At 64.9% G+C, this 56244-nt stretch carries 50 protein-coding genes and 1 tRNA gene (1 of these 51 only partly in view); 22 read left to right on the forward strand and 29 right to left on the reverse strand.

What is annotated here, in order from left to right; all coding sequences use genetic code 11:
* Window positions 1-407 precede the first annotated feature (407 nt).
* The 6 genes from C4S73_RS10545 to C4S73_RS10570 all read right to left on the reverse strand — a co-directional run bounded on the left by C4S73_RS10545 (window position 408) and on the right by C4S73_RS10570 (window position 4599).
* Window positions 408-812, reverse strand: a complete 405-nt coding sequence (locus tag C4S73_RS10545; protein ID WP_103872472.1) for a (deoxy)nucleoside triphosphate pyrophosphohydrolase — start codon at window positions 810-812, stop codon at window positions 408-410.
* A gap of 12 nt (window positions 813-824) precedes the next feature.
* The gene (locus tag C4S73_RS10550) at window positions 825-1331 is read right to left on the reverse strand and encodes a hypothetical protein (protein WP_103872473.1); all 507 of its coding nucleotides are present in this window, start codon (window positions 1329-1331) and stop codon (window positions 825-827) included.
* Window positions 1328-1627: a DMT family transporter gene (locus tag C4S73_RS10555; RefSeq protein WP_244595545.1), complete on the reverse strand. Its 300-nt coding sequence runs from the start codon at window positions 1625-1627 to the stop codon at window positions 1328-1330. The genes C4S73_RS10550 and C4S73_RS10555 overlap by 4 nt, the downstream gene beginning before the upstream one ends.
* Complete coding sequence (locus tag C4S73_RS10560; RefSeq protein WP_160115721.1) at window positions 1624-2256, reverse strand: DMT family transporter; 633 nt, start codon at window positions 2254-2256, stop codon at window positions 1624-1626. The genes C4S73_RS10555 and C4S73_RS10560 overlap by 4 nt, the downstream gene beginning before the upstream one ends.
* Entirely contained in the window at window positions 2237-3490 is a 1254-nt protein-coding gene (gene argJ, locus C4S73_RS10565) for a bifunctional glutamate N-acetyltransferase/amino-acid acetyltransferase ArgJ (protein WP_103872476.1), read from the reverse strand. The genes C4S73_RS10560 and argJ overlap by 20 nt, the downstream gene beginning before the upstream one ends.
* Before the next feature lie 179 nt (window positions 3491-3669).
* The gene (locus C4S73_RS10570; RefSeq protein ID WP_425290335.1) at window positions 3670-4599 is read right to left on the reverse strand and encodes a peptidylprolyl isomerase; all 930 of its coding nucleotides are present in this window, start codon (window positions 4597-4599) and stop codon (window positions 3670-3672) included.
* A gap of 277 nt (window positions 4600-4876) precedes the next feature.
* Between C4S73_RS10570 and secA the strand changes: the two genes are divergently transcribed.
* From secA to serA, 4 genes are all read left to right on the forward strand, one after another.
* A complete protein-coding gene (gene secA, locus C4S73_RS10575; RefSeq protein WP_103872478.1) occupies window positions 4877-7663 on the forward strand; it encodes a preprotein translocase subunit SecA in 2787 nt (928 codons plus the stop codon).
* Between the two features lie 113 nt (window positions 7664-7776).
* Window positions 7777-8751 (forward strand): SPFH domain-containing protein, encoded by a 975-nt coding sequence (locus tag C4S73_RS10580; protein WP_103872479.1) that lies wholly within the window; start codon window positions 7777-7779, stop codon window positions 8749-8751.
* A gap of 10 nt (window positions 8752-8761) precedes the next feature.
* Window positions 8762-9208 (forward strand): NfeD family protein, encoded by a 447-nt coding sequence (locus tag C4S73_RS10585; RefSeq protein WP_103872480.1) that lies wholly within the window; start codon window positions 8762-8764, stop codon window positions 9206-9208.
* Window positions 9209-9306: 98 nt separating this feature from the next.
* Window positions 9307-10563, forward strand: a complete 1257-nt coding sequence (gene serA, locus C4S73_RS10590) for a phosphoglycerate dehydrogenase (protein ID WP_103872481.1) — start codon at window positions 9307-9309, stop codon at window positions 10561-10563.
* 22 nt (window positions 10564-10585) lie between these two features.
* On the opposite strand, the gene C4S73_RS10595 is transcribed toward serA, so the two are convergent.
* Window positions 10586-10768: a hypothetical protein gene (locus C4S73_RS10595; protein WP_103872482.1), complete on the reverse strand. Its 183-nt coding sequence runs from the start codon at window positions 10766-10768 to the stop codon at window positions 10586-10588.
* Window positions 10769-10999: 231 nt separating this feature from the next.
* Here C4S73_RS10595 and C4S73_RS10600 point away from each other — a divergent pair, with 231 nt between their 5' ends.
* Window positions 11000-12004, forward strand: a complete 1005-nt coding sequence (locus C4S73_RS10600) for an LLM class flavin-dependent oxidoreductase (protein ID WP_103872483.1) — start codon at window positions 11000-11002, stop codon at window positions 12002-12004.
* A 67-nt stretch (window positions 12005-12071) separates the two neighbouring features.
* Entirely contained in the window at window positions 12072-12878 is an 807-nt protein-coding gene (locus tag C4S73_RS10605) for a transglutaminase-like domain-containing protein (protein WP_103872484.1), read from the forward strand.
* On the opposite strand, the gene C4S73_RS10610 is transcribed toward C4S73_RS10605, so the two are convergent.
* From C4S73_RS10610 to C4S73_RS10625, 4 genes are read right to left on the reverse strand one after another with little or no spacing between them, the layout of a single operon-like run.
* Entirely contained in the window at window positions 12879-13721 is an 843-nt protein-coding gene (locus tag C4S73_RS10610; RefSeq protein WP_103872485.1) for a metal ABC transporter permease, read from the reverse strand. It lies immediately after the preceding gene.
* Window positions 13718-14578, reverse strand: a complete 861-nt coding sequence (locus C4S73_RS10615; protein ID WP_103872486.1) for a metal ABC transporter permease — start codon at window positions 14576-14578, stop codon at window positions 13718-13720. The genes C4S73_RS10610 and C4S73_RS10615 overlap by 4 nt, the downstream gene beginning before the upstream one ends.
* Window positions 14575-15474 (reverse strand): manganese/iron ABC transporter ATP-binding protein, encoded by a 900-nt coding sequence (locus tag C4S73_RS10620; RefSeq protein ID WP_103872487.1) that lies wholly within the window; start codon window positions 15472-15474, stop codon window positions 14575-14577. Before C4S73_RS10620 ends, C4S73_RS10615 begins: the two co-directional genes overlap by 4 nt.
* 17 nt (window positions 15475-15491) lie before the next feature.
* Window positions 15492-16415, reverse strand: a complete 924-nt coding sequence (locus tag C4S73_RS10625) for a metal ABC transporter substrate-binding protein (protein ID WP_103872488.1) — start codon at window positions 16413-16415, stop codon at window positions 15492-15494.
* A gap of 128 nt (window positions 16416-16543) precedes the next feature.
* Between C4S73_RS10625 and C4S73_RS10630 the strand changes: the two genes are divergently transcribed.
* Window positions 16544-16996 (forward strand): Fur family transcriptional regulator, encoded by a 453-nt coding sequence (locus C4S73_RS10630; RefSeq protein ID WP_103872880.1) that lies wholly within the window; start codon window positions 16544-16546, stop codon window positions 16994-16996.
* A 16-nt stretch (window positions 16997-17012) separates the two neighbouring features.
* On the opposite strand, the gene C4S73_RS10635 is transcribed toward C4S73_RS10630, so the two are convergent.
* Genes C4S73_RS10635 through C4S73_RS10645 form a run of 3 tightly spaced genes read right to left on the reverse strand, consistent with a single transcriptional unit; the run spans window position 17013 to window position 19920 of the window.
* Window positions 17013-17975, reverse strand: a complete 963-nt coding sequence (locus tag C4S73_RS10635; RefSeq protein ID WP_103872489.1) for a glutathione S-transferase family protein — start codon at window positions 17973-17975, stop codon at window positions 17013-17015.
* A gap of 46 nt (window positions 17976-18021) precedes the next feature.
* Window positions 18022-18300, reverse strand: coding sequence for a GNAT family N-acetyltransferase (locus tag C4S73_RS10640; RefSeq protein ID WP_200827983.1), 279 nt, complete (start codon window positions 18298-18300; stop codon window positions 18022-18024).
* Between the two features lie 36 nt (window positions 18301-18336).
* Entirely contained in the window at window positions 18337-19920 is a 1584-nt protein-coding gene (locus tag C4S73_RS10645) for an OpgD/OpgG family glucan biosynthesis protein (protein WP_103872491.1), read from the reverse strand.
* Between the two features lie 300 nt (window positions 19921-20220).
* Between C4S73_RS10645 and C4S73_RS10650 the strand changes: the two genes are divergently transcribed.
* The 4 genes from C4S73_RS10650 to C4S73_RS10665 all read left to right on the forward strand — a co-directional run bounded on the left by C4S73_RS10650 (window position 20221) and on the right by C4S73_RS10665 (window position 24721).
* Complete coding sequence (locus C4S73_RS10650) at window positions 20221-20775, forward strand: glyoxalase superfamily protein (protein ID WP_103872881.1); 555 nt, start codon at window positions 20221-20223, stop codon at window positions 20773-20775.
* 553 nt (window positions 20776-21328) lie between these two features.
* Window positions 21329-22474, forward strand: a complete 1146-nt coding sequence (locus tag C4S73_RS10655; RefSeq protein WP_103872492.1) for a type III PLP-dependent enzyme — start codon at window positions 21329-21331, stop codon at window positions 22472-22474.
* A gap of 131 nt (window positions 22475-22605) precedes the next feature.
* The gene (locus C4S73_RS10660) at window positions 22606-23139 is read left to right on the forward strand and encodes a GNAT family N-acetyltransferase (protein WP_103872493.1); all 534 of its coding nucleotides are present in this window, start codon (window positions 22606-22608) and stop codon (window positions 23137-23139) included.
* A 145-nt stretch (window positions 23140-23284) separates the two neighbouring features.
* Entirely contained in the window at window positions 23285-24721 is a 1437-nt protein-coding gene (locus C4S73_RS10665; RefSeq protein WP_103872494.1) for a homospermidine synthase, read from the forward strand.
* A 114-nt stretch (window positions 24722-24835) separates the two neighbouring features.
* Here the strand turns inward: C4S73_RS10665 and C4S73_RS10670 are convergent, their stop codons facing one another.
* From C4S73_RS10670 to C4S73_RS10685, 4 genes are all read right to left on the reverse strand, one after another.
* The gene (locus C4S73_RS10670; protein WP_103872495.1) at window positions 24836-26230 is read right to left on the reverse strand and encodes an MFS transporter; all 1395 of its coding nucleotides are present in this window, start codon (window positions 26228-26230) and stop codon (window positions 24836-24838) included.
* Window positions 26227-26898, reverse strand: coding sequence for an LON peptidase substrate-binding domain-containing protein (locus C4S73_RS10675; RefSeq protein WP_103872496.1), 672 nt, complete (start codon window positions 26896-26898; stop codon window positions 26227-26229). Before C4S73_RS10675 ends, C4S73_RS10670 begins: the two co-directional genes overlap by 4 nt.
* A gap of 19 nt (window positions 26899-26917) precedes the next feature.
* Complete coding sequence (gene trxA, locus C4S73_RS10680) at window positions 26918-27817, reverse strand: thioredoxin (protein WP_103872497.1); 900 nt, start codon at window positions 27815-27817, stop codon at window positions 26918-26920.
* A gap of 80 nt (window positions 27818-27897) precedes the next feature.
* Complete coding sequence (locus tag C4S73_RS10685; protein ID WP_160115722.1) at window positions 27898-28422, reverse strand: prolyl-tRNA synthetase associated domain-containing protein; 525 nt, start codon at window positions 28420-28422, stop codon at window positions 27898-27900.
* 198 nt (window positions 28423-28620) lie between these two features.
* Here C4S73_RS10685 and C4S73_RS10690 point away from each other — a divergent pair.
* The 3 genes from C4S73_RS10690 to C4S73_RS10700 all read left to right on the forward strand — a co-directional run bounded on the left by C4S73_RS10690 (window position 28621) and on the right by C4S73_RS10700 (window position 30879).
* Window positions 28621-28695, forward strand: a tRNA-Gly gene (locus C4S73_RS10690).
* Between the two features lie 198 nt (window positions 28696-28893).
* Window positions 28894-30141, forward strand: coding sequence for a peptidase T (gene pepT / locus C4S73_RS10695; RefSeq protein WP_103872499.1), 1248 nt, complete (start codon window positions 28894-28896; stop codon window positions 30139-30141).
* Window positions 30142-30258: 117 nt separating this feature from the next.
* A complete protein-coding gene (locus C4S73_RS10700; RefSeq protein ID WP_103872500.1) occupies window positions 30259-30879 on the forward strand; it encodes a 2-dehydro-3-deoxy-6-phosphogalactonate aldolase in 621 nt (206 codons plus the stop codon).
* Window positions 30880-30895: 16 nt separating this feature from the next.
* Here C4S73_RS10700 and C4S73_RS10705 read toward each other — a convergent pair whose 3' ends face one another.
* From C4S73_RS10705 to C4S73_RS10735, 7 genes are all read right to left on the reverse strand, one after another.
* Window positions 30896-32704 carry an aminodeoxychorismate synthase component I gene (locus C4S73_RS10705; RefSeq protein ID WP_103872882.1) on the reverse strand — a complete coding sequence of 603 codons (1809 nt, stop codon included), beginning with the start codon at window positions 32702-32704 and terminating at the stop codon, window positions 30896-30898.
* 182 nt (window positions 32705-32886) lie between these two features.
* Complete coding sequence (locus tag C4S73_RS10710; RefSeq protein ID WP_103872501.1) at window positions 32887-35340, reverse strand: methyl-accepting chemotaxis protein; 2454 nt, start codon at window positions 35338-35340, stop codon at window positions 32887-32889.
* Between the two features lie 264 nt (window positions 35341-35604).
* Entirely contained in the window at window positions 35605-37134 is a 1530-nt protein-coding gene (locus C4S73_RS10715) for a class I adenylate-forming enzyme family protein (RefSeq protein WP_103872502.1), read from the reverse strand.
* Window positions 37135-37202: 68 nt separating this feature from the next.
* Window positions 37203-38957, reverse strand: a complete 1755-nt coding sequence (locus C4S73_RS10720; RefSeq protein ID WP_103872503.1) for an ABC transporter permease subunit — start codon at window positions 38955-38957, stop codon at window positions 37203-37205.
* The gene (locus C4S73_RS10725) at window positions 38954-40024 is read right to left on the reverse strand and encodes an ABC transporter ATP-binding protein (protein WP_244595546.1); all 1071 of its coding nucleotides are present in this window, start codon (window positions 40022-40024) and stop codon (window positions 38954-38956) included. Before C4S73_RS10725 ends, C4S73_RS10720 begins: the two co-directional genes overlap by 4 nt.
* Before the next feature lie 19 nt (window positions 40025-40043).
* Entirely contained in the window at window positions 40044-41111 is a 1068-nt protein-coding gene (locus C4S73_RS10730) for an ABC transporter substrate-binding protein (protein ID WP_103872504.1), read from the reverse strand.
* A gap of 65 nt (window positions 41112-41176) precedes the next feature.
* Window positions 41177-41950, reverse strand: coding sequence for an enoyl-CoA hydratase/isomerase family protein (locus C4S73_RS10735; protein ID WP_103872505.1), 774 nt, complete (start codon window positions 41948-41950; stop codon window positions 41177-41179).
* Between the two features lie 122 nt (window positions 41951-42072).
* On the opposite strand from C4S73_RS10735, the gene C4S73_RS10740 reads away from it, so the two are divergent.
* From C4S73_RS10740 to C4S73_RS10755, 4 genes are all read left to right on the forward strand, one after another.
* A complete protein-coding gene (locus tag C4S73_RS10740; RefSeq protein ID WP_244595547.1) occupies window positions 42073-42891 on the forward strand; it encodes an IclR family transcriptional regulator in 819 nt (272 codons plus the stop codon).
* Between the two features lie 99 nt (window positions 42892-42990).
* Window positions 42991-43305 carry a (2Fe-2S)-binding protein gene (locus tag C4S73_RS10745; protein ID WP_103872506.1) on the forward strand — a complete coding sequence of 105 codons (315 nt, stop codon included), beginning with the start codon at window positions 42991-42993 and terminating at the stop codon, window positions 43303-43305.
* A gap of 12 nt (window positions 43306-43317) precedes the next feature.
* Complete coding sequence (locus C4S73_RS10750) at window positions 43318-44682, forward strand: FAD/NAD(P)-dependent oxidoreductase (protein ID WP_244595548.1); 1365 nt, start codon at window positions 43318-43320, stop codon at window positions 44680-44682.
* Entirely contained in the window at window positions 44679-45863 is a 1185-nt protein-coding gene (locus C4S73_RS10755) for an NAD(P)/FAD-dependent oxidoreductase (RefSeq protein WP_103872508.1), read from the forward strand. Before C4S73_RS10750 ends, C4S73_RS10755 begins: the two co-directional genes overlap by 4 nt.
* A gap of 17 nt (window positions 45864-45880) precedes the next feature.
* Here C4S73_RS10755 and C4S73_RS10760 read toward each other — a convergent pair whose 3' ends face one another.
* Genes C4S73_RS10760 through C4S73_RS10770 form a run of 3 tightly spaced genes read right to left on the reverse strand, consistent with a single transcriptional unit; the run spans window position 45881 to window position 49779 of the window.
* A complete protein-coding gene (locus C4S73_RS10760) occupies window positions 45881-46798 on the reverse strand; it encodes a DMT family transporter (RefSeq protein ID WP_146071321.1) in 918 nt (305 codons plus the stop codon).
* Window positions 46786-47793: an aspartate/ornithine carbamoyltransferase family protein gene (locus tag C4S73_RS10765; RefSeq protein WP_103872510.1), complete on the reverse strand. Its 1008-nt coding sequence runs from the start codon at window positions 47791-47793 to the stop codon at window positions 46786-46788. Before C4S73_RS10765 ends, C4S73_RS10760 begins: the two co-directional genes overlap by 13 nt.
* Before the next feature lie 27 nt (window positions 47794-47820).
* Window positions 47821-49779 (reverse strand): putative bifunctional diguanylate cyclase/phosphodiesterase, encoded by a 1959-nt coding sequence (locus C4S73_RS10770; RefSeq protein WP_160115723.1) that lies wholly within the window; start codon window positions 49777-49779, stop codon window positions 47821-47823.
* A gap of 352 nt (window positions 49780-50131) precedes the next feature.
* Between C4S73_RS10770 and C4S73_RS10775 the strand changes: the two genes are divergently transcribed.
* Window positions 50132-51193, forward strand: a complete 1062-nt coding sequence (locus tag C4S73_RS10775; RefSeq protein WP_103872512.1) for a DmpA family aminopeptidase — start codon at window positions 50132-50134, stop codon at window positions 51191-51193.
* A 33-nt stretch (window positions 51194-51226) separates the two neighbouring features.
* On the opposite strand, the gene pgm is transcribed toward C4S73_RS10775, so the two are convergent.
* Window positions 51227-52876 carry a phosphoglucomutase (alpha-D-glucose-1,6-bisphosphate-dependent) gene (gene pgm / locus C4S73_RS10780; RefSeq protein WP_103872513.1) on the reverse strand — a complete coding sequence of 550 codons (1650 nt, stop codon included), beginning with the start codon at window positions 52874-52876 and terminating at the stop codon, window positions 51227-51229.
* 415 nt (window positions 52877-53291) lie between these two features.
* Here pgm and C4S73_RS10785 point away from each other — a divergent pair, with 415 nt between their 5' ends.
* The 3 genes from C4S73_RS10785 to C4S73_RS10795 form a co-directional block, all read left to right on the forward strand.
* Window positions 53292-54188 (forward strand): glycosyltransferase family 2 protein, encoded by an 897-nt coding sequence (locus C4S73_RS10785; RefSeq protein WP_103872514.1) that lies wholly within the window; start codon window positions 53292-53294, stop codon window positions 54186-54188.
* Between the two features lie 166 nt (window positions 54189-54354).
* A complete protein-coding gene (locus C4S73_RS10790; protein ID WP_103872515.1) occupies window positions 54355-55146 on the forward strand; it encodes a glycoside hydrolase family 16 protein in 792 nt (263 codons plus the stop codon).
* 31 nt (window positions 55147-55177) lie between these two features.
* On the forward strand, window positions 55178-56244 hold the 5' portion of the coding sequence (locus C4S73_RS10795; protein WP_160115724.1) for a glycosyltransferase family 4 protein. The gene runs 22 nt beyond the window's last position; 1067 of the gene's 1089 nt are visible here — the first part of the coding sequence; it begins with the start codon at window positions 55178-55180; its stop codon lies off the right edge, out of view.

Consider the following 56244-nt stretch of genomic DNA (forward strand, 5'->3'; position numbering starts at 1 on the left):
AAGGACGACAGCCAGCTTGCGATCGCCGCGCCCGTATTGGCGATGCGAAGGCTCTGCCCGCTCGTCTCGTCGAACAGATCGAGATGATGCTTGGCGATATCGCAACCGATGAAGCAGGGGTGTATGGTCATGGTGCCTGTCCCTGTGCTGCGAGGTCCGGTGCTAGCGGCCTCGGTCAACTGTTCAGGATGGGGTTACGCAACGCGGGCGGGAACCGAGCCGGAACACGGTGTTCCCCACCAGGGATCCAACGGCTTCCCGCCCGCACCAAACATGACACGAATCTGACAAACAGGGATCCATTCCGGAAGCTTTATCGGAAGCGCTCCGGAATGGATCCCGGGTCTCCGCTACGCTCCGCCCGGGATGACCAACCGCTTCAAATTGAACACGAAACAATCCAGGACTCACGCACCCAGCAGATCGATCAGTGGCGGGATCAATGGCTCGTCGGCTGGCGGCATGGACAATTCCCGGAGCTTGCCCGGCCGCACCCATTTCAGGGCCTGGTTCTCCAGCGAGGAGACCGTGCCCTCCCAACGCCGGCAGATATAGAGCGGCATCAGCAGGTGGAACTCGGGATAGGCGTAGCTTGCGAAGGTCAATGGCGCCAGGCAGTCCTCCTTCACGGTGATGCCGAGCTCTTCCGCGAGTTCGCGGATCAACGCCGGCTCGGGCCGTTCGCCGGATTCGAGCTTGCCACCCGGAAATTCCCACAAGCCCGCCAGCGATTTGCCTTGCGGGCGCTGGGTGACCAGCACGCGATTATCGGCATCGATGAGGGCGCAGGCGACGACGAGGAGGAGCTTCACGAAGACACAATCTCAATTTCCGGAGAGGATGGCTCTGACAGGTTCCTTCTCCTGACCTGTCACGGTCACGCTGTCATAGACCATCCCACCCTCGCGGAAGAAGGCCTCCTCATCGCCCCATAGCACTTGCGAGGACACGATGTATTCGCCCGGAGCGACGCCTTCGAATCCGAAGCGCCCATTCGCCTCGGCCTTGGTCGTCCGCATGTGTTCCACATAGGCCGGATCGGGATTGTCGGCGCGCGGATAATCGCGATGCGGCAGGTACTTGCCCTTGCCGAAGAGGTTTTTGAAGCGCTCGCGCGAAAACTCCGTTGCCGGAATCAGGTGCACGAGCTGGCCGGCCGCGTTGACCACGGTGCCCGACGCCTTCGTGCGGAAGGCATGGCCTGCGATGACGCCGGTGCCCGGCTTCTTGATGAACGCAGCTTCCGCCTCCGAGAATGCGACCGTCCCCGGCGTGCGTTCCATGCAGGCTGCAAGCAGGAGCGCGGCCCCCAATCCAAGCCAGGCTTTCATGATCCCCCCATCCTCCGTCGTGCCGTGGAAACCAGGAAGACGCCTGCGAGAATGACGCAGCCGCCGACCAACTGCCTCAGCTCCAGCGTCTCGTTGAGAATGATGATGCCCATGAGGGTCGCAACGGTCGGGACGAGATATCCCGTCATCGCGGCGCGCGTCGGCCCGGCCGCGCGAATCAAGCGCATGAACAGCGCCATCGGCACTGCGGTGCAGGCGATGCCTAGCGCGAGCATCGCCGGCCAGTGGTTCGCGAGCGGCGCAAACGCGGCCACTCCCGAGACTGCGAGCGTCAATCCCAATGCCACCAGCCCCGAGACGACCTGCTGGCCGAGCGCGAGCCGCGCGGGATCGCCAGCCGATGCGGGCACGGCGCGGACATAGAATTGCCGGTGGCATAGGCGAGCATGGCCCCCACCATGGCGAGACCGCCAAGCGCCGTGCCGCCGCCTTCGATCAGCCGGGGGCCGATCAGCAGGCCGACCCCGACCATGCCGAGCAGGATGCCGCCAAGGCGCTGGCCGCTGAGCCGCTCCTCCGCGAAGAGGAGATGCGCGAAGATGGCGGTGACCAGCGGTCCGGCGGCCTGGATCATCGCCGCCGGGCCGCTGGCGAGTTGCGTCAGCGCGTAGGCGACCAGAACATTGGGGACCCAGCCATTGGTGGCGCCGAGCACGAGCCAATGCCTGATTTCGGCGCGGCGCGGAATCGGGCTCTGCCCGAGCCAGATCACCCAGAGCGTCAGCGCGCCGGCTCCAAGCAGGCCGCGCCCGGCCGCGATCGCGAATGGCGAGACATCCCCCGCCATCAGCTTGATGAACAGGAAGCTGCAGCCCCAGAAGAAGGAGCAGACCAGCAGATTTCCGACGATGAAGGCCCGGCTCGGCTCGGCCGGGCCGGCGACGTCAGGAGCGATAATCGCCATTGATCTCGACATAAGCCTTGGTCAGATCGCAGGTCCAGACGGTGGATCGGCCTCGGCCCAGCCCGAGATCGGCTGTGATGACGATGTGCTCGCCCCTCATGTAGTCGGAGACGGCGGTCTCGTCATAGGACGGCGCGCGCGCGCCCTGCTGCGCCACCATGATCTCGCCGAAGGAGATGTCGAGCCGGTCGCGGTCGGCGGGCTCGCCGGCCTTGCCCACCGCCATGACGACGCGGCCCCAATTGGCGTCCTCGCCGGCGATCGCGGTTTTCACCAGCGGCGAGTTGGCGATCGAGAGCGCGACGCGCTTGGCCGAACGGGCGGAGGTTGCGCCCGCCACCCGTACTTCGACGAATTTGCGCGCGCCCTCGCCGTCCTTGCAGACGAGATGGGCCAATTCGAGCAGAAGCGAATTCAACGCCCGCTTGAAGCCCGAGAGGCGGGCATCGTTGATCTCGGTAATCTCAGGCACACCGCGATCGGTGGCCTTACCCGTGGCAAACAGCATCAGCGTGTCGGAGGTCGAGGTATCGCTGTCGACCGTGACGGCATTGAAGGAACCCTTCACGCCCTTGGACAGCAGCGCCTGAAGCACCGGCGCGGCGATGGCAGCGTCGGTGAAGACGAAGGAGAGCATCGTCGCCATGTCCGGCGCGATCATGCCCGCGCCCTTGGCGATGCCGGCGAGCACGACGTCCTTGCCGTCGATCTTGGCTTTGCGGGAAAGCGCCTTCGGGAAGGTGTCGGTGGTCATGATCGCCTTGGCGGCGTCGACCCAGGGACCGTCGGCCGCGCGCTTGGCGCAATCCTGCAGGACGCCCTCGAACTTGGTCGCGTCGAGCGGCTCGCCGATCACGCCCGTCGAGGCGATGAAAACCTCCTGGGGCTTGCAGCCGGCAGCCTTGGCCGCGATCTGCGCGGTGAGCTTGACCGAATCACGCCCTTTCAGGCCGGTGAAGGCATTGGCATTGCCTGAATTGACCACCACGGCGCGGCCAGAGCCCTGCGCCAGGTTCTCGCGGCACCAGTCGACCGGGGCGGACGGACATTTCGAGCGGGTGAAGACGCCTGCGACCTGCGTGCCCTCGTCGAGCAGCATCAGCACGACGTCGGTACGTCCCCTGTAGCGGATGCCGGCCTCGGCAGTCGCGAAGCGAACGCCCGGCACGGCCGGAACCTTGGGCTGGCGCTTGGGCGCAAGCGGGGAAACGGGAACATCCTTGCCGGCCATCATGGCGCCTCCTGTGCGGGGAGGCTGATGTGCCGCAGACGGATGACGAAAACAAGAAGGGCGGCCATGAAGCCGCCCTTCTTGTTTCTACGAGGACTGTCGCCCACGTCATGCTCGGGCTTGACCCGAGCATCTCCGGCAAGGGACTCTCGGGTCAAACCCGAGAATGACGACCCAGCGGCTCAGGGCTTCTTGGGCTCGGCCGGCTTGGGCGCATCCTTGGCGGCAGGCGCCTCGGCGGGCTTGTCCAGACGCTCGACCTTGGCTTTCTCGCGCAGTGCCAGAACGATGTCCTGCTGCGCCTTGCGCTCCAGATACTGGTCGATCTGCGGCTTGACCGAAGCAAAGTCCGGCAGCGGCTTGCTGCGCTTGTCCTCGAGCTTGATGACATGCCAGCCGAACTGGCTCTTCACCGGGTCGGAAACCTGGCCCTTGGAGAGCTTGAAGGCGGTTTCGGCGAATTCCGGCACCATGCGGTCCTTGGTGAACCAGCCGAGATCGCCGCCCTCCTTGCCGGAGCCCGGATCCTTGGACAGCTCGGCGGCAACCTTGGCGAAATCCTCGCCCTTCTTGATGCGCTCGGCCGCAGCCTTGGCCTGGGCCTCGTCCTCGACGAGGATATGGCGCGCATGCACCTCTTCCTCGGGCGCCATCGCCTTGGTCGTGTCGTCGAACAGCTTCTTGGCGGCTTCCGGCGTCGCGGCCTTCTTGGCCTCGCGCTGCAGATACTCGTCCAGCAGCACCTTTTCGCGATAATAAGCGAGGCGGGCGGCGAACTCAGGAGCGTCGCCGATCTTGGCGGCGGTCGCCGCCTTGGCGCCAAGCTTCAGATCGACCAGATAGTTGATGACTTCGTCGCGTTTCCGCTCGTCGGGAAGCTGCGCGAGACGCTCGCCCAGATCCTCCGTCGCGAGCGCCATGTCGCGCTCGGTGATGGCGATGCCGTCGACCTTGGCGACGACCTTGTCGGCCTGGGCCAGCGCAGGCGCTGTCGTGAGCATGAGCCCGAGGGAGAGCGTGGCAAGGCGAGACAACTTCATGAGCGTGCCCTTTCGCATAGAGCCGAAATCGGTGATTGCGGCTGCACTGCCAGTTGAACGCGGCAAAGGCAAGGCGGTTGCGGCCCTGCCGCTGCGATATCACGAAGCTTTGCGGCTCGCGCGACACGCAATTGCAATCATCACGCTCCACTCCCTTGGAAGGCGAGGTTGAAAACCCCACATCATCGCGGAATTCGCTTGCACCAAGTGCCTCACTTGGTGAAAGGCGGCGCTGGACCCCGTACTCGCACGCGTCTAAACACGCGGTCGCATTGAGAATTATCAGGCTACCGGCTGCGCGCGCGCCACCGCAGCACGGCCGGAAGCCTCACCATCGAAAGGCCCAACTATGCTTGGCGCGCTCGCAAAGAAACTCTTCGGCTCGTCGAACGACCGGCGCGTCAAGGGCTATGGTCCGCGCGTCGCCGCGATCAACGCGCTTGAATCCGAAGTCAGCGCGCTTAGCGACGAGGCTCTCCAGGCCCGGACGGCCGAATTCCGCCAGCAACTCGCCAACGGCGCAAAACTCGACGATCTGCTCGTGCCGGCCTTCGCGACCGTGCGCGAGGCGGCCAAGCGCGTGCTCGGCCAGCGCCCCTACGATGTCCAGCTGATCGGCGGCATGGTGCTGCATGAGGGCGCCATCGCCGAGATGAAGACCGGCGAAGGCAAGACCCTCGTCGCGACGCTGCCGACCTATCTCAACGCGCTCGAAGGCAAGGGCGTCCACGTCGTTACCGTGAACGACTATCTCGCCCGCCGCGACGCCGAATGGATGGCGAAGCTCTACAACTTCCTCGGTCTCACCGTCGGCATCATCGTCCACGGCATCGAGGACGAAGATCGGCAGCGCGCCTATGCCGCCGACATCACCTACGGCACCAACAACGAATTCGGCTTCGATTACCTGCGCGACAACATGAAGTACGAGGTCGCGCAGATGAGCCAGCGCGGCCACCATTACGCGATCGTCGACGAGGTCGATTCGATCCTGGTGGACGAGGCCCGCACGCCGCTGATCATCTCCGGTCCGCTCGACGACAAGTCCGACCTCTACGTCGCCATCGACAAGATCCTGCCCGGGCTCGTGCCCGGCGATTACGAGGTCGACGAGAAGCAGCGCGCGGTCTCGCTGACGGAAGCCGGCAACGAGCATATCGAGGAGCTGCTGCGTGCAGCCGATCTGCTCAAGGAAGGCGACCTTTACGACGCCCACAACGTCACTCTGGTGCACCACGTCAACCAGGGACTGCGGGCGCATTCGCTGTTCACCCGCGACAAGGACTATATCGTCCGCGGCGACGAGGTCGTGATCATCGACGAGTTCACCGGCCGCATGATGCCGGGCCGGCGCTATTCGGAAGGCCTGCACCAGGCGCTCGAAGCCAAGGAGCATGTCACCGTCCAGCCCGAGAACGCGACGCTGGCCTCGATCACCTTCCAGAACTATTTCCGGCTTTATTCCAAGCTCGCCGGCATGACCGGCACGGCAGCGACCGAGGCCGACGAGTTCTTCCAGATCTACAAGCTCGAAGTCGTCGAAATCCCGACCAACCTGCCGGTTTCGCGCAAGGACGAGGATGACGAGGTCTACCGCACCTTCGAGGAGAAGGTCCGCGGCGTCATCCGCGAGATCAAGGAAGCCCAGCAGCACGGCCAGCCCATGCTCGTCGGCACCACCTCGATCGAACGCTCCGAGCTCGTTGCCGAGATGTTGCAGAAGGAAGGCTTCCAGCAGATCGATTTCTCGGCGCCCAACGCGCTGGAGCCGATCTACGCCGCCGCCCGCGCCGGCAAGCCATCCAACCATTTCGCCGTGCTGAACGCCCGCTTCCACGAGCAGGAGGCCTATATCGTCGCCCAGGCCGGCGCGCCCGGCGTGATCACGATCGCCACCAACATGGCCGGCCGCGGCACCGACATCCAGCTCGGCGGCAATGCCGAGATGCGCATCAAGCACGATCTCGGCGACATGCCGGAAGGGCCGGAGCGCGATGCGCAGGAGGCCCGCATCCGCGCCGAGGTCGTCGATTTCAAGCAGCGCGTTCTGAAGGCCGGCGGGCTCTACATCGTCGGCACCGAGCGCCATGAGAGCCGCCGCATCGACAACCAGCTGCGTGGCCGCGCCGGCCGCCAGGGTGACCCCGGCCGCTCGAAGTTCTTCCTGTCGCTGCAGGACGATCTGATGCGCATCTTCGGCTCCGACCGCATGGACGGCATGCTGCAGAAGCTCGGCCTCAAGGAGGACGAGGCGATCGTCCATCCCTGGATCAACAAGGCGGTCGAGAAGGCGCAGGGCAAGGTCGAGGCGCGCAACTTCGACATCCGCAAGAACATCCTGAAATACGACGACGTCATGAACGACCAGCGCAAGGTCGTGTTCGAGCAGCGTCGCGATTTCATGCGCCAGGACACCGTCCGCGAGACGATCGACGACATGCGCCATGGCGTGGTCGAGGATCAGGTCACCCGCCACATCCCCGAGCAGGCCTATCCCGAGCAGTGGGACACCGCCGCGCTCAAGGAAGGCGTGATGCAGTTCCTCAATCTCGATCTGCCGATCGAGGAATGGGCGAAGGAAGAGGGCATCGCCGACACCGAACTGCGCGAGCGCATCCGCAAGCTCGCCGACGAGGACTATGCCGGCCGTATCGCGCGCAACACCGAGGAGGTGATGGTCTATGTCGAGAAGCAGGTCCTCCTGCAGACGCTCGACCATCTCTGGCGCGAGCATCTCGTCACGCTCGACCATCTCCGCCAGGTCATCGGCTGGCGCGGCTACGCCCAGCGCGACCCGCTGAATGAGTACAAGCAGGAAGCCTTCGAGCTGTTCGACAGCCTGATCGGCCGTCTGCGCGAACAGGTCACCGGCAATCTGATGCGCGTCGAGGTTCGTTTCGACGCTCCCGACGAGGGCGGCCTGCCCCCGCAGGATGAGCCAGGCCCAGCACTGGGCTTCGGCGGCGGCGGAGACTATGGCGGCACCGGCCTGCAATATGCCGCCATCGACGGCGACACCGCCGTGCTCGACCGCAACCCGACCGATCCCTCGACCTGGGGCAAGGTCGGCCGCAACGAGCCCTGCCCTTGCGGCTCGGGCAAGAAGTTCAAGCACTGCCACGGCCAGTACGTCTGACAGGAGCATTCGCGCGGCCCGGCTCGCGCGGGTTGCATCCGCCCGTCACAATCGTCAGGTTATTGGCGACTCGGCGCTGGGCCTGATGATCAGCGCCTTGGAGGGGCGGTCGAATGGATGTTTCCGGTTTCAATCTCGTCGTGGTGGCGCTCGTCGCGCTCGCCATCCTGACGATCGCACTGGGCGTCCGGACCGTCCCGCAGGGTTACAACTACACGATCGAGCGCTTCGGCCGTTACTCGCGCACGCTTGGCGCGGGGCTAGGCCTGATCGTGCCCTATATCGACCGGGTCGGGCACAAGGTGAATGTCATGGAGCAGGTGCTCGACATTCCCAGCCAGGAGGCGATCACCAAGGACAATGCCGGGGTCAAGGTCGACGCCGCCGCCTTCTACCAGGTGCTCGATGCCGCCAAGGCGCGCTATGAGGTATCCTCGCTCGACGATGCGCTGATGGTCCTGACCATGACCAACATCCGCACAGTCGTCGGTTCGATGGATCTCGACCAGTTGCTGTCGCATCGCGACGAGATCAACGAGCGGCTGCTGCGCGTCATGGACGCAGCCGCCTCGCCCTGGGGCGTGAAGGTCACGCGCATCGAGATCAGGGATATCCTGCCGCCTGCCGATATCGTCGGCGCCATGAACCGGCAGATGAAGGCGGAGCGCGAGAAACGTGCCGCCGTGCTCGAGGCCGACGGCATGCGCCAGGCCGAGATCCTGCGCGCGGAGGGCCTGAAGCAGTCGCAGATCCTCGCAGCGGAAGGCCGCAAGGAAGCCGCCTTCCGTGACGCCGAGGCGCGCGAGCGCTCGGCGGAAGCCGAAGCCGCCGCGACCGCCATGGTCTCCGAAGCGATCAGCAAGGGCGACATCCAGGCCGCTAACTTCCTGATTGCCGAGCGCTATACCGACGCACTGAAGGCGATCGCCTCCGCACCCAACAGCAAGGTCGTGATCGTACCCATCGAGGCTGCAGCCCTTGCCGGCACGGTCGGCGGTATCGCCCAACTGACTCGCGCCGTCTTCGGCGAGGAAGCGGTCGAGGCGCGGCGCACGGGCTCCGTGCCCTCGACCGGCCGGACGGGCTGAGAGGTCGAAAATGCTCGAATGGTTCGGTTCGCTGGGGGGCTGGAGCTGGGTCATTCTCGGCCTGGTTCTGATCGGCGGCGAGACCCTGGCGCCGGGCGTCTTCCTGATCTGGCTTGGGCTTGCCGCCCTGTTCACGGGCCTCTTCGTCGGAGCGACCGGCATTGGCTGGCAGGCTGCCGCCCTCGTCTTCTGTGTGCTCAGTGTCGCCAACGTCATCCTCGGCCGCATCCTGACCCGGCGCAGCTCTGAGGAACCCGATGCCGCCACGGGGCTGAACGACCGTGGCCGGCAGCTGATCGGCAAGGTCTTCAGGATCGAGGCAACGATGACCGGCGGAGAGGGCCGCGTCCGCGTCGGCGATTCCTCCTGGCGCGTTATCGGCCCCGAATTGCTCGCCGGCAGCGAGGTCCGCGTCGTGCGCGTCGACGGCGCGACGCTCGTGGTCGAGAAGGCCTGAGGCCGCGACGACTTCGCGCAAGCGCGGAACCAAGAAACCGGTTGTCCGCGGCTCCGCGAGGTCTATAGCGAACGCTCCGTCATCAACCGATCCACGTCATGAACAGCCCCAGCGAACGCCTGTCCCTCCCCAAGGACCGCATCAAGGTCCTGTTACTCGAGGGTATCAACGATTCTGCCGCCAATCTGATGGTCCAGGCCGGTTACGCCAACATGGTGCGGCTGCCCAAGGCGCTCGACCATGACGCCCTGCTCAAGGCGCTCGAGGGCGTGCATGTGCTGGGTATCCGTTCGCGCACACAGCTGACGCAAGAGGTACTGGGCCATGCCAGCCGCCTCTTCGCCGTCGGCTGCTTCTCCGTCGGCACCAATCAGGTCGATCTCCAGGCCGCTCGCGCCCGTGGCGTTCCGGTCTTCAATGCGCCCTTCTCGAACACGCGCAGCGTCGCCGAACTCGTCATCGGCGAGATCGTCATGCTGCTGCGCAAGGTCACCGACCGCTCGATCTCGGCCCATGTCGGCGGCTGGGACAAATCCGCCAACGGCTCCTTCGAGGTCCGCGGCAAGATCCTCGGCATCGTCGGCTATGGCAATATCGGCAGCCAGCTCTCGACGCTCGCCGAGGCGATGGGCATGCGGGTGATCTATTACGACCACACCGACCGCCTGCGCCACGGCAACACCGAACCGGTAGACAGCCTCGAAGAACTGCTCGGGTCCAGCGACATCGTCTCGCTGCACGTTCCCGAAACACCGCAGACCAACGGCATGATCGGGGCGCAGCAGATCGCCGCGATGAAGCCGGGCTCTTATCTCATCAACAACTCGCGCGGCACGGTGGTCGATCTCGATGCCGCCGCAGCAGCCTTGCGCAGCGGCCACCTCGCAGGCGCCGCCGTCGACGTGTTTCCAGTCGAGCCGGCCTCGAATGCCGACCGCTTCGTCTCGCCGCTTCAGGGCTTGCCCAACGTCATCCTCACTCCCCATGTCGGTGGCTCGACCGAAGAGGCGCAGGAGCGCATCGGCGCCGAGGTCGCGCGCAAGCTGGTCGATTACTCCGATGTCGGCTCAACGGTCGGTGCCGTCAATTTCCCGCAGGTCCAGCTGGCGGCGCGCGCCACCGGTACGCGCTTCATCCACGTCCAGCGCAATGTGCCGGGCATGCTGCGGCGCCTGAACGACGTCTTCGCCAACCGCGAGGTCAACATCTCCGCGCAGAACTACCAGACCGACGGCGAGATCGGCTATGTCGTGATGGAAGCCGATCGCATCGGCCGGGAGGCGCGCGATATCCTCAAGGAAATCGCCGCTCTCGACGGAACGATCCGGGCCAGGCTGCTGTATCAACGCGACTGAACCAGGGCGACCGGCCGGCTGGTCAGTGCTGCTTCTTGCCGCCCGGCTTCGTCGCCGTCTGCACCGCGACGGGGTCGCTTGCCGGGAAAGTGTCCTTCAAGGCCCGGTCGAGCTCGGCATCCTTGCCCTGCTTGCGCGCGGCCTGCCGCTGCTCCTTCTGTTCCTTGTGCAGGCTTTCCTTGGCCGGGTTCGTGGTCGTCGCCATGATGGCCCCTTTTCGCAATCTGCCCGCATCGACGACGCAGGCTTCTCACGAGGACAACGCAAAGTCCGCTGTCCCGTTCCAACTCTGCGGCAGCGAGCCAGAACGTCCGCGCAAGCGCGCCATGACAGAGCAGGAGCGGCACTGGATCGCCCGCGCCTGCCACACCATCTGTCGGCATGAACACCACTTGCTCCGTCAGCTCTCCCTGACGGAGCACAAGCAGGGGCTGTCATGGTCGCAATTTCCGTTCTCGATCTCGTACCCGTCATCGAAGGAGAGCAGCCGGGCGACGCCCTGCGGAAGTCGATCGATCTCGCGCGACATGCCGAAGCCCTGGGTTACCGCCGCTATTGGGTCGCCGAGCATCACAACATGACCGGGATCGCCAGCGCGGCCACCGCCGTCGTCATCGGCCAGCTCGCCGCCGCGACCAAGACCATGCGGATTGGCGCCGGCGGCGTGATGCTGCCCAATCATGCGCCGCTGATCATCGCCGAGCAGTTCGGCACGCTGGACGCGCTTTTTCCGGGCCGGATCGATCTCGGGCTGGGCCGCGCGCCGGGAACCGACCAGATCACCATGCGCGCCATGCGGCGCGACCCGATGGCCTCGAATGATTTCCCGCAGGATGTGCTGGAGGTTCAGGCCTTCTTCGCGCCGGCCGGCCCCAACCAGATGATCCAGGCCGTGCCCGGAGCCGGGCAGGACGTGCCGATCTGGATCCTCGGGTCGAGCCTGTTCGGCGCCCAGCTCGCCGCCGAGCTCGGCCTGCCCTACGCCTTCGCTTCGCATTTCGCCCCCGACGCGCTCATCCAGGCGCTGGCGGTCTATCGCGAACGCTTCAAGCCTTCCGAGCAGCAGGCGACGCCTTACGCCATGCCCGGAATCAACGTCATCGCCGCCGAGACCGACGCGGAAGCACGCCATCTCGCCACCTCGCTGCAGCAGCGCTTCGTCGGCATGGTCCGCGGCGCACGCGGCAAGCTGCAGCCACCGATCGATATCGAAAGCTACTGGTCGCCGGCCGAGAAGGCGCATGTCTCGCAGATGCTGCGTTATGCCTTCATCGGCTCGCCCGAGACGATCAAGCGCGAGCTCGGCGCTTTCATCGCGACGACACGAGCCGATGAGATCATGGTCACTGCGCCGATCTACGACCACGGCGCGCGCAAGCGATCCTATGAAATCCTAGCCGGCATCGCGCCGGAGATCGGGCTGGCCAGAGAAGCCGCCTGATCCTCCGGAACTTCGTCACTCGGGTAACGTTAGGCCCGGGCGATGTTGCGGTGCATCAGGGGAAATCATGAAACTCAATGTCTCGGCCACGCTGACCTATGGCTTCGGCAGCGCTACGCAGGTGATCGCGGCGATCGAGGCGGCTCGCTCGCCCGATCAGACGATCCTCTCCGAGGAACTGCGGATCTGGCCTGACACCGCCCTCATCCGCGATGAGGATGGAGCAACAGGAGAGCGCCGCTTCCGCGCCGCCTTCTCCGGTCAAGTGCAGATCACCTATCGCGCGCTGATCGACAATGGGGAGCGTACCCTGCTGCCCCGCGACGCGCGCCAGCATGATTGGTCGGAGCTGCCCCAGGACGTGCTGCCCTATCTGCTGCCGAGCCGTTTCAGCCCTTCCGACGAGTTCATGCGCTTCGCCCAGCGCGAGTTTCGCACGGTTCCGACGGGCGGTGCCCGGGTTCTGGCCGTGCTCGACTGGCTCCACACCCATCTCGACTATGTCCACGGTGTCAGCCACGCCATGACCACGGCCGAGCAGACCTTCATTGACCGCGCCGGCGTCTGCCGCGATTTCAGCCATCTCGGCATCGCCCTGACGCGAGCCCTGAACATTCCTGCCCGCGCGGTCAGCGCCTATGCGCTCGACCTCGACCCACCGGATTTCCATGCCGTCTATGAAATCTACCTCGACGGCCGCTGGTGGCTCGTCGACCCCACGCGGCTCGCCCCCGTCGAGGGCATGGTCCGCATCGCCAGCGGGCGCGACGCCGCCGACATCGCCTTCCTGACCAGCGAATACAACTGCCAGTGCCTGAACCAGGTGATCACGGTGACGCGCGCCGACGCGGACGCCGGGCAGCAGGCCGCCTGATCAGGCGACAGCCGCTCGTCGCGCCGAGCGGCGCAGGTTCAAGACCAGCGCCATCAGGAAGAAGCCGGCCTGCACCACGACGATGCAGGGTCCGGTGGCCGCATCGAGATGGAAGCTCAGGATCGTGCCTGCCACGCTCGACAGCGTCGCGACGGAGACGGCGACCAGCAGCATCCTGTCGAACTGGCGCGTCGTGAGATAGCCGATGGCGCCGGGCGCCACGAGCATGGCGACGACGAGGATGATGCCGACAGCCTTCAGCGCGGCCACGATCGTCAGGGCGAGCAGGGTCAGCAGCCCGAAATGCAGCGCACGCACCGGCAGGCCAATAGCCCGCGCATGGGCCGGGTCGAAGGCATGGAGCAGGAAGTCACGCCGCTTCATCAGCATGATCGCGATGGTCGGCACGGCGATCAGCGCGGTCTCGCCGATATCGGCCCAGCGCACGCCCAGCATATTGCCGAACAGGATGTGCATCAGGTGCTGGTCGCTGTCGACCTTGACGAACATCACCAGCCCGAGCGCGAACATGCCGGAGAAGACGATGCCCATCACCGTGTCCTCCTTCACCCGGCTGTTCTCCTTGAGATAGCCGATGCCCAGCGCGCAGCCCAAGCCGGCGACGAACGCCCCGATCGCCAACGGCAGGCTGAGGATGTGCGCCAGCACGATGCCGGGAAGCACGGCATGCGAGACCGCATCGCCCATCAGCGACCAGCCCTTGAGCACCAGGAAGCAGGACAAAACCGCGCAGACGACGCCGACCAGCACGGCGATAATCAGTCCGCGCTGCATGAACTCATGCGCCATCGGCGCGAGGAACCAGCTCTCGATCAGGTTCATGATACCGGCTCCGGCACGGCGCGGGCGGCCCGGGCGGCAGCCAGCCGACCATGCTTGGGCGCGAAGACGAAGGCGAGCAGGAACAGGATCGTCTGGAACACCACGATCAGCCCGCCGGTCGAACCATCGAGGAAGTAGCTGGCATAAGCGCCGATCGCGCTGGTACCGACCCCCATGCCAACCGCGATCAGGATAAGTCTGCCAAAGCGATCGGTCAGCAGATAGGCCGTTGCGCCCGGCGTCACCACCATGGCGATGACGAGGCAGGCTCCGACGGTCTGGAGCGCCGCAACCGTGCAGGCGCTGAGCAGCATGAAGAACAAGACCTTCAGCCGCGTCGGCGAAAGCCCGACGGCGCGTGCCTGGTTCTCGTCGAAGAAGACCAGCATCAGATCCTTCCAGCGCGCGATCAGGATCACCAGCGAGACCGCGGCGATGATCGCGACCTGGATGACGTCCTCGTCGGAAATGCCGAGGATATTGCCGAGCACGATCGACTGGACGTTGACCGAGGTCGGGTTGATCGAGACGATCAGCAGGCCAGCGGCGAAGAAGGTCGTGAAGACGATGCCGATGACGGCATCCTCGCGCAATTGCGTGCGCACCCGGACGAGCGCCATCGCAAGCGCGGCGAGAAGTCCCGAGAAGAAGGCGCCGGCCGCATAGGGCACCTTGAGCAGATAGGCGAGCGCGACGCCCGGCACGATCGCATGCGCCAGCGCGTCGCCCATCAGCGACCAGCCCTTGAGCATAAGATAGCAGGACAGGAAGGCGCAGACGCCACCGACCAGCGCCGAAACCCAGATCGCCCGCACCATATATTGATAGCCGAACGGCTCCAGCAGCAGATCGATCACCGCACGCCCTCCCCGCCATCGGCCTTGGCGCCACCGGCAAGCGTCTCGTGATCGCGCTCGCCATAGAGAACGAGCGGGCGCTCGTCATCGCTGATCACGGTGACCCGGCGCGCATCGGCGTCATCATGCAGTTCGGCGCCGCCAAGCCGGAAATGCCTGAGCGCGCCACCGAAGGCGCGCTGGAGATTGTCATGGGTGAAGGTCGTCGCCGTCGGCCCCGCCGCGAGCACGGTCTTGTTGATCAGCACGACCTGATCGCAGAAATCGGGGATCGAGCCGAGATTATGCGTCGAGACCAGCATCAGCCGGCCCTCCGCTCGCAATTCCCGCATCAGCGCGACGATCGCATCCTCCGTCTTGACGTCGACACCGGTGAAGGGCTCGTCCAGCAGGATCACCTGCCCGCCCTGCGCCAGCGCGCGCGCCAGGAAAACGCGCTTGCGCTGGCCGCCGGACAATTCGCCGATCTGCCGGCGGCGAAACTCCAGCATGTTGACCCGAGCCAGCGCCTCATCGACCGCATCGCGATCCGCCTGCCCGGCGATGCGCAGGAAACCCATATGGCCATAGCGGCCCATCATCACGACGTCGTCGACCAGCACCGGAAAGCTCCAGTCGACCTCCTCGGCCTGCGGCACATAGGAGACGATTCCGCGCTTCAACGCCGCGCGCACCGCCATGCCGGCGATCGTGACCTCACCGCGCGCCGGCTTCATGAAGCCCATCAGCGTCTTGAACAGCGTCGACTTGCCCGAGCCGTTGATGCCGACGAGCGCGCAGATCGTGCCCGGCCCGAGCGCAAAGGAGGCATCGTTTACCGCCGTCACGCCATTGCCGTAACGCACAGTGACGCCGGCCACCGAGATCGAGGGCGTCACCCCGCCTTTGGCAAACATTCCGGCCACTTGCGTGTTCACTGGCCGAACCCCTTCGCGATCGTGGCCACCGTGACCTCGAGCAGCTTCACATAGGTCGGCACCGGCCCGTTCTCGGCCGAAAGCGAGTCGACATAGAGCACTCCGCCATAGGCCGCGCCGGTTTCGCGCGCGACCTGCCTCGCCGCACGATCCGAGATCGTGCTTTCGCTGAAGACGGCGGGGATCTTGTTCTTGCGTACGAGATCGATCAGCCGGCGGACCTGCTGCGGCGTGCCCTGCTCGTCGGCATTGATCGGCCAGAGATAGGCTTCCCGCCAGCCATAGTCGCGGGTGAGATAGCTGAAGGCGCCCTCGCTGGAGACGAGCCAGCGCTTGTCGGCCGGCACCTTGTCGAGGCGCGCGCGCAGCGGCGCGTCGATCGCCCTGATCTCGTCGGAATAGGCCTTCGCGTTCTTCGCGTAGACCTCCGCATTGGCGGGGTCGGCATCGGCCAGCGCCTTGCGGATGTTCTCGACATAGATCAGCGCGCTCGCTGTCGACATCCAGGCATGGGGATTGGGCCTGCCCTCATAGGGGCCCTCCTTGATGCCCATGGGCACGATGCCTTCAGTCACCACCGCGTTCTTCACGTTTTTGACGTTCTCGAAGAAGCGCTCGAACCAGCGCTCAAGGTTCATGCCGTTCCAGAGCACGAGATCGGCCGACTGCGCCTTCACCACATCCAGCGGCGTCGGTTGGTAATCATGAATCTCGGCGCCGGGCTTGGTGATCGATTCGACGATCGCCGCCGTGCCCGCGACATTCTGGGCGATGTCCTGAATCACGGTGAATGTCGTGACGACCCGCAGCGGCTTTCCCGGAACAGGCTGCGCAAAAGCCGGCGTGCTGATGCCGCAGGCCAGGGCACTCAGGCTCAGGGCTCCCAGTCCCAAGGCCATGAAATATCGGCGCGAACCCATGCTGTCTCCCGGTCGTCTGATACGATGAGCAAACGCTATTGCAAATCACTCGCATCTGTCAATGCTATTGCAACCGATTTGCGATAAGAGATTTTGCAATAGCGCCACGTCGTTGCTATTTGCAGGAGATGACGGGAATCGATCAGCGCGTGGCCGTTTTCGAAGGCCAGCTCAAGGGCGCAGGACTGCGCATGACGCAGCAGCGAAGGCTGATCCTGCGCGTGCTCGCGGAAGCCGACGACCACCCGGACGCCAAGGGCATCTTCACCCGCGCCTTCGCGCATGATCCGACACTGTCGCTATCGACGGTCTACCGCACGATGAAGCTGCTGGAGACGCGCGGCGCGATCGAGCGTCATGCCTTCGAGGACGGCGTCTCGCGCTATGAGCATGCCGATCAGCAGCATCATGATCATCTGATCGACGTCGAGACCGGCCAGGTGATCGAGTTCTCCTCGGATGCGATCGAGGAGCTGCAGCGCCGTATCGCAGCCGAACTCGGCTACGAACTGGTCAGGCACCGGCTGGAACTGTACGGGCGCAAGAAGCCGACCGGCGCCCGCAAGAGCCCGAAGACATAGCCTTCGATCGGCAGGCTCAGGCCCTTCCCTGGATGTCGAGTTCCGGCCCCACCGGCACGATGCCGCTCGGATTCAGATTGCGATGGCTCTGGTAGTAATGCCGCTTGATATGGTCGAAGTTCACCGTCGCGGCCACGCCCTCGATCGCGAAGAGCGACTGCATATAGGCATGAAGCCGGGGATAGTCGGCAATTCGCCTGATATTGCATTTGAAATGCCCGACATAGACGGGGTCGAAGCGGATCAGCGTGGTGAACAGCCGCCAATCGGCCTCGGTGATCCGCTCGCCGGTCAGGAAGCGGCGCGATGACAGCCTCTCCTCCAGCCAATCGAGCGTCTCGAACAGGGGAGCGACCGCTTCCTCATAGGCTTCTTGTGTGGTCGCGAAGCCAGCGCGGTAGACCCCGTTGTTGACGGTCGCGTAGATGCGCTCGTTCAAGCCGTCGATTTCGATTCGCAAGTCCTGCGGATAATAGTCGCCCGGCTTGGCGCCGACGCCGTCGAAGGCCGAATTAAGCATCCGGATGATCTCGGAGGACTCGTTGTTGACGATGGTCCCGCTCTGCTTGTCCCAGAGCACGGGCACGGTGACCCGGCCCGAATAGGCCGGATCGGCTCTCGTATAGACCTCGTGCAGATGGCGCGCCCCGCCGATCGGATCGGGAACCACGCCCTCGCCTGCGGCAAAGCTCCAGCCTTGTTCGGCCATGAGCCAATGCACGACCGAGACGTCGATCGCGGACTCCAGCCCTTTCAGGGCGCGAAAGATCAGCGCGCGATGCGCCCATGGGCAGGCCAGCGAGACATAAAGATGGTAGCGGCCCGGCTCCGCCCTGAAACCGCCTGTGCCGCTCGGTCCCGGCGCGCCATCCGGCGTCACCCAGTTGCGGAAGGCACTGTCCTGCCGGACGAAGCGCCCGCCGCTTTTGGCAGTGTCGTACCACTGGTCCTGCCAGCGTCCGTCTACGAGCAGGCCCATGGAAAATCTCCCCGGATAGCCGGCCGGCCCATGGGGCCGGCGACCTTCAACCGTCGATGATGTCGTTGTATTCAGGATGCCGGGCGGCCCAGCCGGCCATGAACGAGCAGCGGATCACGACCTTGCGGCCGCTGGCGCGAATGAGGTCGAAAACGCCTTTCGCCAGCCGCGAACCGACGCCCTGCCCCGCAAACTGCTGGGGAACCTCGGTATGAATCAGGACGATGCGCTCGCCATCGCGCCGATAGGCGGCGATCGCAGTGCCGCCCTCCAGCGCCAGCTCGAAATGGTTCTGCTCGGGCCGCTCGACGACGATGCCGTCCATATCCATCTCCTTATCTCAGGTCAGGACGCTGCGCCGTCAGGCGTCGGCCCGCCAGGGGTAGCTCCAGGTCTCGGTCAGGGTCTTGTCGCCGCTCTTGAGGAAAGCCCGCATCTCGGCGGTCTGACCCGGCTCGACCACGATGTCGATGAAAGCGCGGAAGCCCTGCGTCTTCGGATTGGGCACGATGAAGGCGCGGTCGATCCGGCCATAGGCGACCGACGGCACGATCTCGACCTTCTCGGGCTGGCGCAGATGGTAATCGAGATCGCCACCGGCGAAATCGACGATGAAGCGCCGCGCTCCATCCGTGACCGGCTCGCCGGAGCCCAGCGCCTTGGGGCGGGCCTGATAGGTATTGATGATCCGGCCGCCAGGGTGGAGTTCGCTCGAATCGAGCATGGCCGTCAGCTTGTAGTTGAAGCTGAATTCACGGCCGGGCTCGATCGGCGTCTTCGGCGCCCATAGCGCCACGATATTGTCGTTGGTCTCGTCGGTCGTCGGCAGCTCGACCAATTCGACATGGCCCTCGCCCCAGTCGCCCTGCGGCTCGATCCAATAGGACGGCCGCAGCTCGTAGCTGAGGTCGAGATCCTGATAGTGCTCGAAGACCCGGTCGCGCTGCATCAGGCCAAAGCCCCTGACATTGCGTTCGACGAAGGATGAGACCGCCTGCTGGCGCGGATTGCGCAATGGTCGCCAGATCCATTCGCCGGTGCCGGAATGGATCATCAGCCCGTCGGAATCATGGAGCTCGGTGCGGAAATCATCATGGAAGCGCCGGTCATTCTCGCCGGTGAAGAACATCGAGGTCAGTGGCGCCAGGCCGAGCTTCTCGATGGCCTTGCGCGGGAACAGCGTGACGCTGATGTCGACCACGCTATCGACGTCGGGATAGATATAGAAGCGATAGGCCCCCGTGACCGAGGCGGAATCGAGCAGCGCATAGACGGTGACGCGCTCGGCATTGGCGGCGGGCGCCTCGACCCAGAATTCGCGGAAAGCCGGAAACTCCTCGCCGCCCGGCACGCCCGCGCCGATCGCAAGGCCGCGCGCCGAGAGGCCGTAGCGTTGCTCGCGCCCAAGGACCCGGAAATAGCTCGCGCCGATGAAAGAGATCAGCTCGTCGAAAACGCGCGGATCGTTCAGCGGATAGTGCAGCCGGAAACCGGCGAAGCCGAGATTGACCGGCAGCGGCTTCTCGAACTTGACGCGGCCATAGTCGAACAGGCCAGCCGAATAGGGCACCGGCGTGGGCACGCCGTCGCGCACGACGTTGACGACGACCGGCCGCGTGAACAGGAAGCCGGGATGGAACATCTGCATGCGGAACGGCGAGCCATTCTGGGCCAGCAGCGACCGCTCGGGCCGGAAACGGATATCGCGCCATGAATCGAAGTCGAGCCGGGAGAGCGGCTCGGGCAGATTCGGGCCGGGTTCATAGGGAACAGCGGCGATCTCGCGGGCCCGGCGCACCACATCCTCGAAACCGAAACGCGGCTGCGGCGGCGCTGGAGCGGGCTGCGCCGGCGGCTGCTGCGCAAGGAGAACAGAGGGCGCCGACGAGAGGCAAAGCGCGGCGGAAAGCCCGGCCAGAACGCGGCGGCGGCTTGGTATGGTCATGGTTCGTCCGTCATCTCGTCGCAACCGCCACCGAAGGCGTGTCAGTCCAGCGACTTAGGCGATGAATTGGGGCCGGTCTAGGGCGCAGGCGCGACGCCCGCCGGAACCCGAGCCGTTGACAATCGCAAGAGCGCGTTTTTATGCTTCTCGCCTGGCCGGATGCAGCCAGCCGCTCGCGCCCGCAAGGGCATGGTGAATGCATCCGTTGAGAGGACTTCCCTGATCCCGATCGGTCGGTGGACGGCAATCAGCAATGCGAGCCCTGATCGTTTCGTCCGCTCAACGTGAAGGATCATGTCGATGCGTAGCTTTCGCGATGCGAAGCTGATGGCCAAGACCCTGCGCGAGGCTTTTGCCTCCAGGCAGGTCGAACTCTCCCACTCGGAAACCCTCGAAATCGTCGCCCGGCAATTCGGCTATGCCGACTGGAACGTGGCATCCGCCAGTTTCGGCGAATACCGCGACGGCGCGACCGCGACCACGGCCGATCGCTCCGGCGTCACCCTTGAAATGGGCATTCCGGTCCTGCGGATCTTCGATATCGAGAAGGCCCGCGAGTTCTATCTCGACTTCCTCGGCTTCACGATGGATTGGGACCATCGCTTCGGGCCCAATTTCCCGATCTACATGCAGCTCTCGCGCTCAGGCCTGAAACTGCATCTGTCGGAGCATCACGGCGATGCCAGCCCTGGCTCGACCGTCTTTGTCAGGATGAAGGGCGTCGACGCCTATCACGCCGAGCTGATCGGCAAGCGCTATTCCTACTCCAAGCCGGGCATCCAGGAAGACGGCCCCGGCGGGCGCATGCTCGAGGTGCCCGATCCTTTCGGAAATCGCATCCGCTTCTGCGAGTAGTCTCCTTGGCTGGCACAGCTGCGTCGCCCAGGGCCAACCGTTCGTCAAAAAATCCGCCTCCGGCCTTCAGAAAAAACTTGAAGCCGGGAGCAACCATCCGTATATGCAGCTCACCCAATTCGCACGTGCCTGTGGCCGCGTGTCAGTCGGTGGGCATCCGGACAAGAGGCCGGACAGCCGCCAGGTGTTGGAGACGGATGGAGGGGGATGGATATCCCCTCAAATCACGCTCCCGGTTCCCAGCTATGGGAACTGTCACCGAACAGCGACTGGCAGCCGGAGGCGAAACCGGCGAACCCCGAATCTCCACGGGGGACGCAGCTTAAAGCAACGACGGAACGGGCTTTTTTTGGTCTCGCCGGCTTTCCACAGGCCGGCACCGAAGAGGCTTGTCCTTCATTGCCGGGCGTGCGGGGTCTCCCCAAGCGACGGTTATCAGAGTCCGAACGAATCGTTCGGCGAGTCCTGGCGTCTCCATCGCGCCTCGAAACGCCGACGGCTCAGCCGGCTTCATGTCGCATCGGCGCCGCCTGCGCCGTAGGAGAAGCGTCTCATGACCGAGCGCATCCGTGAGTTTCTTCGTACCCGTCGCGAGGACGGCCCCTGCGTCGTCATCGATCTCGATGTCGTCAAAGAGAACTATCATGCCTTCTCGCGGGCCCTCCCCGACACGCGCGTATTCTACGCCGTGAAGGCCAATCCTGCGCCGGAAGTGCTGGCGCTGCTGGCCAAGCTCGGCTCCTGCTTCGATTGCGCTTCGGTCGTCGAGATCGAGCTGGCGCTGTCGGCTGGCGCAACGGCTGATCGCATCTCCTTCGGCAATACGATCAAGAAGGAACGCGATGTCGTCCGCGCCATGGAACTCGGCGTGCGCCTCTTCGCCGTCGATTGCACGGCAGAGGTCGAGAAGGTTGCCCGTTCGGCCGATAAGGTCGGCGTGAAGGACGCGCGCATCTTCTGCCGCATCCTCTGCGACGGCGCCGGCGCCGACTGGCCGCTTTCGCGCAAGTTCGGCTGCGTGCCCGAAATGGCCGCGGACGTGCTTGAACACGGCCATCGCCTGGGCCTGACCGCCTATGGCATCTCCTTCCATGTCGGCTCGCAGCAGGCCAACATCAACGCCTGGGATTCCGCGCTGGCCTCGGCCTCGGCGGTGTTCCAGGAGTGCGCCACCCGTGGGCTCTCGCTCTCGATGGTCAATCTCGGCGGCGGCTTCCCGGCGCGCTACCTGCGTCCGATCCCGGGCGTTCCGGCCTATGGCGATGCGATCTTCCAAGCGCTGTCGAAGCATTTCGGCAACCGCCTGCCCGAGACCATCATCGAGCCGGGCCGCGGCATGGTCGGCGACGCCGGCCTGATCGAAGCCGAAGTCGTCCTGATCTCGAAGAAGGCCGCTGACGACCAGGTCAGCTGGGTCTATCTCGATATCGGCAAGTTCAACGGTCTCGCCGAGACCATGGACGAGGCGATCCGCTACCCGATCCGCACCGCCCGTGACGGCGATGCGACAGTGCCCTGCGTGCTGGCCGGCCCGACCTGCGATTCGGTCGACGTCATGTACGAGAAGACCCCGTACATGCTGCCGTTCAGCCTGGAGATCGGCGATCGCGTGCTGATCGAGGGTACGGGCGCCTATACGACGACCTATTCGGCCGTCGCCTTCAACGGCTTCCCGCCGCTGAAGCAGTACGTCATCTGACGTTTTCGGGCGCGGCTTCGGCCGCGTCCATCCACCCACATCGTTTCATTGTGGCCGCGCGCTCGCGCGCGGCGCCGGGAAGGTCTGCGCAACCTCGGTTGTCCGCCAGGCGCTCCGGCCGGAGGTGCGTCATGATCACGATCCGCGAAGAAATCCCGTCCGATGTCTCGGCCCGCGAGGCCCTGCTCGATCGCTGCCTGGGCGAACGCCGCACCGCCAAGTCGAGCGAGCGGCTGCGCGAAGGACGGTTGCCGGCTAAGGGCCTGTCATTGATCGCCGAGCGCGACGGCGCGGTCGTCGCGACTATCAGACTCTGGAACGTCGATGCCGGTGGCGTGGAGGCGCTGCTGCTCGGCCCGCTGGCCGTCAGCCCCGAATTGCAGGGCGAAGGCGTCGGCAAGGCGATGATGCGCGAGGCGATCTGGCGCGCGGCCTGCCGTGGCCACGACGCGATCCTGCTCGTCGGCGATGCCCCCTATTACGAGCGCTTCGGCTTCACAGCCGGCCTGACGCGGGAGCTTGCCATGCCCGGCCCGGTCGAGCGCGAGCGCTTCCTGGGCATCGAACTGCGCGACGCGGCACTTGCGGGAGCCGCCGGCACGCTCGTGGCCAGTGGACGCCTCGCCCCTGCCGAACCCGGCGAATTGTTCTCCCGGGCCGCCTAGAACCACCCACCGGGCCGTCATCGCGCCGTCATCGGGCGCCGCTTCCCTGTCAAACCGGGAAGCGGCGTTGCGATTGACGGCGCGCGTCTGCGCCCATACCACCCCTGCCAGACCGTTTTGGCGCTTTTTTATGAGGTTTCCGCTTATGACTACCTGGCCCGTACACGGCAAGATCACCGGTCCGATCGTGATGATCGGCTTCGGCTCGATCGGTCGCGGCACGCTGCCGCTGATCGAACGGCATTTCGAATATGACAAGACGCGCTTCGTGGTGATCGCACCCGATGACGCCGACCGGGCCCTGCTCGACGAGCGCGGCATCCGTTTCATCAAGGAAGCGGTGACGCGCGACAACTACAAGACGCTCCTTGAGCCCCTGCTGACAGCGGGCGAAGGCCAGGGCTTCTGCGTGAACCTCTCGGTCGACACCGGCTCGCGCGATATCGCCGCGCTCTGCTCCGATCTCGGCGCGCTCTATATCGACACCGTCAACGAGCCCTGGCTCGGCTTCTATTTCGACCACAGCAAGGGCGCGGCCGAGCGCTCCAACTATGCCCTGCGTGAGGCGACCCTTGCTGCAAAGCGCGCGCGCCCCGCGGGAACGACGACGGCCGTGTCCTGCTGCGGCGCCAATCCCGGCATGGTCTCCTGGCTCGTGAAGCAGGCGCTGCTCAACATCAGCGCCGATCTCGGCCTGCAGACGCCCGAGCCGAAGAGCCGCGACGAATGGGCCGCGCTGATGAGCCAGGTCGGCGTGAAGGGCATCCATATCGCCGAGCGCGACACCCAGCGTGCCAAATATCCCAAGCCTGCCAACGTCTTCGTCAACACCTGGTCGGTCGAGGGCTTCGTTTCCGAAGGCCTTCAGCCGGCCGAGCTCGGCTGGGGCACGCACGAGACCTGGATGCCGGAGAACGGCCGCACGCATGAGGCCGGCTGCCAGGCGGCGATCTATCTGCTTCAGCCCGGCGCGAACACCCGCGTCCGCAGCTGGTGCCCGACTCCCGGCCCGCAATACGGCTTCCTCGTCACCCACAACGAGTCGATCTCGATCGCCGACTACTTCACCGTCCGCAATGAAGCCGGCGAAGCGACCTATCGGCCGACCTGCCACTACGCCTATCACCCCGCCAACGACGCCGTGCTCTCGCTGCATGAGATGTTCGGCAGCGCCGGCAAGGCACAGGAGAAGTTCCACATCCTCGAGGAAAACGAGATCGTCGATGGCATCGACGAGCTCGGCGTGCTGCTCTACGGCCATGGCAAGAACGCCTATTGGTACGGCTCGCAGCTCTCGATCGAGGAAGCGCGCCGGATCGCGCCCTACCAGAACGCGACCGGCATGCAGGTGACCTCCGCCGTGCTCGCAGGCATGGTCTGGGCGCTGGAGAACCCGACCGCCGGCATCGTCGAGGCCGATGAGATGGATTTCCGCCGCTGCCTCGAAGTGCAACTGCCCTATCTCGGCCCGGTCGTCGGCGCCTATACCGACTGGACCCCCCTCGATGGCCGCCCCGGCTTCTTCCCGGAGGACATCGACGAGAGCGATCCCTGGCAGTTCCGGAACATTCTGGTTCGCTGACGGGATAGATCTCAGCCGTCATGGCGCCCTCGCGGTGACCATGACGGCTTTTTCTGTTCGAAGCTGATGTTCAGATTTGGACGCCCGGGAGAGCCCCGAGCGCGGCGCAGCCCGTCAGGGCCGCTTGACCGTCACACCGGCCAGCAACACCCCACCGATCAGGAAAAACGCGATCAGCACGGCGAGCCCCGCACGCTGGCTGGCGAACACCGTCGTCGCCAATGCGACCAGCGTCGGCCCCATGAAGGACGTGACCTTGCCCGACAGGGCGAACAGGCCGAAGAATTCGCCGACGCGTCCGGGAGGGGCGAGCCGGGCCATCAGGCTGCGCGAGGACGCCTGCAAGGGCCCCGCGACCAGCCCGATCAGCAATCCCAGGCCCAGATAGACCCGCTCCGGCAGCGAAGCGAACAACCCGTCGCCCGGCATTGCCGGCGCGGCTGGGATCACGAAGAAGACATGCTCCGGTCCCAGCGAGAGAATGCCGAGGCAGGCCAGCAACAGGCAGGCGATCGATCCGAGAACGACGGGCTTGCCGCCGATCGCGTCGTCGAGCTTGCCGCCTAGCCAGGCGCCAAGCGTGCCGGTCACGGTCAGCAGGATGCCGAACACACCGAGCTCGATCGTCTGCCAGCCAAAAACCCCGGCCGCATAGATGCCGCCAAAGGCGAACAAGGCGACGAGCCCGTCCTGATAGATCATGTTGGCGAGCAGGAAGCGCCCCAGCGACGGCAGGCGTGGCAGTTCGGCCAGCGTCGCCTTCAGCCGCCCGACACCGCCTTTCGCCGCTTCGCCCAGGCGCATTCCGGTCGCCGGTGAATCCGGCGTCAGCAGGAACATCGGCGTCACGAAGACGATGAACCAGAGCGCTGTCAGCGGCCCGGCGAAACGATCGCCCTCGCGCGCCGCTGCATCGAGCCCCAAAATCGGCGTGAGCCCCGCCAGCGTCTTGCCGGTCAACGGATCCGCAGCAAGCAGCGCCAGCGTGATCGCCAGCGACAAGAGCCCGCCGAGATAGCCGACCGCCCAACCGGTACCGGACAGCCAGCCGAGCCGTTCCGGCGGAACGAGCCGCGTCATCATCGCATTGTTGAAGGTGGTGGCGAATTCGGCGCCGATCGTCGCCACGACGAAACCTGCAAGCGCGATCGGCACGGCAAGCGGCGAGCCCGGCACCGCAAACCAGAGCGCGCCGGAGCCCAGCACGAGCAAACCGCCGAAAACCGCGATCCACGGCTTGCGGGGCCCTGTCCGGTCGGCAATCCCGCCCAGAAGTGGCGAAAGCAGCGCTATGCAGAGCCCCGCCAGACCCGTCGCATAGCCCCATAGCGCCTGCCCCGATGCAGCGTCGGCGGCCAGGGCCGAGGCGAAGAACGGCGCAAAGACGAAGGTCGTGATCAGCGTGAAGAAGGGCTGCGCCGCCCAATCGAAGAACAGCCAAGCCGTGACCGCGCGACGCGGCGGCCAGACGGCGGGTGGCGCGGCGGCCGTCGCGGTATTGCTGGTCACTGAAGCGTCGTCTCCGGGTCGCTGCCACCGCGCGCCAGCTCGATCTCGGTGATCGCCACCAGAACCTCGGCACGGCTCTTCAGGCTCGGAGCCTCCAGCAGTGCCTGCTTTTCTCGCGGCCCGAAGGGGCACATCATCGAGAGCGCATTGACCAGCGCCTCATTGGCGGCTTCGTTGACGCCCTTCCAGTCGATCTTGAGGTCGTTGGCCTTGGCAAAGGCGCGCAATGCCCTGAGCAAGGAATTGCGATCGACCTCGTCCTCGCCGGCCCGCGCCGTAAAATCGACCTCGAAATCATCATAGGCGACGCGTGCCTGACGATAGGCCGTCGTCACCGTCAGTTCGTCGACCATCCTGAAGCGGCTGATCCCGGTCAGCGTCAGCACATAGCGGTCGTCGCCGGTCTCGGCGAACTGCGTGATGCGCCCGAGGCAACCGACCTTGAGCAGGCCCGGCTCGCCCGTCTGGCGGCCGCTCTCCGGCTCGGGCTGGATCATCCCGATGGTGCGGTGGGTGCGGATCGCGTCATCGACCATGGCGAGATAGCGCGGCTCGAAGATATTGAGCGGCATCTGCCCGCGCGGCAGCAGCAAGGCGCCGACCAGCGGGAAGACCGGGATCACCAGCGGGCAATCCTCGGCTCCTTTGTAGACGGCGTTCATGCCCATCTGCGCCTTGTTCCTTCGCCTATGAGAACAGCAAGGTGGAAAGCTTGCGGCGCCCCGCGATGCTGTGCTCGTCCATCGGGCCCCAGGCCTCGAAGAACTGCAGCAACTGCTTGCGCGCGCCATCCTCGTTCCAGGCTCTATCGGCCTTGATGATGGCGACGAGATGATCGACCGCCTCTTCGCGCCGATCGCGCGCATTCAGCGCAAGCGCCAGGTCGAAGCGGGCCTGATGGTCCTTGGGATTGGCCAGGACCTTCGCCTCGAGCTCCGCCGTATCGCCGAGCTGGGCCGCCTGCTCGGCCAGCTCGATCGCCGCGCGCACCGCCGCAATCGCGGGATCGGCCGCCTTGGCCTCCGGCGTCATGGCGAGGATGCCCTTGGCTCCCTCGATATCGCCCATATCGAAATGCAGCCGCGCCAGCCCGGCAATGGCTGCGACGTTCTCCGGTTCCAGCTCCAGCACACCGGCATAGAGCTCGCTTGCGCCGCCGGCATCGCCGGCTTCGGCTGCCGCCTTGGCCGCCACGATCAGCTCTTCCGCCTCGCCCGGTCCCACGGGCCCGACCAGCTTCTCGATGAAGGCCTTGATCTGGCTTTCGGGTTGCGCGCCCATGAAACCGTCGATCGGCTGGCCCTGCTTGAAGGCGATCACCGCCGGAATCGACTGGATCCCGAGCTGTCCGGGAATCTGCGGATGCTCGTCGATGTTCATCTTGACGAGCTTGACCTTGCCGCCGGCAGCCTTGACCACCTTCTCGATGATCGGCGTCAGCTGCTTGCAGGGTCCGCACCAGGGCGCCCAGAAATCGACCAGAACCGGCTGGTTCGCCGATTCGGCGACGACATCCTGGCGGAAGCCCTGGGTCGTCGTGTCCTTGATCAGGCCGGGTTGTTCGGCCGCCTCGCCATTGACCAGCATGGGTCGTCCTTCGTCGCGATCACGTCATCGGAAATGAATTGGTCCAGCCGCCGCCGCGGCCGCCCCATAGATGGGGAGGTTCAGCCGTTCTGTCCATCATCTGGCGCGGGCAAATCGACGATCAACGGCTCATGCCCGGTTCCGCGCAGAAAACTCAGCATATCGTCACGGCCGATCCGCAGGGTCGCGGTGTTGACCAGCGGATGGAAATTCATGTCGTCGCCCGTCATCAGATTGGCATCGAGCACCATGGTCACCTCGCCATGGCGGTCATTGATCACGGCCAGGGCCGTCACCGAGCCCGGCGTGACCCCGAGCTTCTCCATCAGGAGCTCTGCCGAGCCGAACGAAAGGCGGCCGCTGGCGCCGATGACCTCATGCAGGCGCTTCAGATCGATTCGCGCATTTTCACGGGCCGAGACCAGGAAGAGCCGGCCCTTCTTGTCCTTGAGGAACAGGTTCTTCGAATGCAGGCCGGAAATCGTACCGCGCAGCGTCTTTGATTCGTCGACGGTGAAGACCGCGACATGGTCCATGCGGGCAAAGGCGATGCCGCGCGCGGTCAGATGGGCACAGAGTTGGTCGGGCGTCAGATGCGCGGTCATCGGGCTCATCGGGGAATAATCGGCTGGAACGATGCCTATCCGCGGCCCGGCGCCACGACAAGGCGGCACGGAGCCTTCAAATGCGAGAGCTGGCGAAATCAATTTGAAATTCATGCGACAAGGCGCTTGCACTGCCCGCCGCTTTGAGGCAATAAGCCGGCCTCGCCGCCGGAAACGGCGGCGTGACAATGTCCGGACGCGGGAGTAGCTCAGGGGTAGAGCACAACCTTGCCAAGGTTGGGGTCGAGGGTTCGAATCCCTTCTCCCGCTCCAGACATGTCAAGACCAGAGAATGCCGAAGGCGTCGGGTTTCCCGGCGCTTTTTGCGTTTTGGGGCCTGGGTGACCGAAAAGCGGTGCACGCGCCCCGGAAGCCAGCCGCCTTGGGCCTGTCCCGCCCTCGCCACTGCGTTATGTTCGTCCTGACAGAGGCGACGGCCTGAGCCGCGCTCGACGATCGGATGGATACGGAATGAGCATTCGCGAGCAGCTGATCGAGCGGTTCTTCCGCTATCTGGCAATCGAGAGCCAGAGCGACGCCCAATCGATGCTGCTGCCGAGCACGCCGGGCCAGCAACAGCTCGCCGCGCTGCTGGCGGACGAACTGCGCGCGCTCGGTCTCGATGAGATCGTCATCGATGACCATGCCACCGTCACCGCGCTGAAGCCGGGCAACGTGCCGGGCGCGCCGAGCATCGGCTTCATCGCCCATCTCGACACCGTGGACACTGGCCTTTCCGCCGCCATCCGCCCGCAGATCCTTCGCTTCGACGGCGAGGATCTCTGCCTGAACCGGCAGGAGGACATCTGGCTGCGCGTGGACGAGCATCCCGAGATAGATCCCTGGGTCGGGGCCGATATCATTGTCAGCGACGGCACCAGCGTGCTGGGAGCCGATAACAAGGCGGCGATCGCCGTGATCATGACGCTGCTTGCCAATCTCGGGCCCGAGGTCGCGCATGGCGATATCCTGATCGCCTTCGTCCCGGACGAGGAGATCGGCCTGCGCGGCGCAAAGGCCCTCGACCTCGCGCGGTTCGACTGTGATTTCGCCTATACGATCGATTGCTGCGAACTCGGCGAGGTCGTGATCGAGAACTTCAACGCCGCCACCGCCGACATCGTCCTCACCGGCGTCAGCGCCCACCCGATGTCGGCGAAGGACGTGATGGTCAATCCGCTGCTGATGGCACACGACTTCATCAGCCGGTTCGACCGCGCAGAGACACCCGAACGTACCGAAGGCCGCGAGGGCTATATCTGGTTCCACGATATCGTCGCCAATGCCAGCGAGGCGCGGATGCGGGCCATGATCCGCGATTTCGACAAGAATGGATTCGAGCAACGCAAGCAACGCATCCGCGAGGTCGCCGAGCTGATCGCGACGCGCTATCCGAAAGGCAGCATCGACTGCCAGATCTCCGATACCTACGCCAACATCCATGACAGCCTGGGCGACGACCGCCGCTCGGTCGATCTGCTGTTCGCGGCGCTCGACGCGCTGCGGATCGAGCCCAAGCTGATCCCGATGCGGGGCGGGACCGATGGTGCGGCACTCTCCGCTAAGGGATTACCGACCCCGAATTTCTTCACGGGCGCGTATAATTTCCACTCCCGCTTCGAGTTCCTGCCGATCCCGGCTTTTGAGAAATCCTATGAGGTCGCGCGCATGATCTGCACCCTGGCGGCGCAAGCCTCCCAACCCAAACGGCAGACCTGAACGCCAAGACACGCCCGCCGCGGCCAATGCAATGAGGACGCCATCACGAAGGTCGAGAAAAGCCACGTCCGTCGTGGTATCGCCCACCGCAACGACCTGACCACCTGAGGAACCATCATGAGCTTTCACGAGGCACTGCGCGCCTTCCCCTTCATCGCCATCCTGCGCGGCGTGAAACCGGAGGAGGTTGTGGGCCTTGCCGAAGAACTGGTCGCGGCAGGGTTTGGCATCATCGAAGTGCCCATGAACTCGCCTGAGCCGCTGCGCAGCATCGAATTGCTGGCAAAGGCATTCCCGACCATCCTGATCGGCGCGGGCACCGTGATGACGCCCGATGCCGTAGCCAATGTCGAGCAGGCTGGCGGCCGCTTGATCCTGATGCCTCATAGCGACGGCGTTGTCGTGCGCGCGGCCAAGGAGCGAGGCCTCGCCTGCGTGCCCGGCGTCGCAACGCCGACCGAAGCCTTCGCCGCACTCGCCAACGGCGCCGATGCGCTCAAGATGTTTCCAGCCGAGCAGATGCCGCCCGCAGTGGTCGGCGCTTGGCGCGCGGTGCTGCCGCAAGGCACGCTGCTCGTTCCGGTCGGCGGAATCAGCCCCGACAAGGTCGCGAGCTATCGCGCCGCAGGTGCGGGCGGCTTCGGCCTTGGTTCGGCGCTCTACAAGCCGGGCATGGCGCGCACTGAAATCCGCGCAACGGCGGCTGCCTTTGCCGAATGTTGGGGCGGGCAGCGTTAGTCGCCAGCGCCGGGCGTCAAAGCCTGGCGAGACGCAGGCCACGCAGGCTGTTGCCGAGAAACCAGCGCTCGGCCATGCGGAGATCGTCGAGGCTCAGTTCCTGCTCGACAACCTCGCCGCTCTCAAGCAGCGCGCGGCGGAGCACGCCCGGCAACAGGCCATTTGCCAGCGGCGGGGTGAGCAGGCGCCCCCCTCTCTCGACGAACACATTGCTGCGCGCGGCTTCCGTCACCCGTCCCGCGCGGTTCAGGAAGATGACCTCGTCTCGCCCATTCGCCGTGGCTGCGGCAAAGGCGAATTCATAGCGCGCACGCCGGGTCGTCTTGTGTCGAAGGAACGGGTCGCCTGCATCGACCCTCTCAGGCGCGACCGCAACGAGAAGGGGCCGGTCCGGCTCCTCACCGAGAATTGCCGCCGTGAGGTCGAACTTGCCGCTCCGGTGCAGTTCCAGACGGACGCGGCGATCGCCTTCCGATATGAACGATCCCGCCAGTTGCTCAAGCTCTGCCGCCATCGCGGCCGGATCGAAGCGAAAGCCGAGTGCGCCGGCTGACGCTCCCAGACGATCGAGATGCAGGGCCAGCCGCGCGAAACCTGTGGCCTGCGACCAGCGCAAGGTTTCGATCAAACCATATTCAGCGGACAGATCGGTCAGGACACGCGCCTTGAGCAGGCATTCGTCATATTCGCTCTGCGCCTCTGAATCGGCGACGATGCCGCCGCCCACGCCATAGCGCCCTTCGCCATCGGGGAAGATCGTCGCCGTGCGGATCGCCACGTTCAATCTGAGATCCCCATTGGGCGCGAACGCGCCGATCGAACCGGTATAGACGTCGCGCGGCTCGGTCTCGATCTCACGGATCAGTTCCATCGCCCGGTGCTTTGGTGCGCCGGTGATGGAGCCGCAGGGGAAAACCGCCTGAAGCAGATCGTTGAGCGAGAGCCCCTTGCGCAATTTCGCCATCACGGTCGAGGTCAGCGTATGGAGCGTTGGATAGGTCTCGACGCTGAAGAGCGCGGGGACCTTCACCGAGCCGAGCTCCGCGATGCGTCCGAGATCGTTGCGCAGGAGATCGACGATCATCAGATTCTCGGCGCGCTGCTTGGGATCGCCGCTTAATCCGGCGATAGCGGCACGGTCCGCCTCCGCGTCCGCACCGCGTGCCACCGTTCCCTTCATCGGCCTTGTCGTGACCCGGCCTGCCGCGACGTCGAGGAAAAGCTCCGGCGAAACGGACAGCACAGTCGCCCCCGCGAAGGCCACGACACCACCATGCGACACCGGCTGGCTGGATCGCATCGCCGCGTAAAGCGCGAGCGGATCGCCCTCATAATGAAACCCGACGGGAAAGGTGAGGTTGATCTGATAGGCGTCGCCGGCCGCGAGGTAGTCCAATATGCGCCGGACCTTGGAAGCGTGGCCTGCTGAATCGAGGCTCGGTTGCACGCCCCCGATGGGCGGGGGCGGGGCCAGCGTGCCGAAGAACTGGTCGAGCGCTGCCGCCGGAATCTGCGTCGGCGCCCGGAACAGCCCGAACCACAAAAGCGGCACGGATCGGGCAGCTGGCATCAACGGGGCGAGCTTTGGCTCGAAGGCATAGCCCAGCTCATATGAAAGGAACCCGGCGGCGTGCAGCCCGCGCGCCAGCCCGGCTTCGATCTCAACCAGCGCCGCCGCAACGTCCTCCACAGCATCGCACCGCACGACCGCGACGGGATCCGCATAAAGGAGCGCCGGGGCCGACAGGTCCAGGCGATCTTCGAGGAGAACGAAGGGCGGCCGGCGCTTGGCGTCAGGGCAGAAAGCTGGAAGCAGTCGCGGCATCTCAGGACTTCTATGGATCGGATTGTCCGATCCATAGGGCGACTGCGCCATCCATGCCATGCTCAAGTGCATGCCAGTCAACGCGCCAGTTGCGCTGACGCAGTCGACCGGCAGCTCGGGATCACAGGCGCGCTCGGCGCCCTCGCGGAACGATCAGGTTACCGACGCGACGCGCGCCGTTCTCAGAATTCGTCCCAGCCACTGTCGTTGGTGCGTCCGTTGGCGACCTTGCGCGGCGCCTGCCAGTTGGCTGCATTGCGCGGAGCAGGCTGCACGGAAGCCGGGGCCCTTGCCGGAGCCCGTGCCGGCATAGCGGTGACGGCAGCCATCTGTGAGACCAGACTGTCGGGGCCAGTCCTGAAGGCCGCGACGAGTTCGTTGAGCTGGCCGATCTTGCCCGTCAGCGAACCGGCACTGGCCGCACTCTGCTCGGCCAGCGCAGCGTTCTGCTGGGTCATCTCGTCGAGATGGGCCACCGCCTGACTCATCTCTTCGATACCGTTGGCCTGCTCGCCGGAAGCCGCCGAAATATCCGCGATGGTCGCGGCGACCTTCTGCGATGCGGCAAGGATCTGGGTCAACGCGTCGCCAGCCTGCCGCACAAGCTTCACGCCCTGCCCGACTTCCACGTTGGAGGACGAAATCAGCCCGGAAATGTCCTTGGCCGCGGCGCCGGAGCGCTGCGCGAGAGTGCGGACCTCCGACGCCACGACGGCAAATCCCTTGCCAGCATCGCCGGCCCGCGCAGCCTCGACCGCCGCGTTGAGAGCGAGCAGGTTCGTCTGGAAGGCGATATCGTCGATCACCCGGATGATGTCGGAGATCTTTTGCGACGCCGTCTCGATGCGGGCCATCGCGTCGACCGCCTGTCCCGCGATCGTGCCGCCGCTCTGGGCCGCCTGCATCGCCTCGTTCGCAATCGCAGCCGCCTGGCGCGAGGCCTGGGCCGAGGCCTTCACGGAAGCAGCGAGCTGCTCGGTCGTCGCGGCGGTCTCCTCCAGCGACGAGGCCTGCTCCTCGGTGCGCTTCGAGAGATCGTCCGCGCCCATGTTGATTTCGCGCGCCGCCAGCCCGACATCCGAGGAGGTCGTCTGGATCGTACGCACCGTCGCCGAAAGGCGATCGACCGTCTCGTTGATCGCGCCCTTCAGATCGGCGAAGCGGCCACGATAAGCGGTTTCGATACGATGTGTGAGATCGCCGCCCGCTACGGACTTCAGCGCCACCGCGAACTCCGTCGTTGCCGAATCGACCACGGCGTTGATCTCGTTGATGCCTTCGACCAGTTCCTTGAGCGGTCCTTCGACATGGCCCGCCTGGGCCTGCCCGGAAAAGTCGCCGGCACGTGCAGCCGCCACGATGATGCTGACCTCGCGAACGAGGTTCTGCACGCTCGCGGCCTGTTCGGCATCGGCCAGCATGACCGTCTCCCGGTCCCGCCTGTTGGCGTCGAGCGCCAGTGCATTCTCGCGATAGGTTTCGAGCGCGCCGCTAAGCGCGCCGATCTCGTCGGCACAGGGCGGTGTCGGAATGGGCTGCGAGAAATCACCGGCCTGCATGCCATCCAGCGCCGACTTCAGGGCGACGAGCGGCCGCGCGATGCGCCGCTGAACGCCACGCCAGCTGAAGACGCAGACGACGAGCAGCGCGGCGAGCAGGCCCGCCATGGCGGCCAGCCGCGTCCAGGCAGCCGCCAGCTGATTGCGCGTGGCACTTTCCATGTCGTCGAGCGATTGCACGACGGCGCCGACGATGGAGGTGAAGGGCGCATTGCACTGCTTCGTCCAGTCCTCGGCGGACATGAGTGGGCCGGAGCCCTGGCCGAGACGGCCAACCAGTTCATCGATCTTGAGATTGGCCGCTTCGACCTCGCTCGTCATCGCGCCGACCTTGCGCGCCAGTTCGGGCGCCACGCCCGGGCGGGTGCTCAGCTGCTTCAACTGGCCGAGGCTGGCATTCGTCGCGCCGCGCAGCTCTCCCAGCGCGCGTTGCTGCGCCGGCTCCAGCGCCTTGCCGGAGCCGAGCGCGGGCCGCAGCACCGAGCACTGCGTTCCATAGGCCGAGCGCACGCGCCAGCCAGCGGATTTGAAAGCCTGCAGATCGGCCAGAACGGGGTCGGCCAGCCGCGCCGCATTTGAAGTCGCGTCGGACGCTTTGACCAAAGCCGTCTCGATGTCGCCGACCGCATTGTACCAGGGCATCGTCGCGGCAAGGCTGCGCTGTGGCTTGGGCTTGCCTGCCTCCGCATAGATGTCGGGAAGCTTCAGATCGGTCTGCTTTTCCTTCTGCACGACCGCATCGACCAATGCGTCGCGATCCGCGAGATCGGTCGACTTCAGCCGTGCTATCGCATCCGCAAGTTCTGCCCGGTTCGCCTGCTCGACCTTTTGAATGATGGCGGTGGGGTCGTCGGCAGCCTGGATGCTCGTCTGCGCCTGGCCCCGGTTCGTTCGAATCGTATTGCCCGCCAACAGGAGCGCCCGATCCGCTCCGACAAGATCGACCAGGCGCATATTGGTGCGCACATCGGTGATCGACTGTTGCGAGAGATAGATCAACGCTCCGACGCCGGGAACGCAAAGGCAAGCCATGGTCGCGAGCAGATAGCTCTTGATGGAGGTAGAGAACAAATTCATGGCTCACTCTCGAATGCGGTCACATGCCAGAACCGGATCGATCGCAATTCGAGATTGAATCAGCGCCTTCTGGCTCGAACCAGATGTGTCACCTCGACGCTTAAGATTTTACTCAATGCAGGCAGTTTGCACTGCACAAATCTGGAAAATATTTGCGTCACTGAAACTTCGCGTCGTCTCGCGGGGATCGGCGCATCTTCGAGACCCGAAGCGTCCGCCTGAACCCGGCGAGATATCCAGCGTATTCACGCGCCTCCCCGAGGATCAACGCTCCTGCAAGGCAGCCCGGTCCCAGCAATCGTCGAGCCTGGGCGAGAGCTTGTGTTTCATGATACGCTGGCTGGCGGTTCGTTCGAACTCGTCGACCACGGCGATGTAGCGCGGGTTCTGATAGGGCGCGAGGCGCGAACCGAGCCACGTCGAGAGCGCTGCCTCGTCCAACTTCGCACCCGGCCGCGGTTTGACGAACAGCTTGATGTCCTGTTCTCCGACATCGGCGGCGACGCCGATCATGGCGCAATCCTCGATCGCCTCATGCTCGGCGGCCACATGCTCGACCTCCCAGGCCGAGACGTTCTCGCCGCGGCAGCGCACGCTGTCGGTCATGCGGCCGTGGAAATACAGATTCCCAGCCGCATCGAAGGAGCCGAGATCGCCGGTATGGAGCGCGCCATTGCGCAGCGCCTTCGCTGTAGCCTCGGGATTGTCGAGATAACCCGGAAAGATCGCGCCAGGCACGTCGGTCGTGACCACGATCTCGCCGCGCTCGCCCTGCGCCACCGGGTTCCCGGCCGCATCGAGCAGCGAGACCACGAACCAGGGCATGCTGCGGCCGACGGAGCCGAGCGTGCCGCTGTCGTTGCAGGTGGTGATGCTGGAGGCCTCGGTCATGCCGTAGCATTCGCGGATCTCGACGCCGAACCGCTGCTGGAACAGCGGCCAGATATCGGGCGGGCAGCCGCCGCCCCAGGCGATGCGGACGCCATGGCTGCGGTCCAGCTGGCCCGGCGGCTGCTTCAGGAGGATCTGCAGGATGCCGCCGAGATAGTGGATATGCGTCGCGTTCTCGGCCTTGACCTGGCTCCAGAAGCGGCTGGCACTGAAGCGCTCGACCATGGCGAGCGTGATGTCGCGAAGCATCGGCAGCGGCAGGAGCTGGGCCCCGCCGATATGGTAGAGCGGCTCCCAGACGAACAGCACTTCGCCGGGACCTGCCGCCGCGACGCGGCCGACGCCTTCAGCCGCCAACCTCAACATGCGATGCGAAACGATGACGCCCTTTGGCCGGCCGGTGGTGCCCGAGGTGTACATGATCGCGAAGACGGCATCGGCCGCCGGGGGAAGCTCATCAAAGCCTGCACCCGAAGCGAGCACGGCCTCGAGTTCGCCGCCCGGCCCATGTCGCATGACGGGCGGCGCGTTCTCGACCGGCAGGGCCTCGATCACCAGCGCAGCCAGTTCCGCATCGGCGATCACCAGACGCGGCTGCGGATGGGCGAGCAGATAGCGCAGGCCATCGCCCCGCTGCTGGGCATTGACGGGAACCCAGGCGACGCCGGCCTTCGCCAGACCGAAAACGCAGGCGATCGCTGCCACGCTGTTGCGCATCATGACCGCGACGCGGTCGCCGGGCTGAATGCCCACACGCCTCAGATGCGCGGCGAAGGCGCGGGCCTGCCTGTCCAGCGCGGCGTAGCTGACAGGCTCGCCTTCATAGCGCGCATAGATGCCGTCGGGATCGCGGGCCGCGCGATCTGCGAGCAGGCCGACAAAGCCATCATCGTCAAATGCCATAGCAATCTCTCGAATCTTGCTCGCCAAGCCAGATATTGCTCACCCAGATCTTGCTCACCAGATCTTGCTCACGTGGAGCGGCGAAAACGCTCGGCGATGAGCAGCAGCGCCGTCACCACGATGAAGACGACGACCGACACCGCCGCCAGCGTCGGGTTGAGCTGGAGGATCATGTCGTCCCACATCTGCTTGGGCAGCGTCGTCTTGATGCCGCCGCTGACGAAGATCGCGATGGTCAGCTCGTCGAAGGAGGTGATGAAGGAAAACAGGAAAGCCGCGATCAAACCGCCCTTCACCAGCGGAACCGTGACGGCCGTCAGCGTGCGGAAGCGATTGGCGCCAAGCGTCGCCGCCGCCTGGTCGAGCCTCTGGTCGTAGGTCTTCAACACCGCCGACAAAGTGACCACGGCAAAGGGGATCGCCAGCACGGTATGGCCGATGACGAGGCCGAGATCGGTCGCGATCAGGCCTAGCCGGGCGAACAGGTAGAACATGCCGACTGCTATGACGATGCGCGGCACGATCATCGGGGCGAGGAAGAAGGCGAAGATCAGCCCGCCCCAGCGCGTGCGGCTATTGGCCAGAGCCAGGGCCGCGAAGCCCCCGATACAGGTCGCCAGCAGCGCCGTCGCGAAGGCGACGAGGAAGGAGCGCAGCGTCGCCTGCAGCCAGAGCGGCGAATCCAGATAGGTCTGGAACCAGCGCAGGCTGTAGCCCGGCGGCGGGAAGTCGAGAAACTGCGAAGAGGTGAAACCGAGCGGAATGACGAGCAGCGTCGGCAGCACCAGGAAGCCGATCAGGATCCAGGCGAAGACCGGCAAGGCCAGCGCGCAGGCGGCCCTGCCGAACAGACTGCGAAAAAGCCGGGCAAGCATGGCACTGGCTGTCGCAAGCCCGGCGAGAATGGCGAGCCCGGCATTGCGGACAAGCCCCCTGCTCTCCTGCGCCGCGCCGCCGGAAATCGACGATATCCCGAAGAGCCGGTCGTAGATCCAGCAGGCCAGCAGAGCGGCGGCCAGCATCATCGCCGCCAGCGCGCCGGCGAAGGGCCAGTTCAGCAGCTCCTGAACCTGCGTGATGATGAGCTGCGCCAGCATCGTCTCGCGCCGCCCGCCCAGGAAGGCCGGCACGATGAAGAAGCCGAGCGAGGAGATGAAGACCAGCAGTCCCGCAGCGGTGACGCCCGGAAGCGACAGCTTGAAATAGACGAGCCAGAAGGCATGCGCAGGCGAAGCGCCCAGCGTCTGCGCCGCCTGGACGAGGCGGCGGTCGATGCCGATCATCACCGGCAACATGGTCATGACGGCGAGAGGCACCATCGCATGAACCATGCCGACCATCACGCCGAACTCGTTGTGAAGCAGCGGCAGCGGCTGATCGACGACCCCCGTCCCCATCAGCAGATTGTTGATCACGCCGCTGCGGCCAAGCACGATCATCCAGGCGAAGGTCTTGACGAGATAGCTCGTCCAGAACGGCACCATGACGAAGAGCAGCATCCGGCCGCGAAAGAATTCCGGCATGCGCGCAAGCCAATAGGCCAGCGGATAACCGATGAGCAGCGATATCAGCGCGGTGTTGCCGGCGATCTTGAAAGTGATGCCGAGGACACGGAGATAGACGTCGGTCGCCGCGATACGCTGATAGGTCGCGATCGAAAGATCGCCTTTGGCGGGATCGACGATGCTGAGGCCGAGCAGTTGCGCGACCGGATAGACGAAGAAAACCGCCAGAAAGATCAATCCGGGCGCGGCAAGCCACAGCGCGCTCAGGCGCGGCAATCGCAGGGCACTGAAGAAACCGGTCGCCGCAGCCTGGCTCATGACACCAGCACCGCCTTGTCGCGCGGCCAGCCGGCCACGATCTGCTGGCCGAGCTCCGGCACGGTTTCGCCCTGCTGGAGGCGCAGCGTCACAGTGGCGCCCTCACTGAGTGTGGCGATGACCCGGGTCTCCGATCCCGCATAGACGATCTCGGCGACGATACCCGTGACATGGCCGCCATCGGCGGCACCAAGCCGCAGATGCTCCGGCCGCACGACGAGCGCGCCGCCCTCGCCAACGGGCGTGGCATCGGACGGCAGCGCGAAGCTGCCATGGGGTGTCTCGATCCGGCTTGCGCCGGTCGCGAAAGTGCCGCGGAAGATGTTGGAGATGCCGATGAAATCGGCCGCAAACGCCGTGCGCGGCCGCTCATAGATCTCACGTGGCGAGCCGAGCTGCTCGATGCGCGCATGGTTCATCAGGCAGATCCGGTCGGACAGCGCCAGCGCCTCCTCCTGATCATGCGTGACATAGACGATCGTCGCGCCGCTCTCGCGATGCAGCCGCTTGATCTCGATCTGCATGTGCTCGCGCAGCTTCTTGTCGAGCGCGCCCAGCGGTTCGTCCATCAGGATGATCGAGGGCTGGTAGACGAAACACCGCGCCAGCGCGACGCGCTGCTGCTGGCCGCCCGAGAGCTCGCGCGGAAAGCGCGCCGCGAGATGGCCAAGATGCACCATGCCCAGTGCGGCATCGACACGCTTGGCAACCTCGGCAGAGGGCCGCCCGCGCATCTTCAGGGGGAAGGCGATGTTCTCGGCGACCGTCAGATGCGGAAAGAGCGCATAATGCTGGAACACCAACCCGATATCGCGTTGGTGAACCGGCATGCGCGACTGGTCGCGCCCGTCGATGACGACGCGCCCTTCGGTGGCGTCGACGAGACCGCAGATCAGTTGCAGCAGCGTCGTCTTGCCCGAGCCGGACGGGCCCAGCAACGTGAGGAACTCGCCTTCCCTCACCGCCAGAGAGGTCGGATCGAGAGCCGTAGTCGCGCCGTAGCGCTTGCACAGACCCTCGACCAGAAGCTTCGGCGGCGCCTCGCCACCGGGCGCGTTCATCGTCATGACCAGACCGTCCCGGCTGTCAGACCAGAAGCCAGCTATTGAAGCGCTCGGTGACGGCTGCGCGATTGGCGCTCCACCAAGCCTCGTTGGCGATGGCCATCTGCTTCAGATTGTCGGGCGAGGTCGGCAGGGATTTCGCCCGATCGGCCGGAATCGTCTTGTAGGCGTCGAGATTGGTCGGGCCATAGGCCAGGATCTCGGTGTAAAGCGCCTGGGCTTTGGGGTCCGAGCAGAACTTGATGAACTGGCGCCCGACATCCGAACGCGGGCCGCCCTTGGGCATGCCCCAGCCCTCGATCGAATAGAGGCCCTGGGCCCAGACGATCTTGGCTGGCGTGCCACCATCGATCGCCGCCTGGAAACGTGCGTTCCAGCCTGGCAGCATGTCGACTTCGCCACTTTGGAGCAGCTGGGTCGACTGGGCGCCACCCGTCCACCAGACCGCGATGTGCGGCTTGATCTTGTCGAGCACCTTGAAGGCGCGCTCGACATCGAGCGGATAGAGCTTGTCGAGCGGCACGCCATCGGCGAGCAGCGCCTGCTCCAGCGTGTCGATCGGATTCTTGCGAAGCGAGCGGCGGCCCGGAAATTTCTCGACATTGAAGAAGTCGGCCCAGCTCGCGGGCGCCGCCTTCACCCGGTCCGTACGGTAGGCAAAGACGGTGGAATAGACGTCGGTGCCCATGAAATTCGAGGAGATCGCCTCCGGCATCAGCTGCGGCACGTCGGCATGCCCAAAGCCGATGGGCTCCAGCAGTCCCTGCGCAGCCAGGATGTCACGGGCCGACAATGTCAGCGTGCAGACGTCCCAGGTGTAGGATTTGGTCTCGACCATCGCCTTGAACTGGGCGGTGGGCTCGGCTTCGCGCGCGACATTGACGACCTTGTTCCCGGTCGCCTTCTCGAAGGGATCGTAAAACGCCTTGCGCCAGGCCTGGCTGAACGGGCCGCCGGGATCGGCGACCGTGATCTGCGTCGCGGCTGCCGCACGCCCGATGATCGCCGGCGCCCAGAGGCCGGTGGCGGCTGCGCCGCCGGCCAGCTGAAGCAGGCGACGCCGGCTTGGAGTGGTGAACATATCCGTCATGATTTTCTCCCCTTCTTGCGGTTTTCCGCGATTTCCCCTGGAGCAATCGAATAAGCGGCAGACGCTCAGGCCGTTTTCCGCGCTGCGCGCTTGGCCAGGAATTCTTCCATCATCCGGGCGGGCTCGCCGGTGGCGTAGGCCTCGCGCTGGTTGCGGATGCCGGCCTGCAGGCATTCGCGGAAGCTTGCCTCGGTCACTTCGCGGAAGCGGGCCTTGTTCAGCCGCATGGCGACCGGCGGCTTGCCCGCAAGCTCGGTGGCGAGCGCAAGCGCTGCCTCCATCACCTGGCCCTGCGGGACGATGCGGTTGATCAGGCCGATGCGGAAGCACTCCTCGGCATCCATCATCCGCCCGGTCAGGGTGAGGTCGATCGTGCGGGCAATGCCGATCATCTCGCGCATGATCCAGGGACCGGTCACCGAGGCGATGCCGGAATTGATCTCGGGCTGGCCCATGGTGACGCCGGAATGGCCGATGCGCAGGTCGCAGAGCAGCGCGACCTGGAAGGCCGAACCCGCCGCGACACCGTTCAGCGCAGCGATGATCGGCTTCGAGAGCGAACGGATCAGATCGTAGAGGCGCTCCCATTCGCCCATCCACACTTCCGCGCGGTCGGGATCGAAAGTCTTCGTCTCGTTCAGGTCCTGGCCGGCGCCGAAGGCGCGCTCGCCCGCACCGGTCAGGATGATCGCCCGCACGGCATCATTGGCCTCGAGCTCCTTCAACGCCTCGACGAGGCGGGTGCGCATCGGCTCGTTCCATGCGTTCAGCTTGTCGGGCCGGTTGAGCGTGAGGATGCCGACTGCACCGCGCACTTCGCTCAGGACGAATTCCTTCATGACCTCGATCTCCGCGATGACATTTTATCGACATACGATAAGTTATATTGAATGATTGATTGGACCGGGCGCCTTGTCAACCGGGTTTGTCGCCGCCAATGATCCGGCCAGGAGTAAGCAGCATGTCGACGCTCGATACGAGCAAGCCCGCCAAGGCCAGGCCCAGCGCCCCCGCCAAGGAGAAAAGCGACGATCCCTTGATGGTGGCGTCCGTGGAAAAGGCATTCCGCGTTCTGTCGGCCTTTGGGCGCCAGCATCCCTCGCTGAACCTGTCGCAGGTCGCGACTGTCACCGGGATGGATCTGAGTTCGGCGCAGCGCTTCACCCACACGCTGACGCGGCTCGGCTACCTGCATAAGGACAGCGAGACCAAGCGCTTCGAGCTGACGGCCAAGACGCTCGATATGGGCCACCACTTCTTCCGCGGCAGCCGCCTGGTCGACCGGGCGATGCCCTATCTCATGCATCTCAGCAAGGAGACGGAGGAAACCGTCAATCTGACGACCTTGCAGGATACCGAGATCATCTTCGTCTCGCGCTTCCTCAGCCGGCACGTGCTCAATACCGACGTCATCATCGGCACGCGCATGCCGGCTTTCTGCGCGGCGCCGGGTATAGCGATGCTCTCGCGGCTACCCGAGGACGAAGCGATGGCGATCATCGATCGCTCCGACCTGAAGCCGCACACGCCCTCGACGACCTGGAGCCGCGAAGCGCTGCTCGCCAAGCTGCGCGATGCGAAAGCCAAGGGCTATGCCACCGCCTTCGAGGAATTCTACCATGGCGATGCCTCGATCGCCGCGCCGATCCTGGACCATCGCGGCCGGCCCGAGGGCGCGGTCAACGTCGCCGTCTCCTGTTCGCGCTATTCGCGCGAGGAGGTGGTCGCGCGCTTCTCGTCCCTGATCATTGCTGCCGGCCACGCGATTTCGCGCACCTGATATCGGTCGGGAGCGATTGACAGCTCGCGCTCACTTCTATCATCATACGCAAAGACTTATCGTATAGCGATAAACGATGTGTAGTTCGATGGGATCGCCATGACCCGTTCGGGATCGGCAGAAGCGCAGTTCATTCGTGCCGTCCCGCGCCGCGGGGCGTCGGTGCCGCTGACACTGGATGGCCAGGCGATCATGGCAACCGAAGGCGAGTCTGTGCTGGCTGCCCTGCTGAGCCAGCGCGGCTTCCTGCGTCGCCTCGAATTTGGCGGCGAGCCGCGCGCCGGCTTTTGCCTGATGGGAGCCTGCCAGGATTGCTGGGTCTGGACCGAAACCGGCGGCCGGCTGCGCGCCTGCACGACGCCGGTTGCGGCGGGAATGGCATTGTCGACAGCCACACCGGCTTTGCGGCCATGATTGATTTCGACCGTGGCTGACATCGTCATCATCGGCGACGGGCCGGCCGGCATGAACGCCGCTGCCGTCGTTCATGCCCACGGGCATCGGCCGATCCTGATCACCGAGAGCCGACAGGCCGGCGGACAGGGCTACCGCAGACCTTCTCCCGGGCTGGAACTCGACATGCCCTCGCTGATGGGCAGCGAAGCCGGCAAATACTTAGCGCTCCACGCCCGGTTCGAGGCCATACGCAGCGCGATCGACTATCGCCAGAACACGCTGGTCTGGAACATCGAGAACCGCACCCTTCATCTGCTGCGCGATGGTGTGGCATCGACCCAAAGCTTCGATGCTCTGATCCTGGCGACAGGCGCGATGGACCGCATCGCCCCGGTTCCGGGCTGGACCCTGCCGGGCGTGTTTACCCTCGGCGGCGCTCAGGTGGCGCTGAAGGATCAGGGCTGCTTCATAGGCCGGCGTGTCGCGTTTGTGGGTTCGTCGCCACTGCTGGCGCTCGCCGCGCAACAATACCGCAAGCTCGGAGCCGACGTCGTCGTCATCGCGGATACGACGCCGCTTCTGGACAAGGTGGCCGCGCTTCCATCATTGGCGAACTCACCGCGAACCCTGCTGCGCGGTCTGGCCTATCTCGGCGGCGCGTGGCGCGCAGGCGTGCCGGTGCTGAACGGCGTAACGGCCCTCGCGATCGAAGGCGACGACCACGTCATCGCAATCACGCTGAAGGATTCCGGAAATCGCGACAGGCGTTTTGCCTGCGACGCCGTCGCTCTCGGCTATGGCCTCAAACCCGAGACGCAGCTGGCGGAACTGGCCGGCGCGACGCTGGTCTACGACGAGACATTCCGGCTGTGGCTGCCGCGAACCGACGCTTATGGTCGCGCCGGCCCCGGTCTCTATCTGGCCGGAGACGGTGCCGCGATCGGAGGCGCGGATGCGGCCGAGGCAAGCGGCGCTCTTGCGGCCCATGCAGCCCTGGCCGATCTCGGTTTTGCCGAGCCTGGAGCAACCATGCTCGGGCTTCGTCGCCGGGTCGGCCGCCTGCGGGCGTTCCAGCAGGGGCTGGCGCGGGCTTTTGCCTGGCCCGTTGCCCAGATAGGCGCCCTTGCCGACAGCGTGACCTTGTGCCGTTGCGAGAACGTCTCGGTTGGCGACGTCAGGCGCGCGATGGATCAGGAGCTCGGCCCCGTGGAAATCAACCGCGTCAAGGCGATGACGCGCTGTGGCATGGGACGGTGCCAGGGCCGGGTCTGCGGTCCATCATTGCAGGAGATCGTCGCAGGCCATGCCGGCATTGCCGGCGCCGCCGCCGGCCGATTGCGCGTGCAGGCTCCAGTCAAGCCGATCGCCCTGGCAGCGGCGGACGCCATTTCATGAGCCGTCTCACGGTCGATGTCGCCATCATCGGTGGTGGCCTGATCGGGGCCTGGTCGGCCTATTTCCTGGCTAGGCGCGACAAGCGCGTCGTCATCATCGAGAAAGGCGTCGTCGGGGCGCAGTCGAGCGGCACCAACTTCGGCAATCTGCGGCTTCAGGGCCGCTTCCCCGGCCAGTACCCCTTGTCGCTGCGCTCCCAGGCCTTGTGGGAGCAGCTGGAGGACCTGATTGGCGATCGCTGCGAATTCGAACAGACCGGCCATCTCTACCTCTCCTTCGATCAGAAGGAGCGCGAAAAGATCGAGGCTTATGCGGCCGTCTCGGAGACCTACGGGCTCACGATCGACCATCTCGAACCGTCGGACCTGCGCCGCCGCTGGCCCTGGTTGAGCGAGCGGGTCGTGGCCGCCACCTTCTCGGCGCGTGACGCCACGGCCAACCCACGTCTCGTCACCCCCGCCGTCGCGCGCGCCGCAAAAGGCTTGGGCGTCACGGTCATCGAGCACTGCCGCGTGACCGAGATCGGCAGTGGTGGCGGCGCCTTCACGGTGAAGACCGATACCGGGACTGAGATCGACTGCGGCCAGGTGATCAACGCCGCCGGCGCCTGGGCGCTCGCCATTGCCGAGCAGTTCGGCGAGACCGCGCCGCTCTTCCCAGCCGGCCCTCCGCAATTCGTGACGGAGCCCTATCCCTATTTCATCGAGCCCTCCATCCAGGCTGTCGACGGCTCCGTGATCTTCCGCCAGATTCCGCGCGGCAACATCATCCTGGCGGGCTATCCGAGAACTGCCGCCGATCCCGTTGCAAACCGCGCCCCGGTTCCGGCCGCCAAGACGCTCTCCGCGATGCAGTCGCTCGCCAAGGTCGTGCCCGCTCTCGCCAATTGCCATGTCATCCGCGTCTGGTCGGGCATCGAGGGCTATCTGCCCGACATGGTGCCGGTGATCGGGCCGAGCCGGACGACGCCGGGCCTTTTCCACGCTTTCGGCTTCTGCGGACACGGCTTCCAGATCGGCCCCGGTGTCGGCCTGTGCCTGAGCGAAATGATCGTCGATGGGGAAACTGCGACCCCGTTGGAGCCGTTCTCGATCGCCCGCTTCGAGAACCCCGTCGAAACCGACGAGAAGTTCCGCCGCGAGTTCGATTCGGAGCCGGCTCCTGACCGTAGCGCCAGCTAGCAAGGACGAGCGGCGCGTCAGGCGCTCTGTCTTTGAGTGCGGCCGCGAGGCAGGCTGGTAATCACCGCCCCCGCTATGACGATCAATCCGGGCAGCAGCGAACTGTTCTTCAGAAGCTCGCCGAATACGACATATCCGACCACCGTCAGAAACGGAATCCGGAGGGTGTCGGCGGCGCATAGCTGCAAGGGGCTGCCGTAGCGGGAGGCGTTTGCAAGCGCAATCTGCGTGACGAAACCAGCCACCATCAGGACGATGGCCGCAGCCAGGATGGACAGCATGGCGAGCATATCGATGTCCGGCGCCTGGACGGCCGGTGTGGGATCGAGATTGAACAGGAGAATGGCGATGTAAATTGGCAGCTGTATGCTGTGCATGATGAATACGATGGAGAATACGTTGGAATCCTGAGCGAGCTTCGACAGCATGAGATTGGTTATCGTCAGCAGGGCGACGGCACCGACTGGTATCAGTAGGCGGATGTCCTGCGAAACGCCTTGCGTATAGAGCAGATACGCACTTCCCAACCCGATCAGCGCCAGGCCGACAGTGGCGGTTGACCCCGGATAACGGGCGGAGATCGCGATCCCGATCAGGGCCGCGAAGAGCGGCCCGGAAAACTCGACGGTTGCCGTGAATCCCAACGGCAGATTGGCTACGCTCCAGATCAGGGCCAGCGAACCCACCAGATGGATCAGGCTCCGCTGGATGTGCAGCTGAACGCCCTGTTCTATCGGCTGGGGCCGGACCGCACTGATCTTGAAGACGATGAATGCGGCGATGATCAGCGATCCCGCAGATCGGACCGCGGCGATTTCAACAATACGGGAATAAAAGGACAGATAACGGATCGAGATGGCGACAGCGATATAGGCGAGGAAATGCGTCCCCATCCACGCCGAAAAACAAAAGAATCGGCGGCTCAGCCAGCCCATGGAATGCCCATCAGCATTCTGTTGAGGATCGCCATCCTCACCTGCATCGAGAGCTTGACCTGGCGGAAATAGCCGGCGTTGGGCAGGGTGTCACATGACACGTCCAGCTCGGAAAAACGCGGCAGCGGATTCAGGATGAGGATATCCGAATTGGCATCGATGATTTTCTTGGCCGTCAGCGTGAACGGCTCGGTCTCAAGCTCCTTGTCGACGGCTTCGCTGCCCAGCGAGGCATGCGAGAAGCGGCTCATGTCCTGCATTTGTATGCTGAGGACATCGTGATCCAGCGTATCGCGGATGTCGTGGACCACGGCGACCGGACAGCCGAGATTTCGCAACAATTCGAGCGCTTCGCGCATCGGCGGATTGATCGGCACACCCGGCAGGCAGCACAGGGTGAAACGCCGCGGCGGCGACAGGCGCAGCATCTTCACGAAGGACAGCGCAAAGCGCGCGCGTGTGTCGCTCGAAAGCGCGATCGACAGGCCCTGAACCGGCCCGCGCATTTTATGGATGGCGAAAAGATCGATCAAAGCCTGTGTCGGGTGTTCGTCCGCGCCATTGCCGGCATTGATCACCGGCAGGTAGCTCAGACGCCCGATCTGATAGGGCAGGCTCTCGGTATGGGAGCGGACGACGATCAGATCGCTATAGGCCTCGACCGTCCGGATGTGATCCTCGATGGATTCACCCGTGGACGTGCCCATACGGCTACGTTCGGTGTCGAAAACATCCAGTGACTGATGGCCAAGCCGCAAGGCAGCAGCCTGAAAGCCCAGGCGGGTGCGGGTGCTGCGCTGATCGAACAGGGTCGCGACCACTTTCGGGCGCCGCCGCATGACCGGTGCGGCCGGCACATAGTCGCCGGAGCCGTCGTCTTCATTCTCCTCGGCCAGATACTGCTCGGCTCGCGCGAAAATATCCTCAAGGTCGTCCCGAGAAATGGAATCAGCGCCAAGCAAGTCTTTGCCGCTTGGGTAGTTCGGCCTCTGCATTGTAGCCAGACTCCAGTTTCGGCCCGACTAGCGCGGAGATCCTGAGGCAGCCTTCGGTCGCTTCCTGGGGGCACTCGTCGAAGGATCCGCGCCCACGCTGGCGGGTTTGGATCGATCGGACGGCACACGCTCCTTGATGATCGAGAGCAGCTCGTCGTCCCACATCGGCCTGGCGAATATGAAGCCTTGAATCCCGTGCAGGCTGAAGCGCCGCATCGCGGCCAGCTGCGGCTCCGTCTCGACCCCCTCGACGATGATGAGCAGACCCAACTGGTGGGCGAGGTCCGTGATCGCCGCCATCAAGGCATTCACCTTGCGCGACACTTCGATCTCGTGGCTGAAGGATTTGTCGATCTTGATGATATCGATCGGCAGCTTGACCAGATAGCTCAGCGACGAATAGCCCGTCCCGAAATCATCCAGCGCGATCCTGACCCCCATGGTCCGCAGCCGCATCAGGCTGTCGATGATATGGGGCGCATCCTCGATGAGCGTCGACTCGGTGATCTCGAGCGTCAGCCGGCGCGGCTGCAGGCCGGTCCGCCGCAGGATCGCGGCAACAACTGCGACAAGGTCGTGATCGCTCTCGAACTGCCGGGCCGAGACATTGACGCTCACCCCGACATTGCGCGGCCATGTCAGCGCGGCCCGCGCCGCAGTCTCGATCGTCCACGCCCCCAGAACCCTGATCAGCCCGGTCCGCTCGGCGACCGGAATGAACGTCGCGGGGCTGATATGGCCGCGTGTCGGATGCTCCCAGCGCAGCAGCGCTTCGACCAGCGTGACGCTTCCCGAGCGCGGATTGTAGATCGGCTGATATGCGAGCTGGAACTGTCCGGTCCGGATCGCCTCCCGCATGTCGGCCTCGAATGCGAGATGCTCGTCATGTTCGGCGCTCAACTCGGCGGTATAGACCGCGAAGTGATTTCGCCCGTCTGACTTGGCCTTGTAGAGGGCGATGTCGGCGCGCTTCAGGGCCTCCTCGACCGTCATGCTGCGATCGGCCAGGACGATGCCGACGCTGACCGTCGCCGTGATGCTGCGCCCCTTGATCCTGCGCTGGGAACCAATCCGCGCCAGCACGCGGCGCGCAAGCTCGATCGCCTCGGACGTCCCGCAGGACGTCACGATCATGAATTCGTCGCCGCCCATGCGGGCGACCATCTCGCCGCTCGCGAGGCAGGACGACAGGGTCTCGCCGATGGAGACGAGCAAGGCATCCCCGACATCATGACCGAAGGAATCGTTGATGACCTTGAAATGATCGATATCGACCGAAAGCAGCGTCAGGCTCTTCCTGCTGGCCAGTTCGTGGTCGAGCTTGAACAGCAAGGCGCGCCTGTTGTCGAGATTGGTAAGGGCATCCCGATTGGCCAGAATCTCTAGCTCTTTCATCGACCGGAAACGGGCAATGAACATCTGATGGATGATCTGCGTGCTGGAGAACGTCAGGGTCGTCGTCAGCAGAACCGTGAGCGCGATCAGGATATAGGCCGGTTCCAATGTGAGCAGCAGCGCGATCGTGAAAGGTATTCCCGAGATCAGGACCTGAATCTTCGTGATCAAAGGGCGCGACGTGTTGCGCCCCGAGATGCCCGCGAGATAGCCGATCGATTGCGCGATCGCCAGAACTGCGACGGGCTGGGTCGGATAGCGCCACAAGGCATAGCAGCTGAACCCGGCGATGAGCGCTGCCGTCGCCCAGGCCCCGATCATGGCCAGCCGCTCGAAACGGGGTGCATCGAACGCGATATCCGCCGAGATTCGAGCGCGGCTGTACATCCGGTGGGTTTCGAACCGGAAGACGCCCAGACCCGCCATCAAGACGGCCAGCGCGTAGAAGACGGGATCATGCCCAGCAAGGATGCCCGCACCGGCTATCACCGCCGTGACCGTAACCGAGCCGACCAGAATGGGACCACGGGTCGCATAGAGCGCCGCAATCAGCTGCTCGTTCAGCGCGTCCTGCTCTTCGAGGAGCGCCATCGAGATAGCGCCCCTTTCTGCTGTTTTAGGCATAAGACACACTCAACGTGGAAGTTGGCTGCACTACCTTGGAAAGACATCGGCTCTCGGGCTTCGGTTCGATCATCCGCCGTCAAGGTTGACTAAATGCTAAGATTATCTTTGCCGGCATGGGACTCCCGTAGAGTTTCAGCGCATTTATTTTATCAGGTCGATAGCCACGGATGTCGAGATCGCCGATTGGCGAGCGGACCAACGCTTCAATTCGTCGTCGACACGGAACCCTGGGAGAGCGCTGCGGCGGCGATACCGCCTGCCGCGGATTGTGTTAGGCGATAGCGTGATTGATCCGCCCTCTCGATCCGGCTTGCTCATGACGTCTCGAACCCAGACCTTTCGTGCTCGTGATTTCCATCTCGTCTGCGGCACCCTGCCGTCCGGCCCCCTGAACGCGATCACCGACGTTGCCGGCGTCGCGGTTGGGCACAGGACGGTCCGCGAGGGCGATATCCTCACAGGCTTCACAGCGATCCAGCCTCATCCCGGCGATCTGTTCCGCCAGAAGGTCAGGTGCGGGGTGGAGATCATCAACGGCTTCGGCAAGAGCGCCGGCCTGTTGCAGGTCGCGGAGCTCGGGCAGGTCGAGACCCCGCTCCTGCTCGGCAACACCTTCGCGATAGGGACTGGTTTCGATGCGCTGGTGAGCCGCGCTCTGGCTGCAAATCCCGACATCGGTCGCGAAACCGGCACCGTCAACCCGGTCGTGCTCGAATGCAATGATGGCTGGCTGTCCGACATCCGGGCGCGGCACCTCACGGAGGCTGACGCCTTCGCGGCACTCGACGGCGCGCGCGGCGCGGCGGTCGAGGAAGGAGCGGTCGGCGCCGGCACGGGCATGAGCGCGTTCGGCTTCAAGGGAGGCATCGGCACCGCATCGCGTATCATGACGCTGGACGGGCGCCCCTTCACGCTGGGAGCCTTGGTCCTCGCCAATTTCGGCACGCCCGGCGATCTCGTTCTGCCGGATGGGCGCCGGCCGCTTCCCACGCACGAACCATCATTGAATGAACGCGAGCGCGGCTCCGTCATCGTGGTGCTGGCGACCGACATCCCGATGGAATCGCGGCAGTTGAAGCGCGTCGCCAGGCGCGCCGGCGCAGGCCTCGCTCGCCTCGGCGCCTTCTGGGGCAATGGCAGCGGCGACATCGCCCTCGCATTCACGACGGCCAATCCGATCGGCCATCATGACCGGGCCGATCTCCTGCCTTTATCCGTCCTGAACGAGAACCGGATCGATCACGCCTTCCGGGCAGCGGCGGAGGCGACCCAGGAAGCCGTCCTGAACGCCATGCTGGCCGCGCCCGCAACGACCGGCCGCGACGGCCATCATCGCCCATCCCTCGCCGACGTGCTGACGGCCTGGCCCTCGCCATAGCGCGGGCACTGGCTCGTCACAGGGGAGATCGACTCAAGCCGCAGCGAAAGCCATGTTGATGATCGCCTGCGCCTCCTCCTGGATCTGCCGCAGATGCGCCTCGTCGCGAAAGCTCTCGGCGTAGATCTTGTAGACCTCCTCGGTTCCCGAGGGGCGCGCGCAGAACCAGCCGTCCTTGGTCGAAACCTTCACGCCGCCGATCGCGGCGCCGTTACCCGGCGCGTCGCTCTGGATCGCCGTGATCGGCTCCCCGGCCAGTTCCTTTGCCGTGATCTGCGGCGCGGCAAGCGTCTTCAGCACCGCCTTCTGCGCCGGCGTGGCGGCTGCGTCGACGCGGGCATAAAGCGGCGCGCCAAGCTCGGCGGTCAGCCCCTCATAGAGCATATTGGGATCGGCGCCGGTGCTGGCGGTGATCTCGGCTGCGAGCAGGCCCAGGATGATGCCGTCCTTGTCGGTGGTCCAGCTCGTGCCGTCCCGGCGCAGGAAGGACGCGCCAGCGCTCTCCTCGCCGGCGAAGCCGAAGCCGCCATCCGACAACCCATCGACGAACCATTTGAAGCCGACGGGGACCTCGACGAGGCGGCGGCCAAGCTTGCCGGCCACGCGATCGATCATGGCGCTGCTGACGATCGTCTTGCCTATCGCGGCCTTTGCAGGCCAGTTCGGGCGGTTGGGGAAGAGATAGGCGATCGATGTCGCCAGATAATGGTTGGGGTTCATCAGCCCGCCGCTGCGAGTGACGATGCCGTGGCGGTCGGCGTCGGTGTCGTTGGCGAAGACGACGTCGAAGCGGTCGCGCATGCCGATCAGGCTCGCCATCGCATAAGGCGACGAGCAGTCCATCCTGATCTTGCCGTCCCAATCGGCGCTCATGAAGCCGAAGGTCGGATCGAGGCGGGCGTCGATCACGGTCGCGTTGAGCCCATAGCGCTCGATGATCGGGCCGTAATAGTCGAGCCCCGCTCCGCCCAGCGGCCCGATGCCGATGGTCACGCCGGAGCTGCGAATCTTTTCCATGTCGACGACCTCGGCGAGATCCCCGACATAAGCATCGATATAGCCGTAGCGCTTGACCAGATCCGACTTCAGCGCCCGCTCATAGGGCATGCGCAGCACGCCGCCGAGCCCCTCGGCGATCAGGGCGTTCGCCGTTCGCTCGATCCAGCCGGTGGCGTCGGTATCGGCCGGGCCGCCATGGGGCATGTTGTATTTGAAGCCGCCATCGGCCGGCGGGTTGTGCGAGGGCGAAATCACCACGCCGTCGGCAAGGCCGGAACTGCGGCCGCGATTATGACCGATGATGGCATGCGAGATGACCGGCGTCGGCGTGAAGCGCAGATGCTCGTCGACCATGGTGACGACGCCATTGGCCGCGAAGACCTCGACCGCCGTCTCGAAGGCCGGGCGCGAGAGCGCATGCGTATCGATGCCCAGAAACAGCGGGCCATCGATGCCATGCTGCTTGCGGTAGAGACAGATCGCCTGGGCAATCGCGAGGATATGCGCTTCGTTGAAGGATAGCAGGAAGGAGGAGCCGCGATGGCCCGAGGTGCCGAAAGCGACGCGCTGCGCGGCCTGTGTCGGATCGGGGCGGTCGAAATAGGCTTGAAGCAGCTTGGCGACGTCAACCAGCTGGCTGGGATCGAGGGGCATGCCGGCGAGAGGGCTCACTTTGGCTGTCATCAAAACTTCCTGGACCGTGGACCGCGAAACGGGCCGCGCTGACGTTGTGGGGCGACACGTTACCATTGCAAAGATTTCTGAACGGCTTTGCAACGGCGTTGCCAACCGCTGACATGCCTGCCCCGACATGGACGCCGGGCCAGGCAAAGGCTCCAACTCGCGGGTGCACGCATTGATCCCGAAGCCCGCTTGGCACTCACTTGTTACGAGAGTTGGCGCGCGACAAACGGGCCATGGCACATTTCCTGCCTATAGGTCAGCGGGGAGATCGGTCGGGTACCCATGAGTGTAATCGTGCCAATGAGTATGGCTGGACGTCACGGCATGCGCCCGTCGCCGGCCGAAGCCAAAGGGATCGCGCGCGCAATGCCTATCCAAGCACCACGGCTCTCAGGCGTACAGGCCTAGGGCAACCATGTCGCATAACCCGATTTTTATCGCGATCGCGACTGCAGGCCGACGTGACGTCCTCACGCAGACGCTCGGTGAGCTTTCGAGGCAGACCCGTTTGCCCGACGAGGTTTTCATCTGTCCCGCCGAGCCCGCCGATGTCGATCGCGAAGCGCTTGAGCGCCTGTCTTTGAAGGTTACGATCGTGACCTCGGAGAAAGGCTCCTGCCATCAGCGCAACGCCATCATCGCCAGGCTCGCCGGCGAGAAGGAAGGGCTGATAACCTTCTTCGACGATGATTTCTTCCCGCGGCCCGACTATCTGGCGGAAACCGAAGCGCTGTTTGCGCAGCATGCAGACATCGTGATCGCGTCGGGCCTCGTGCTCGCCGATGGCGCTACGGGCCCGGGACTGAGCAGCGACGAAGCTCATGCCATCCTGCGCGCCGGCGATCGTCAGTTCGATCAGCCGGAGCTGCACGACCTGCATAACGGCTATGGCTGCAACATGACCGTGCGACTGGCGGCGCTGAACCGGCACGCCGTCCGCTTCGACGAGGCTCTCCCGCTCTATGGCTGGCTTGAGGATGTCGATTTCAGCCGACAGCTCTCCGGCTGCGGGCGGATCGTCGGCTGCCGACGCATGCAGGGGGTTCATCTCGGCGCAAAACGCGGCCGCACCTCCGGGCTTCGCTTCGGCTATTCCCAGATCGCCAATCCCTGGCACCTGTTCAGGAAAAAGACCATGCGCGCCGACCGGGCGCTCATTCAGGTCGCGCGCAATGTCGGCTCGAACGTCACCCGCGTCCTGAGACCGGAGCCCTGGGTCGACCGCAAGGGCCGGCTTCTCGGCAATGCGCTGGCGGTGCTCGACCTGATGCGCGGCCGGATCAGCCCCGCCAACATCCTGAAGCTCAAATGACGGGGGGATCGGGCTCGGCAAACAGGCAGCGGGCGTTGCCTTGCCTCTGGCCACAAAAGGGCAATGCCACGTCATGACTGTTTTGCGTTCTGCCAAGTTCCCCTTTGCCAAGTTCCCAAGCCTTGCCAAGTTCCCAAGTCTTGCCAAGCTGCCAAGTCTTGCCAAGATGTTGGGCGCAGCGCTCGCCTTGGCCGCTTTGGCTGTCTTGCTGCCGGGCTTTTCACCGCCATCGGTCGACAAGCCCGGACCGCTCGATCTCACCGGCTATCGGGTGACCTTCGCGGAAGAGTTCGACAAGCTCAGCGTCTCGCCCTGGGGACCCACGACCCGCTGGATCGCGCACACGCCCTGGAACGGCGATTTCGGCGACGCCCGCTTCGCTGATCCGCAGCCGGGATTTCCTTTCACGATCGACAACGGCATCCTTCGGATCGAAGCCCGCAAGGGGGCCGATGGGCGCTGGGAGTCGGGCCTGCTCGCCGGGCACGATCTCAAGGGCAACGGCTTTGCCCAGCAATACGGCTATTTCGAAATGCGGGCGAAACTGCCGCCCGGAAAGGGCGTCTGGCCGGCGTTCTGGCTGATGGGCACCGAACGCGCGCGCTACGCTGTCGAAGTCGACGTGATGGAGTATTATGGGCACGATCCCCGCGCGCTCCACAGCGTCTACCACGTCTGGTCGATGGATAAGGTCTATCCGGAGCGGCACGTCCCCTATGTCGCGCGGTTCGAGACAGACCTGACCGACGACTATCATCGCTTCGGCGTGATGATCGACGCGAGATGGACGACGTTTTATCTGGACGGCACGCCGTATTGGCGCATCGCGACACCGCCGGAATTCGCACAGCCCTTGTTTCCCCTGCTCAACCTCGCGCTGGGAAGCGGCTGGCCGATCACGGAGACGCCCAATCCGTCCTACATGTTCGTCGATTATGTCCGCATCTACGCCAAATGACGAAGCCCGCTTGCATAAGGGGGCCGGTCTGATGAGGATCCTGCATCTCGCCAATCATTGTCGCCTGGGCCACGGGAACGTCCACGCTGCCGTAGATCTCGCCTGCATTCAGGCTGATAGGGGCGACAGCGTCGCCTATGCGAGCGAAGACGGCGAATTCCGCGAGCTGCTGCTTTCGACCGGCGTCGCCCATATCCCGCTCAAGCAGCGCAGCAAGCAGCCGCTCGAACTGGCGAATGCCCTGGCAAAACTCGTCGCCCTGATCCGCGACAGCCGCATCGACATCGTCCATGCCCATATGATGGCGGGCGCCGTGCTGGGTTATCTCGCGACACGGGTGACCCGGGCCTCCCTGGTCACCACCGTGCACAATTCCTTCGATGGTCACTCGACCATCATGCGGCTTGGCGACCGCATCGCCGCGGTAAGCGAAGCCGAGCGGATCACCTTGATGGCGCGCGGCTTTTCCGCGCAAAAACTGGTCACGATCGTCAACGCCCCGCTGGGAGGGGCGCGCTCGCGCTGGTTCGCGGGGGAGCCCGATATCGCGATTGCGCGACCGAGCATAACCACCGTTTGCGGACTGCACGCCCGCAAGGGCGTCGACACGATCATTGCGGCCTTCCGCCTCGTCGCTGGCGATTATCCGGCGACGCTCAACATCGTGGGCGACGGCCCTGACCGGGCGCTGCTCGAACAGGCGGCGCGCGAAACCGGTTTTGGCGACCGCATCCTTTTTCACGGCTCGTTGCGCGATCCGCAGAAGGTGCTGCAGAGCTCCGATATCTTCGTGCTGGCGTCTCACGCCGAACCGCTCGGACTGGTCAATCTCGAGGCTCGCCATGCCGGCTGCGCGATCATCGCCACCGCAGTCGGCGGCGTTCCCGAGGCTCTGGACGGCGGCAAGGCAGGCATCCTGGTGCCACCAGGCGACCCCGAGGCTTTCGCGCGCGAATTGCGCGGTCTGCTTGGCGACCCCGAAAATCTCGCGCGGATGAAGGCCCGAGCGAGGGAGGGCGTCGAACGCTTCTTCGTCGACCGGCTCTATGCCGATTATCGCGACCTCTACGCTTCGCTGAAGCCGGAGGGCGCCTCGAT

The sequence above is a fragment of the Allobosea lathyri genome (genome assembly GCF_900108245.1).
Classification (GTDB): domain Bacteria; phylum Pseudomonadota; class Alphaproteobacteria; order Rhizobiales; family Beijerinckiaceae; genus Allobosea; species Allobosea lathyri.

What these genes read in the sequence shown, in the direction of transcription:
- C4S73_RS10635 (WP_103872489.1), bottom strand. Translation starts at nt 17,975, where the DNA reads ATGGGCCTGCTCGTAGACGGACGCTGGCAGGACCAGTGGTACGACACT.
- C4S73_RS10645 (WP_103872491.1), bottom strand. Translation starts at nt 19,920, where the DNA reads ATGACCATACCAAGCCGCCGCCGCGTTCTGGCCGGGCTTTCCGCCGCG.
- C4S73_RS10630 (WP_103872880.1), top strand. Translation starts at nt 16,544, where the DNA reads ATGACGGGAATCGATCAGCGCGTGGCCGTTTTCGAAGGCCAGCTCAAG.
- C4S73_RS10640 (WP_200827983.1), bottom strand. Translation starts at nt 18,300, where the DNA reads ATGGACGGCATCGTCGTCGAGCGGCCCGAGCAGAACCATTTCGAGCTG.
- C4S73_RS10685 (WP_160115722.1), bottom strand. Translation starts at nt 28,422, where the DNA reads ATGACCGCGCATCTGACGCCCGACCAACTCTGTGCCCATCTGACCGCG.
- C4S73_RS10715 (WP_103872502.1), bottom strand. Translation starts at nt 37,134, where the DNA reads ATGGCATTTGACGATGATGGCTTTGTCGGCCTGCTCGCAGATCGCGCG.
- pepT (WP_103872499.1), top strand. Translation starts at nt 28,894, where the DNA reads ATGAGCATTCGCGAGCAGCTGATCGAGCGGTTCTTCCGCTATCTGGCA.
- C4S73_RS10720 (WP_103872503.1), bottom strand. Translation starts at nt 38,957, where the DNA reads ATGAGCCAGGCTGCGGCGACCGGTTTCTTCAGTGCCCTGCGATTGCCG.
- C4S73_RS10785 (WP_103872514.1), top strand. Translation starts at nt 53,292, where the DNA reads ATGTCGCATAACCCGATTTTTATCGCGATCGCGACTGCAGGCCGACGT.
- C4S73_RS10600 (WP_103872483.1), top strand. Translation starts at nt 11,000, where the DNA reads ATGGTCGCAATTTCCGTTCTCGATCTCGTACCCGTCATCGAAGGAGAG.
- C4S73_RS10775 (WP_103872512.1), top strand. Translation starts at nt 50,132, where the DNA reads ATGACGTCTCGAACCCAGACCTTTCGTGCTCGTGATTTCCATCTCGTC.
- C4S73_RS10665 (WP_103872494.1), top strand. Translation starts at nt 23,285, where the DNA reads ATGACTACCTGGCCCGTACACGGCAAGATCACCGGTCCGATCGTGATG.
- pgm (WP_103872513.1), bottom strand. Translation starts at nt 52,876, where the DNA reads ATGACAGCCAAAGTGAGCCCTCTCGCCGGCATGCCCCTCGATCCCAGC.
- C4S73_RS10765 (WP_103872510.1), bottom strand. Translation starts at nt 47,793, where the DNA reads ATGCAGAGGCCGAACTACCCAAGCGGCAAAGACTTGCTTGGCGCTGAT.
- C4S73_RS10620 (WP_103872487.1), bottom strand. Translation starts at nt 15,474, where the DNA reads ATGTTTGCCAAAGGCGGGGTGACGCCCTCGATCTCGGTGGCCGGCGTC.
- C4S73_RS10770 (WP_160115723.1), bottom strand. Translation starts at nt 49,779, where the DNA reads ATGGCGCTCCTCGAAGAGCAGGACGCGCTGAACGAGCAGCTGATTGCG.
- C4S73_RS10725 (WP_244595546.1), bottom strand. Translation starts at nt 40,024, where the DNA reads ATGACGATGAACGCGCCCGGTGGCGAGGCGCCGCCGAAGCTTCTGGTC.
- C4S73_RS10675 (WP_103872496.1), bottom strand. Translation starts at nt 26,898, where the DNA reads ATGGGCATGAACGCCGTCTACAAAGGAGCCGAGGATTGCCCGCTGGTG.
- C4S73_RS10550 (WP_103872473.1), bottom strand. Translation starts at nt 1,331, where the DNA reads ATGAAAGCCTGGCTTGGATTGGGGGCCGCGCTCCTGCTTGCAGCCTGC.
- C4S73_RS10585 (WP_103872480.1), top strand. Translation starts at nt 8,762, where the DNA reads ATGCTCGAATGGTTCGGTTCGCTGGGGGGCTGGAGCTGGGTCATTCTC.
- C4S73_RS10710 (WP_103872501.1), bottom strand. Translation starts at nt 35,340, where the DNA reads ATGAATTTGTTCTCTACCTCCATCAAGAGCTATCTGCTCGCGACCATG.
- C4S73_RS10605 (WP_103872484.1), top strand. Translation starts at nt 12,072, where the DNA reads ATGAAACTCAATGTCTCGGCCACGCTGACCTATGGCTTCGGCAGCGCT.
- trxA (WP_103872497.1), bottom strand. Translation starts at nt 27,817, where the DNA reads ATGCTGGTCAATGGCGAGGCGGCCGAACAACCCGGCCTGATCAAGGAC.
- C4S73_RS10760 (WP_146071321.1), bottom strand. Translation starts at nt 46,798, where the DNA reads ATGGGCTGGCTGAGCCGCCGATTCTTTTGTTTTTCGGCGTGGATGGGG.
- C4S73_RS10650 (WP_103872881.1), top strand. Translation starts at nt 20,221, where the DNA reads ATGCGTAGCTTTCGCGATGCGAAGCTGATGGCCAAGACCCTGCGCGAG.
- C4S73_RS10745 (WP_103872506.1), top strand. Translation starts at nt 42,991, where the DNA reads ATGACCCGTTCGGGATCGGCAGAAGCGCAGTTCATTCGTGCCGTCCCG.
- C4S73_RS10625 (WP_103872488.1), bottom strand. Translation starts at nt 16,415, where the DNA reads ATGGGTTCGCGCCGATATTTCATGGCCTTGGGACTGGGAGCCCTGAGC.
- C4S73_RS10705 (WP_103872882.1), bottom strand. Translation starts at nt 32,704, where the DNA reads ATGCCGCGACTGCTTCCAGCTTTCTGCCCTGACGCCAAGCGCCGGCCG.
- C4S73_RS10580 (WP_103872479.1), top strand. Translation starts at nt 7,777, where the DNA reads ATGGATGTTTCCGGTTTCAATCTCGTCGTGGTGGCGCTCGTCGCGCTC.
- C4S73_RS10730 (WP_103872504.1), bottom strand. Translation starts at nt 41,111, where the DNA reads ATGACGGATATGTTCACCACTCCAAGCCGGCGTCGCCTGCTTCAGCTG.
- argJ (WP_103872476.1), bottom strand. Translation starts at nt 3,490, where the DNA reads ATGATGGCCGGCAAGGATGTTCCCGTTTCCCCGCTTGCGCCCAAGCGC.
- C4S73_RS10735 (WP_103872505.1), bottom strand. Translation starts at nt 41,950, where the DNA reads ATGAAGGAATTCGTCCTGAGCGAAGTGCGCGGTGCAGTCGGCATCCTC.
- C4S73_RS10755 (WP_103872508.1), top strand. Translation starts at nt 44,679, where the DNA reads ATGAGCCGTCTCACGGTCGATGTCGCCATCATCGGTGGTGGCCTGATC.
- C4S73_RS10610 (WP_103872485.1), bottom strand. Translation starts at nt 13,721, where the DNA reads ATGAACCTGATCGAGAGCTGGTTCCTCGCGCCGATGGCGCATGAGTTC.
- C4S73_RS10740 (WP_244595547.1), top strand. Translation starts at nt 42,073, where the DNA reads ATGTCGACGCTCGATACGAGCAAGCCCGCCAAGGCCAGGCCCAGCGCC.
- C4S73_RS10595 (WP_103872482.1), bottom strand. Translation starts at nt 10,768, where the DNA reads ATGGCGACGACCACGAACCCGGCCAAGGAAAGCCTGCACAAGGAACAG.
- C4S73_RS10660 (WP_103872493.1), top strand. Translation starts at nt 22,606, where the DNA reads ATGATCACGATCCGCGAAGAAATCCCGTCCGATGTCTCGGCCCGCGAG.
- secA (WP_103872478.1), top strand. Translation starts at nt 4,877, where the DNA reads ATGCTTGGCGCGCTCGCAAAGAAACTCTTCGGCTCGTCGAACGACCGG.
- C4S73_RS10790 (WP_103872515.1), top strand. Translation starts at nt 54,355, where the DNA reads ATGTTGGGCGCAGCGCTCGCCTTGGCCGCTTTGGCTGTCTTGCTGCCG.
- C4S73_RS10560 (WP_160115721.1), bottom strand. Translation starts at nt 2,256, where the DNA reads ATGGCGATTATCGCTCCTGACGTCGCCGGCCCGGCCGAGCCGAGCCGG.
- serA (WP_103872481.1), top strand. Translation starts at nt 9,307, where the DNA reads ATGAACAGCCCCAGCGAACGCCTGTCCCTCCCCAAGGACCGCATCAAG.
- C4S73_RS10655 (WP_103872492.1), top strand. Translation starts at nt 21,329, where the DNA reads ATGACCGAGCGCATCCGTGAGTTTCTTCGTACCCGTCGCGAGGACGGC.
- C4S73_RS10700 (WP_103872500.1), top strand. Translation starts at nt 30,259, where the DNA reads ATGAGCTTTCACGAGGCACTGCGCGCCTTCCCCTTCATCGCCATCCTG.